The sequence below is a fragment of the Allobosea sp. genome (assembly GCF_017308015.1).
Taxonomy (GTDB): Bacteria; Pseudomonadota; Alphaproteobacteria; order Rhizobiales; family Beijerinckiaceae; genus Allobosea.
In genome coordinates this window covers 1-56991 of record NZ_JAFKFW010000018.1, presented here as the reverse complement: position 1 = coordinate 56991, position 56991 = coordinate 1, and the positions used below count along the sequence as shown (strand labels likewise).

General features: G+C 64.3%; 46 protein-coding genes and 1 pseudogene (1 of these 47 only partly in view). 15 read left to right on the top strand and 32 right to left on the bottom strand.

All coding sequences use genetic code 11. The features are described from left to right. On the top strand, positions 1-575 hold the 3' portion of the coding sequence (locus J0I42_RS15695; RefSeq protein WP_291656062.1) for a LysR substrate-binding domain-containing protein. Its footprint begins 295 nt before the window's first position; the window shows 575 of its 870 coding nt (coding positions 296-870); the start codon falls outside the window, past its left edge; its stop codon occupies positions 573-575. A 6-nt stretch (positions 576-581) separates the two neighbouring features. Here the strand turns inward: J0I42_RS15695 and J0I42_RS15690 are convergent, their stop codons facing one another. The 7 genes from J0I42_RS15690 to J0I42_RS15660 form a co-directional block, all read right to left on the bottom strand. Then, positions 582-1313 (bottom strand): metallophosphoesterase family protein, encoded by a 732-nt coding sequence (locus tag J0I42_RS15690; RefSeq protein ID WP_291656061.1) that lies wholly within the window; start codon positions 1311-1313, stop codon positions 582-584. Between the two features lie 83 nt (positions 1314-1396). Then, a complete protein-coding gene (locus J0I42_RS15685; RefSeq protein WP_291656059.1) occupies positions 1397-3112 on the bottom strand; it encodes a putative 2-aminoethylphosphonate ABC transporter permease subunit in 1716 nt (571 codons plus the stop codon). Next, entirely contained in the window at positions 3109-4200 is a 1092-nt protein-coding gene (locus tag J0I42_RS15680; RefSeq protein WP_291656057.1) for a putative 2-aminoethylphosphonate ABC transporter ATP-binding protein, read from the bottom strand. Before J0I42_RS15680 ends, J0I42_RS15685 begins: the two co-directional genes overlap by 4 nt. A 121-nt stretch (positions 4201-4321) precedes the next feature. After that, positions 4322-5341 carry a putative 2-aminoethylphosphonate ABC transporter substrate-binding protein gene (locus tag J0I42_RS15675; protein ID WP_291656055.1) on the bottom strand — a complete coding sequence of 340 codons (1020 nt, stop codon included), beginning with the start codon at positions 5339-5341 and terminating at the stop codon, positions 4322-4324. Between the two features lie 108 nt (positions 5342-5449). Continuing rightward, positions 5450-6901, bottom strand: coding sequence for a phosphonoacetaldehyde dehydrogenase (phnY, locus tag J0I42_RS15670; protein ID WP_291656053.1), 1452 nt, complete (start codon positions 6899-6901; stop codon positions 5450-5452). A gap of 1 nt (position 6902) precedes the next feature. Then, on the bottom strand, positions 6903-8150 hold the full coding sequence (gene phnA / locus J0I42_RS15665; protein WP_291656140.1) for a phosphonoacetate hydrolase: 1248 nt from the start codon (positions 8148-8150) through the stop codon (positions 6903-6905). Between the two features lie 17 nt (positions 8151-8167). Further along, positions 8168-9313 carry a 2-aminoethylphosphonate--pyruvate transaminase gene (locus tag J0I42_RS15660; RefSeq protein ID WP_291656050.1) on the bottom strand — a complete coding sequence of 382 codons (1146 nt, stop codon included), beginning with the start codon at positions 9311-9313 and terminating at the stop codon, positions 8168-8170. A 107-nt stretch (positions 9314-9420) separates the two neighbouring features. On the opposite strand from J0I42_RS15660, the gene J0I42_RS15655 reads away from it, so the two are divergent. Further along, the gene (locus J0I42_RS15655; protein WP_291656048.1) at positions 9421-10299 is read left to right on the top strand and encodes a LysR substrate-binding domain-containing protein; all 879 of its coding nucleotides are present in this window, start codon (positions 9421-9423) and stop codon (positions 10297-10299) included. A gap of 669 nt (positions 10300-10968) precedes the next feature. On the opposite strand, the gene J0I42_RS15650 is transcribed toward J0I42_RS15655, so the two are convergent. From J0I42_RS15650 to J0I42_RS15640, 3 genes are all read right to left on the bottom strand, one after another. Next, on the bottom strand, positions 10969-11316 hold the full coding sequence (locus J0I42_RS15650) for a diacylglycerol kinase (RefSeq protein WP_291656046.1): 348 nt from the start codon (positions 11314-11316) through the stop codon (positions 10969-10971). A 183-nt stretch (positions 11317-11499) separates the two neighbouring features. Then, complete coding sequence (locus tag J0I42_RS15645) at positions 11500-12342, bottom strand: amino acid ABC transporter substrate-binding protein (protein WP_291656045.1); 843 nt, start codon at positions 12340-12342, stop codon at positions 11500-11502. A gap of 316 nt (positions 12343-12658) precedes the next feature. Beyond that, on the bottom strand, positions 12659-13129 hold the full coding sequence (locus tag J0I42_RS15640) for an NUDIX hydrolase (RefSeq protein WP_291656138.1): 471 nt from the start codon (positions 13127-13129) through the stop codon (positions 12659-12661). A gap of 115 nt (positions 13130-13244) precedes the next feature. On the opposite strand from J0I42_RS15640, the gene J0I42_RS15635 reads away from it, so the two are divergent. Continuing rightward, positions 13245-13646, top strand: a complete 402-nt coding sequence (locus J0I42_RS15635; protein WP_291656044.1) for a phasin family protein — start codon at positions 13245-13247, stop codon at positions 13644-13646. Between the two features lie 52 nt (positions 13647-13698). On the opposite strand, the gene J0I42_RS15630 is transcribed toward J0I42_RS15635, so the two are convergent. Genes J0I42_RS15630 through J0I42_RS15620 form a run of 3 tightly spaced genes read right to left on the bottom strand, consistent with a single transcriptional unit; the run spans position 13699 to position 18083 of the window. Then, positions 13699-14883: an acetate/propionate family kinase gene (locus J0I42_RS15630; protein ID WP_291656043.1), complete on the bottom strand. Its 1185-nt coding sequence runs from the start codon at positions 14881-14883 to the stop codon at positions 13699-13701. Continuing rightward, a complete protein-coding gene (locus J0I42_RS15625; RefSeq protein WP_291656042.1) occupies positions 14880-16283 on the bottom strand; it encodes a bifunctional enoyl-CoA hydratase/phosphate acetyltransferase in 1404 nt (467 codons plus the stop codon). Before J0I42_RS15625 ends, J0I42_RS15630 begins: the two co-directional genes overlap by 4 nt. 3 nt (positions 16284-16286) lie before the next feature. Continuing rightward, a complete protein-coding gene (locus J0I42_RS15620; protein WP_291656136.1) occupies positions 16287-18083 on the bottom strand; it encodes a PHA/PHB synthase family protein in 1797 nt (598 codons plus the stop codon). A 122-nt stretch (positions 18084-18205) separates the two neighbouring features. On the opposite strand from J0I42_RS15620, the gene J0I42_RS15615 reads away from it, so the two are divergent. Next, entirely contained in the window at positions 18206-19189 is a 984-nt protein-coding gene (locus J0I42_RS15615; RefSeq protein ID WP_291656041.1) for a zinc-dependent alcohol dehydrogenase family protein, read from the top strand. Next, positions 19186-20190, top strand: coding sequence for an ABC transporter ATP-binding protein (locus J0I42_RS15610; RefSeq protein ID WP_291656039.1), 1005 nt, complete (start codon positions 19186-19188; stop codon positions 20188-20190). The genes J0I42_RS15615 and J0I42_RS15610 overlap by 4 nt, the downstream gene beginning before the upstream one ends. Before the next feature lie 11 nt (positions 20191-20201). Here the strand turns inward: J0I42_RS15610 and mgtA are convergent, their stop codons facing one another. After that, on the bottom strand, positions 20202-22799 hold the full coding sequence (mgtA, locus tag J0I42_RS15605) for a magnesium-translocating P-type ATPase (RefSeq protein WP_291656038.1): 2598 nt from the start codon (positions 22797-22799) through the stop codon (positions 20202-20204). A 78-nt stretch (positions 22800-22877) separates the two neighbouring features. Next, complete coding sequence (locus tag J0I42_RS15600) at positions 22878-23942, bottom strand: NAD(P)-dependent alcohol dehydrogenase (protein ID WP_291656135.1); 1065 nt, start codon at positions 23940-23942, stop codon at positions 22878-22880. 67 nt (positions 23943-24009) lie between these two features. Between J0I42_RS15600 and J0I42_RS15595 the strand changes: the two genes are divergently transcribed. Both J0I42_RS15595 and J0I42_RS15590 read left to right on the top strand, forming a co-directional pair. Further along, the gene (locus J0I42_RS15595) at positions 24010-25077 is read left to right on the top strand and encodes a universal stress protein (RefSeq protein ID WP_291656036.1); all 1068 of its coding nucleotides are present in this window, start codon (positions 24010-24012) and stop codon (positions 25075-25077) included. Positions 25078-25171: 94 nt separating this feature from the next. Then, positions 25172-25978, top strand: coding sequence for an ABC transporter ATP-binding protein (locus J0I42_RS15590; RefSeq protein WP_291656035.1), 807 nt, complete (start codon positions 25172-25174; stop codon positions 25976-25978). Between the two features lie 189 nt (positions 25979-26167). On the opposite strand, the gene J0I42_RS15585 is transcribed toward J0I42_RS15590, so the two are convergent. The 4 genes from J0I42_RS15585 to J0I42_RS15570 all read right to left on the bottom strand — a co-directional run bounded on the left by J0I42_RS15585 (position 26168) and on the right by J0I42_RS15570 (position 31807). Then, on the bottom strand, positions 26168-27301 hold the full coding sequence (locus tag J0I42_RS15585; protein ID WP_291656034.1) for an ABC transporter permease: 1134 nt from the start codon (positions 27299-27301) through the stop codon (positions 26168-26170). 1 nt (position 27302) lies between these two features. Continuing rightward, positions 27303-30035: a ribosome-associated ATPase/putative transporter RbbA gene (gene rbbA, locus J0I42_RS15580; RefSeq protein ID WP_291656033.1), complete on the bottom strand. Its 2733-nt coding sequence runs from the start codon at positions 30033-30035 to the stop codon at positions 27303-27305. Continuing rightward, the gene (locus tag J0I42_RS15575) at positions 30032-31036 is read right to left on the bottom strand and encodes an HlyD family secretion protein (protein ID WP_291656032.1); all 1005 of its coding nucleotides are present in this window, start codon (positions 31034-31036) and stop codon (positions 30032-30034) included. Before J0I42_RS15575 ends, rbbA begins: the two co-directional genes overlap by 4 nt. Before the next feature lie 240 nt (positions 31037-31276). Beyond that, positions 31277-31807, bottom strand: a complete 531-nt coding sequence (locus J0I42_RS15570) for a GNAT family N-acetyltransferase (protein WP_291656030.1) — start codon at positions 31805-31807, stop codon at positions 31277-31279. Positions 31808-32034: 227 nt separating this feature from the next. On the opposite strand from J0I42_RS15570, the gene J0I42_RS15565 reads away from it, so the two are divergent. From J0I42_RS15565 to J0I42_RS15555, 3 genes are all read left to right on the top strand, one after another. Beyond that, a complete protein-coding gene (locus tag J0I42_RS15565; RefSeq protein ID WP_291656028.1) occupies positions 32035-34422 on the top strand; it encodes a phosphoketolase family protein in 2388 nt (795 codons plus the stop codon). 104 nt (positions 34423-34526) lie between these two features. Continuing rightward, positions 34527-35516, top strand: coding sequence for an iron exporter MbfA (gene mbfA / locus J0I42_RS15560; RefSeq protein WP_291656027.1), 990 nt, complete (start codon positions 34527-34529; stop codon positions 35514-35516). A 15-nt stretch (positions 35517-35531) separates the two neighbouring features. Next, the gene (locus tag J0I42_RS15555; RefSeq protein ID WP_291656026.1) at positions 35532-36077 is read left to right on the top strand and encodes a cytochrome b; all 546 of its coding nucleotides are present in this window, start codon (positions 35532-35534) and stop codon (positions 36075-36077) included. Between the two features lie 86 nt (positions 36078-36163). Here the strand turns inward: J0I42_RS15555 and J0I42_RS15550 are convergent, their stop codons facing one another. Then, positions 36164-36907, bottom strand: coding sequence for a response regulator (locus tag J0I42_RS15550; protein ID WP_291656024.1), 744 nt, complete (start codon positions 36905-36907; stop codon positions 36164-36166). Between the two features lie 138 nt (positions 36908-37045). Between J0I42_RS15550 and J0I42_RS15545 the strand changes: the two genes are divergently transcribed. Both J0I42_RS15545 and J0I42_RS15540 read left to right on the top strand, forming a co-directional pair. Then, on the top strand, positions 37046-37798 hold the full coding sequence (locus tag J0I42_RS15545) for a Crp/Fnr family transcriptional regulator (RefSeq protein WP_291656023.1): 753 nt from the start codon (positions 37046-37048) through the stop codon (positions 37796-37798). A 9-nt stretch (positions 37799-37807) separates the two neighbouring features. Next, positions 37808-39721 (top strand): hybrid sensor histidine kinase/response regulator, encoded by a 1914-nt coding sequence (locus tag J0I42_RS15540; protein ID WP_291656021.1) that lies wholly within the window; start codon positions 37808-37810, stop codon positions 39719-39721. A gap of 24 nt (positions 39722-39745) precedes the next feature. On the opposite strand, the gene J0I42_RS15535 is transcribed toward J0I42_RS15540, so the two are convergent. Beyond that, positions 39746-41332: a bifunctional aminoglycoside phosphotransferase/ATP-binding protein gene (locus J0I42_RS15535; protein WP_291656020.1), complete on the bottom strand. Its 1587-nt coding sequence runs from the start codon at positions 41330-41332 to the stop codon at positions 39746-39748. Positions 41333-41552: 220 nt separating this feature from the next. Between J0I42_RS15535 and J0I42_RS15530 the strand changes: the two genes are divergently transcribed. Then, the gene (locus J0I42_RS15530; RefSeq protein WP_291656019.1) at positions 41553-41726 is read left to right on the top strand and encodes a hypothetical protein; all 174 of its coding nucleotides are present in this window, start codon (positions 41553-41555) and stop codon (positions 41724-41726) included. A 42-nt stretch (positions 41727-41768) separates the two neighbouring features. Here J0I42_RS15530 and J0I42_RS15525 read toward each other — a convergent pair whose 3' ends face one another. Continuing rightward, the gene (locus J0I42_RS15525; RefSeq protein WP_291656017.1) at positions 41769-43376 is read right to left on the bottom strand and encodes an MBL fold metallo-hydrolase; all 1608 of its coding nucleotides are present in this window, start codon (positions 43374-43376) and stop codon (positions 41769-41771) included. A gap of 279 nt (positions 43377-43655) precedes the next feature. On the opposite strand from J0I42_RS15525, the pseudogene J0I42_RS15520 reads away from it, so the two are divergent. Next, a pseudogene (locus tag J0I42_RS15520) lies at positions 43656-43849 on the top strand (IS481 family transposase); the annotation flags it as partial. Between the two features lie 257 nt (positions 43850-44106). Here J0I42_RS15520 and J0I42_RS15515 read toward each other — a convergent pair. Genes J0I42_RS15515 through J0I42_RS15490 form a run of 6 tightly spaced genes read right to left on the bottom strand, consistent with a single transcriptional unit; the run spans position 44107 to position 49830 of the window. Further along, entirely contained in the window at positions 44107-44967 is an 861-nt protein-coding gene (locus J0I42_RS15515; protein WP_291656015.1) for an ABC transporter permease, read from the bottom strand. Continuing rightward, entirely contained in the window at positions 44964-45908 is a 945-nt protein-coding gene (locus tag J0I42_RS15510) for an ABC transporter permease (RefSeq protein WP_291656014.1), read from the bottom strand. Before J0I42_RS15510 ends, J0I42_RS15515 begins: the two co-directional genes overlap by 4 nt. Then, a complete protein-coding gene (locus tag J0I42_RS15505) occupies positions 45905-47044 on the bottom strand; it encodes an NAD(P)/FAD-dependent oxidoreductase (protein ID WP_291656013.1) in 1140 nt (379 codons plus the stop codon). The genes J0I42_RS15510 and J0I42_RS15505 overlap by 4 nt, the downstream gene beginning before the upstream one ends. Then, a complete protein-coding gene (locus tag J0I42_RS15500) occupies positions 47041-48438 on the bottom strand; it encodes an NAD(P)/FAD-dependent oxidoreductase (RefSeq protein ID WP_291656011.1) in 1398 nt (465 codons plus the stop codon). The genes J0I42_RS15505 and J0I42_RS15500 overlap by 4 nt, the downstream gene beginning before the upstream one ends. Further along, positions 48435-48731 (bottom strand): (2Fe-2S)-binding protein, encoded by a 297-nt coding sequence (locus J0I42_RS15495; RefSeq protein ID WP_291656010.1) that lies wholly within the window; start codon positions 48729-48731, stop codon positions 48435-48437. Before J0I42_RS15495 ends, J0I42_RS15500 begins: the two co-directional genes overlap by 4 nt. Further along, positions 48712-49830, bottom strand: a complete 1119-nt coding sequence (locus J0I42_RS15490) for an NAD(P)/FAD-dependent oxidoreductase (protein WP_291656008.1) — start codon at positions 49828-49830, stop codon at positions 48712-48714. Before J0I42_RS15490 ends, J0I42_RS15495 begins: the two co-directional genes overlap by 20 nt. A 90-nt stretch (positions 49831-49920) precedes the next feature. On the opposite strand from J0I42_RS15490, the gene J0I42_RS15485 reads away from it, so the two are divergent. Then, positions 49921-50838 carry a LysR substrate-binding domain-containing protein gene (locus J0I42_RS15485; RefSeq protein WP_291656007.1) on the top strand — a complete coding sequence of 306 codons (918 nt, stop codon included), beginning with the start codon at positions 49921-49923 and terminating at the stop codon, positions 50836-50838. Between the two features lie 22 nt (positions 50839-50860). On the opposite strand, the gene J0I42_RS15480 is transcribed toward J0I42_RS15485, so the two are convergent. The 4 genes from J0I42_RS15480 to J0I42_RS15465 form a co-directional block, all read right to left on the bottom strand. Next, positions 50861-52219 carry an MmgE/PrpD family protein gene (locus J0I42_RS15480; protein ID WP_291656006.1) on the bottom strand — a complete coding sequence of 453 codons (1359 nt, stop codon included), beginning with the start codon at positions 52217-52219 and terminating at the stop codon, positions 50861-50863. A 20-nt stretch (positions 52220-52239) separates the two neighbouring features. After that, entirely contained in the window at positions 52240-53790 is a 1551-nt protein-coding gene (locus J0I42_RS15475) for an ABC transporter substrate-binding protein (protein ID WP_291656004.1), read from the bottom strand. A 151-nt stretch (positions 53791-53941) separates the two neighbouring features. After that, positions 53942-55078, bottom strand: coding sequence for an NAD(P)/FAD-dependent oxidoreductase (locus J0I42_RS15470; RefSeq protein WP_291656002.1), 1137 nt, complete (start codon positions 55076-55078; stop codon positions 53942-53944). Positions 55079-55113: 35 nt separating this feature from the next. Further along, entirely contained in the window at positions 55114-56241 is a 1128-nt protein-coding gene (locus J0I42_RS15465; protein ID WP_291656001.1) for an NAD/NADP octopine/nopaline dehydrogenase family protein, read from the bottom strand. Between the last annotated feature and the right edge of the window lie 750 nt (positions 56242-56991).

The window sequence follows — 56991 nt, the reverse complement described above, 5'->3', positions numbered from 1 at the left end:
CCGTCCATCACGTACTGGATGTTCTGGCCGCCTTCCGCGAGCGCCATCCCGGCATCCAGGTCTCGATCGCGCAGGGCAATACCGGCAGCATCGTCGAGACGCTGATCGGCTACGATGCCGAGATCGGGGTGCTCGGCGAACTCGCCGACGAGCGCCCCTTCGCAGTGCTGCCGCTCAATGTCTCGCCGATCATTGCCTTTGCGGCGAAGGGCCATCCGAGCTCGGCGCGTCCAGCGCTTTCACTGCAGGACCTCGCGAGCTGGCCGCTGGTCATCCGCGAGCGCGGTTCGCGCACACGGCAATTGCTGGAGCAGCGGGCGACGGAACAGGGTGTCACCCTGAGCTACTCCGTCGAGGCCGAAGGGCGCGAGGCGGTGCGCGCTATCGTGGCGGCGGGCGGCGGGATCGGCTTCGTCTCGGCGGCCGAATTCGGCGAGGACGATCCGCGGCTGGTGCGCATCCCGCTCGACGGGCCGCCGCTCCTCATGCACGAAAAGCTGATCTGCCTGCATGAGCGCCGCAACAGCAAAGTCATCCAAGCCTTCTTCGCGCTGGCGCGATCCCTGCGCAGGTAAGCAGCGCTAGGGCCGCGCCCTTCCCGTCCGCAACGCATGGGCCCACTCGGCGCGGCCGTTATCCTCGGCACGTCGGGCCGATTGCTCCCAGTCGTAAGCGACGAGGTGGTGCTCGATCACGATTTCCTCGCCGAGCGTGACGATGGCGAAGCGGGCATGGGGCATGCCGCTCTCGGAGACATGGGCCGCGTTCGTATCATGATAGGCCGGGTTTCCGACGCTGCCGGGATTGAGGACGACGGCACCTGAGCTCAACCGCGCCGCGCGCGGCTGATGGCTGTGCCCGCAAAGCATCAAGGGCGCGCTCCGCCCGGCAAGACGGTGCTCAATCGTCGGGATCGGCGACGGCACGAGATAGCCGTTCTGGACCTCCTCCATCAGATAGGTCGTGTCGTTGCCGGGACAGGCATGGAAACAGAGCGTTCCCTCCAGCGTGATCTCGACCGGCAGACCTGCAAGCCAGGCGCGGACTTCGGGATCGAGGGCCTGCCAGGCAAAGCTGTCCGACTCGCCCAGCCCAAGGACCGAGGCCGCGCCCAGCGCCCGATCGTGATTGCCCCGGACGTGGCTGATTTCACGCGAACGCAGCAAGGTTACCGTCTCGGCCGGCCAAAGCGGGCCCGAGGCGCAGTCGCCGAGATTGATCAGGCGATCGACGGACGCGCCGTCGAGCTTTGCCAGCACCGCTTCGAGCGCGGGCAGGTTCCCATGGATATCGGCGATCACTCCAAGGCGCACGGTGCGACTCGATCCTTCGTGGTTCGGTTCCACAGCCTAGCGAGCCGCGGCTGCAGGACAATGCCTGCTGCCGCAACCCGCGCTTATCTTTGTCGCCATTGCTGCAGGCGGCCGAAGACCAGCTGGTCGAGACCGACATGGAGCAGCTTCACGGCGATGGCCGTGGCCATGATGATGCTCGCCATGCCAGCGGCCGAGGCCATGGCGCCGGCTTCGTCCATATGGACGATCGCGATGGAGGCGAGCTTGGTGTCGGCGCCATAGAGGAAGATCACGGCGGAGACCGTGGTCAGCGCGTTGACAAAGACATAGACGGCGATGTCGAGGATCGCCGGCAGGCAGATCGGCGCGGTCACGCGGCGAAAGGTCGACCAGAACGGAACCTTGAGCGAAGCCGAGACCGACTCGAACTCGCCGTCGAGCTGCTTCAGGCTGGTCAGCGCCGTGATGTGCCCGACCGTGTAGAAATGCGCGATCGTGTTGATCACCAGGATCGTCAGCGTCCCGTAAAGGAAGCCGAGCGGGTTCCAGCCGGCATTGTAGAAGAAGACGTAGCCGAGGCCGAGCACGAGGCCGGGCACCGCCATCGGCAGCATTGCCAGGAACTGGGCGAAGGCGCGAAGGCGCGGAAAGAGCTTCACCTTCTCGATCAGGTAGGCGCCGGTAAAAATCAGCGCGGTACCGATCATCGCCGTCAGCGAAGCCAGCATGAGCGAGTTGGCATAGGTGCCCCAGCCGTCGGGCTCGACTTGCGCGAAGTCGTAGTTGCTCAGCGTCAGCGACAGGTTGTAGGGCCAGTATCTGACGAAGGAGCCCCAGAAGGCGATCGCATAGGGGCCGACGATGGCGAGCGCGATCAGGCTGACGAAGCCGAGAAGCGCGAGGTCGCGTTGCCGGTCGGCACGCGGGACGTAAGGCACGGCGCGGGCGGAGAGCATGGCGCTCTGGCGCCGCTGGACGACACGGTCGACGAAGAAGGCGAGCACGGCCGGCACCAGCAGGATGATGCCGACGACAGCGCCCATCGGGAAATTCTGCTGGCCGACGACTTGCCTGTAGGCGTCGGTCGCGAGAACGCTGAACTGCCCGCCGATCACCTTGGGAATGCCGAAATCGGTGATGACCAGCGTGAAGACGACGAAGGTCGCGCTGATCACGCCATAACGTGCGCCCGGCAGGGTGATCGTCCGGAAAATGCGCCAGCGCGAGGTGCCCATCGCGTCCGCCGCCTCGCGCAACCGCCCGTCGGAGAGCGCCAGCGCCGTGACCAGGATCAGCATCGCATGGGGGAAACTGTAGAGCGTCTCCGCCGCGATGATGCCCACCGGGCCGTAGAGCGAGGCGCCCATCATCCAGGATTTCAGCATGCCCTGGTTGCCGAAGAGATAGATCAGCGCAAGCCCCGACAGGAGGGAGGGCGCAAAGACCGGAATCATCGCCGCGGCGTAAAATGCGCCCTTGGCCGGGATGCAGCTGCGGCGCAGCGCATAGGCATAGAGGAAAGCGAGCGGCACCACGATCACTGTCGTCACGCTGGCGACGAGCAGGCTGTTGAGCAGCGAATAGAACAGGGAGGGCGTCGTCGCATAGCTGACGAAATTGGCGAGCCCGACGAACTTGCCGTCCGTATCCTCGAGGCTCTTGGAAAGAAGCGCCCAAAGCGGCAGTGCGATGATCAGGACCAGCACCGTGCAGAGCGCCAGGATCAGCGCGCCTGCGACATGGCGCTCTCCGATCCGCAGCGGCGACACTTTCACGGACGCATCGGTCATCGTCAGGCGCTGTGCGAGGTCGCTCATCGTCCCTCCCCGGCAAAAACGTGCAAGGCCTCGGGCGGAAAGGCGACAGCGCGCACCTGGCCGGGAACAATGCCGAGATCGCGCATCGCATTGGTCGAGAAATCGGCGGCGATCCGGGTCGCGCGCGATCCGGTCGGCTGGAGATGCGCCCGGCAGAAGGAGCCGAGGAAGGCGAGGTCCCCGATCGTCGCCTCGAAGCGGTTCAGCGTCTCCTCGCCGATGCCACGGGTACGGACCTCCTCGGGGCGCATCGCCAGCCTGACCGGCGTGCCCACGGCGAAGGGCGCGGCATTGGCGACGACGAGGTCGAGCTCGTCGACGCGGACCTTGCCCGGTCCGGTCACGACCGCATCGAGGAAGGTCATGTGCCCAACAAAATCCGCCACGAAGGGCGTCGCCGGGCGCCGGTAGATCTCCTCGGGCGAGCCGACCTGCTCGACCGCCCCGTCCCGCATCACGACGATGCGGTCGGCCATGGCCAGCGCCTCCTCCTGGTCATGAGTCACCATGATCGTGGTCACGCCCAGCCGCTGCTGCAGCGAGCGCATCTCGTCGCGCAGGCGCAGGCGGACCTTGGCGTCGAGAGCCGAGAGCGGCTCGTCGAGCAGCAGCAGCTCCGGCGCGGTGGCGAGCGCGCGGGCCAGCGCCACGCGCTGCTGCTGCCCGCCCGAGAGCTGGACCGGATATTTCTTGCCCTGATCCGGCAAGCCGACGAGCGTCAGGAGCTCATCGACGCGCCGGGCGATCTCGTCGCGCGAGCGGCGCCGGTTGACCAGCCCGTAGCCGACATTGTCGGCGACGGTGAGATTGGGGAAGAGCGCATAGGACTGGAAAACGATACCGAAATCCCGCTCCGAAGGGCTGGCATGCGAAACGTCGCGCCCGCTCATATGGATGGTGCCGCTATCCTGCTGATCGAGACCAGCGACCGCACGCAGCAAGGTCGTCTTGCCGCAGCCGGACGGACCGAGAAAGCAGACGAACTCGCCGCGATGGATATCGAGATCGATGTCGCGCAGCGCCCGGAAGGCGCCGAAATTCCTGGCGAGATTGCGGATCGAAAGGAATGGGGTCGTGTCGTTGGACATCGGGCCGGCCTTCATCTGAACGGACGGAGATCCGCTCCGCAAGCAATGGCGGAGCCTCTCCTGACGTCTTGCACAGACCATGCCGCCAGCCGCTCATGCGGGCTGGCGGCATGGCGGAGGCTCAGTTCTTCGGCGCCGCCTTGGACTCGTAGCGCTTCGACCATTCGGCGAGCACGCGCTCGCGGTTGTCGGCCATCCAGCCGAGATCGTTGTTGATCATCCCGGCTTCGGCATTGACGGGATAGCTGGCGGGCTTGGTCCCCACACCCGGGGCGGCAACGATCGCATAGGTCTTGGAGTAGAGCTCGTTCGCCGCCTTGGTCGTCGACCAGTCGGCGATCTTCTTGGTGAGGGCCATATTCTTGTTGCCCTTGACGATGGCGCTGGCCTCCATCTCCCAGCCCACGCCTTCCTTCGGGATCACGACCTCGATCGGCGCGCCCTTGCTCTTCTCGGAAGCCGCGCGCATGTCGAGCGCAAGCCCGATTGTGCGCTCGCCGCGGGCGGCCTGGACGCAAGGCGCCGAGCCCGAATGGAGATAGGCGCCGATATTCTCGTGCAGCCCGTCCATGAACCTCCAGCCCTCGGCCTCGCCCATGCTCTGCAGCCAGCCGGCGACCATCAGGTACCCGGTGCCGGACGAAGCCGGATGCGGCATCACGATCTTGCCCTTGAAGGCCGGGTTGAGCAGGTCCTTCCACGAACCCGGAACGGCTACGCCCTTGGCCTCGACGGTATTGTAGCAGACGACACCGAGATAGGCGTCCATACCCGTCCAGGTATAGGGCTCCTTGCTGTCGCGGAACGCCGGCTTCAGCGCATCGGCGCCAGCGGGCTTGTAGGCTTCGAGAAGCCCCGCCTTCTCGAACATCAGGAGGCTCGACGCCGCGAGCCCCATCACCATGTCGGCGCGGGGATTGTCCTTCTCGGCGAGGAAACGGGCGGTGATGACGCCAGTCGAGTCGCGGACCCAGACAACCTCCACCTCGGGCACGGCTTTCTCGATCGAAGCCTTGAAGGGCGCGAGCTGATCGTTCTCAAGGGCAGTGTAGACGGTCACCTTCGTCTTCTGCGCATGAGCGACGCCCGGAAGCGCCAGCGCGATAGCCCCGATGACGCAGGAAGCAAGCCAGTTCTTCATGTTCTCATCCCCTGTTTTGTGAGTAGTTTGAACGCTCTTGCGACGTTTTCTTCCCCTGACAGACGAAAACGCAGGCGGATCGCTCCGCCTGCGTTGGCTTTTCTTGTTTCACGCGGTCCAGGGCATCGACCACGTCTTGACGTTGGTGAAGGATTTCATGGCCTCGACGACACCCTCCTTGTAGCCGAGGCCGGAATCCTTGATGCCGCCGAAGGGGGACATCTCGATCCGGTAGCCCGGCACCTCCCAGAGATTGACCGTGCCGACCTCCAGATCGGCAACAAAGCGCTGGATGTAATCGTAGCGGTTGGTGCAGATGCCGGAAGAGAGACCATAGGCGGTAGAGTTCGATATCCGGATCACCTCGGCGATGTCGTCGGGCACGCGGATGATCGGGATCACCGGGCCGAAGGTCTCCTCATGCACCAGCTCGCAGGTGTAGGGGATCTTGTCGACCACGGTCGGGTGGAACAGCGCCCCTTCCGCCCGCTTGCCGTGGAGCACCTCGGCGCCCTTGGTCACCGCATCATCGACGCGGGCCTGGAAGAGCGCGGCCGAGCGGGCATTGATGACGCAGCCGACATCGGTATTGGGGTCCATCGGATCGCCGCATTTCAGCTTCTTCGCCTTCTCGACGACGAGCTTGGCGAAGGCGTCGGCGACGCTCTCGACCACCAGGATGCGCTTCACCGCCGTGCAGCGCTGGCCGGAGTTCTTGGTCGCGCCGGTGACCGCAAGTTCGGCCGCCTTATCAAGATCGGCATCCTCCATGACGATCAGCGGATCGTTGCCGCCGAGCTCGAGCACGATGCGCTTGTAGCCGGCCTTGTCGGCGATGTGCTTGCCGACGCGGACCGAGCCGGTGAAGGTCACCAGATCCGCATCGGGATCGGTGATCATGGCGTCACCCATGGTCGAGGGGTTGCCGGTGACGACCGACAGCATCTCCGGCGGCAGGCCCGCCTCGTAGAGCACATCGGCGAGCGCCAGCGCGGTCAGCGGCGTGAGTTCCGTCGGCTTGAGGACAAGCCGATTATTGGTCGCGATCGCCGGGGCCAGCTTGTGGCTGACCATGTTCAGCGGGTGGTTGAACGGGGTGATCGCCGAGATCACGCCGAGCAGCGGCTGGCGCGTGGTGAAGATCTTGCGCGCCTTGCCGTTCGGGGAGATGTCGCAGGAGAACATCTCGCCATCGTCCTTGATGGTGAGCTGCGCCGCGAAGGACCAGACGTCATAGGCGCGGCTCGCCTCATAGAGCGAGTCCTTCCAGCACAGGCCGGCTTCCGCCGTGATCAGCTTCGCGAACAGCTCCTTGCGGTCGCGCAGCAGTTCCGCCGTCTTCTGCAGGATCTGCTGGCGCTCGTAGCGCGAGAGCTTCGGCTTGAACGCCTTGGCCTTGGCGAAGGCCTCGCGGACATGCTCGGGCCGGGCGGCCGGGATCAGGCCGACGACGCTGTTGTCATAGGGATTATGGACCTCGACCATGTCGTCGGTCGTGACCAGCTTGCCGGCGATGCGCATCGCCTCGCGCCGCACCGGCGGCTTCACCGTCGCGTTCATCTCAGTTCACCAGGTTCAGGGCGACGTCGAAGACGTCGAAATTGCGGAGCGTGCGGCCCATCGGCACCGTGATCGGCCGGTTGGCGATCATCGGCACGCGCTGCTCGGTGATGCCGCCATGCGAGCGCAAAGGCTCGGTCAGGCCGGAGAGGTCGTGCCTGTCCGGCGAGGTGCCGATGACCTTCTGGCGCGTCGAGACGACCACGACATCGCCGATGCGGTCAGCCGGCAGTTCGAAGCGCTCGCAGGCTTCCGCCGAGGTCACCGCCAGCGCGATACCGTCGAGGCCGGAGATGCGGGCGGCGACCTCTTCCTGGCTGGCGCCATCAGGTAGATAGACCGTGGCGAAGGAGCCGAGCGCGCCGTGATGGACCACGTAAGGGTCGGTGATCGGCAGGATCACGCGCATCGTGCCCTTGCCGTACCATTCGTCCATCAGGCTCTGGAGATAGACGACATCCGGCTCGCCATTGGCGAGGTGCTTGTCGTTCATGCCGTGGTCGGCGGTGATGACCAGCGTGCAGCCGAGCGCGTCGAGCTTGCCGACATAACCGTCGAACATGGCGTAGAACGAGTCGGCCATCTCCGAGCCCGGCCCGGCCTTGTGCTGCACATAGTCGGTGGTCGAGAGATACATCAGGTCAGGCTTGAAGGTCTCCAGCAATTTGACGCCGGCAGCGAACACAAACTCGGAGAGATCGGCCGAGTAGACCGATGGCACGGGCATGCCGACGAAATCGAGCACGTTCTCGATGCCGTTCTCGGCCTTGTTGGCCTTGTCGGCCTTCTCCGAGGAGAAGGCGATGGCGCTGCCGGAGGCGAAGTCGAGACCCTTGCCGAGCAGGGTGCGCAGCTTGTCCTTGGCGGTGACCATCGCGACCTTGAAGCCGGCCTTCTGGAACTCGGCCAGGATGGTCGGCGCGCGGAGGAAGCGGGCGTCGTTCATCATCACCTCTTCCCTGGCCTCGCGGTCATAGAAGAAGTTGCCGGCGATGCCGTGCCAGACCGGCGGGCGGCCGGTGATGATCGAGAGGTTGTTCGGGTTGGTGAAGCTCGGGATCACCGAATAGGCATGGGTGCTGGCGCCGGTCTTCATGATCCGGTCAAGGTTCGGCGTCAGGCCCTTGGCGCTGGCGGCCTCGATATAGGCCGGCTCCGAGCCGTCCATGCAGATCACCACCGTCGGGCGCTGCGGCCGCGCATATTCGCGCCCGTTCGCAACGACATCCGAGCCGATCTTCGTGTGCATTGTCATCTCAGGGCTCCTCACGCGGCCGACTTCAGGCCGACGCCCATCTCATCAAGCACATCCGACACCGTGGCGACGAAGGCGCGCATGTCCTGCGCGCCGAGCGCGCCGATGCAGCCGATGCGGAAGCTGTCCGCGACCGTCAGCTTGCCGGGATAGATGACGTAGCCGGCATCCTTCAGCGCGTCGTAGAAGCGCTGGAAGACGAAGTTCTTGTCCTCCGGCATGTGGAAAGTGACGATGATCGGCGCCTGCCGGGCCGCCGGCAGCAGCGTGCGGAAGCCGAGCCCTTCCATGCCCTCGATCAGGATACGGGCGTTCTCGGCATAGCGCTCGCCGCGCCCGGCGACGCCGCCCTCGGCCCAGAACTCCTGCAAGGCCGCATGGAAGGCGACGATGACATGGATCGGCGGGGTGAAGCGGTACTGGCCGGTGCGCTCGAAGCCGGCATTCTGGTCGTGGAGGTCGAGCACCAGCGTGGTCGCATTGCCCTGGGTCTGCGCCAGCGCGCTCTTGCGGGCGATAACGAAGCCGAGGCCGGGAACGCCCTGGATGCACTTGTTCGAGGAGGCGGCGACCGCGTCGAAATAGACCTCGCGGCTGTCGAGCGGCAGGGCGCCGAAAGCACTCATCGAGTCGACCAGCAGGCGGCGGCCATGGCGCTTGGCCAGCGCCGCGATCGCCTCGACCGGGTTGCGGATGCCGCTGGTCGTCTCGCAATGAACCGTGAAGATATGGGTGATGGCGGTATCGGCCACGAGCATGCGGTCGATCTCGGCGAGGTCCGGCGGGGTGTCCTCGGCGGTCTCGTGGACCGCAACGGCGCGGCCGGCGATCTCGACGATGCGCTTGGCGCGCTGGCCATAGGCGCCGTTGATCAGGACCAGGATCTTGCCGTCGCGCGGCACGAAGGTGGTCAGCATCGCCTCGACGGCGAAGGTTCCGGAGCCCTGCATCGGCACGGTGACGAAGTCCTCGCCGCCATGGATGATCTTCGGCAGCTCCTCCAGAACCGCCTTGTTGATGCCGACGAAGGTCGCGTCGCGTGAACCCCAGTCATGCACCATCGCTTCCTTGATGGCCTTGCTGGTGGTCAGCGGGCCGGGAGTCAGGAGAAGCGGATCACCGGTTTCGGAGGAGGCAGGGCGGCGGGCCTGGGCCATGAACGGTCTCGCGATGTGTTGCGGCGGATGACCGGACGCTAGGACCGTGATTGACATAGGTCCAATACATCGTTTCCATATCTCCCATAGATAGGATCTATGGAAATATGGCCATCAGCTATTCCGGCCTCGCCGCCTTTCATGCCGTCGCCGAGGCGCAGAGCTTCACCGGCGCGGCCAAGACGCGCCATGTCAGCCAGCCGACCCTGTCAGCCCAGGTGCGCGGGCTGGAGGACGCCTATGGCGTCCGGCTGTTCGACCGCGCCGGGCGGCAGGTGAAGCTGACCCCGCTCGGGCAGAGCCTCTTCATCATCACGACCAAACTGTTCTCGGCGGAGGACGAGGCGGAATCGCTGCTCGCCGGCAGCCGTACACTCCAACGCGGGCATCTACGGATCGCGGCCGACAGCGCCACCCATGTCATGCCGGCCCTGGCGCGCATGCGCGAGCGTTATCCCGGCCTGACCTTCTCGCTGAGCATCGGAAACTCCTCGGAGGTCGTCGACCAGATCATGGATTTCGCCGCCGATGTCGCTATCACGGCGCGGGCCAACTCCGACCCGCGCATCCACAGCGTCCGATTGCGCTCGGACGATCTGGTCGCCTTCGTCTCGGACCAGCATGAGCTGGCCAAGCATGACCACATGCCGATCGAGGCCTTCGCCGGCCAGGATATCGTACTGCGCGAGCGCGGGTCGATCACGCGCGAGGTCTTCGAGAACAGGCTCTCCACCGCCGGGATCAAGCCGGCGAACCTGCTGGAGGTGCAGTCGCGCGAAGCGGTTCGCGAGGCCGTGGCCTTCGGCTTCGGAATCGGCGTGGTCTTCGCCGCGGAGTTCAGGCCTGAGGACGGCCTGAAGCGCATCATCATCACCGGCGCCGATTTCGACGTCGGCGAATACATCGTCTGCCGGGCCGAGCGCCAGCGCCTGCCGCTGGTGCGCAGCTTCTTCGAGACCGTTCAGGACGTCATCGACGCGCGCTGACCGAAAGCGGCTGCGGACGTCCTGCCCGTTCCAGCGCAGCTGGCCCAACGCCGCTCGGGCGAGCGAGCGGCCCCGGCGCAAATCGCGACCCCGGCCAAGGCTCCGGAAATTTGAAGGACAGGTCGGCGGGCCCGGGCCATACCTCTGGCGCCCGAAAACGCGGCTGATCTCTTAGCCTTGCATGGATATCCGCACACTGCCGAGGATCTCCGAGGTATTCGCCTCCCTCTCCCGGCCGCGACGCCGGTGCCTGAGGCTCTAGTCTTCGACCCGCTGAACGGCGGCTGCCCGCATTGCAAATGGCTTGATATCAACCTCGGCCACACGCGCGATGAGAAGTGCTATCCGCATCTAATGATCGAGGACATGCAGGTCGATCGCGATCCCGATCGTCGCATCGCCAGGGACAAGGCCCCCCGATATCGAAAACTACCTGAGGGTCATGGCATGGCTGAAGCCGAACCAATGCCCCCTCACCACGCCCCTGCCGAAATGGCGGGCGGGGAGGAGATCGCCAAACTGATTCAGGCGCGCCGCTCCCTTCAACCAAGTTGCTGCCTAAAGCCCGGCGCCCTCTTCGCTCTGATCCTGGCGGAGACGGAACGAGAATTACAAGTATTCATTCCACATGCTTCTGAAAGCCGGCGGCAGGCTGGACAGCCAAAAGTGTCAAATCAGCCATTCCGCCAGGGCAACAACCCAAACACCCGCAGCGATCAGCGCGGCAATGAGTACAGCCAGAGAACCGCAATCCTTGGCCAGCTGGATATTCTTGTTGAACTCGGGGGTCACCGCATCGCATACGGCCTCGATACCGGTGTTAAGCACTTCCACCATGATCAGCGCCAACAACGCACCGATCAGCAAGGCGAAACTGCTCCAACTTCTTGCGACGACCCAGCCTATCGGGAGCGATAAGATGAGCACAAAAAGCTCCTGCTGAAAGGCTTTTTCGCTTGCGGCCAGCCTGCGGAATGCCCGCACAGAATTGAAAAACGCGTTGATCAGGCGCTGCATGCCCGAAACCCTCCTGAACATAGGTATCGGATAATGCATGGTATGCTTTGTTCAAAGTGTTAGAGGCGGTTAGGAAGATGGGAGAAACGAAAGGCGGCTCAGATGAGCCGTAACCATACTGCCGGGGAGTGATGGCCAAGCCGTCACGCGAGCTTTCGGGCGACGGCGAAGATAATGTCCGTCTTATTTTGGCACGCCATTTATCACATAAAGAACCCGAACGAATTCGTCGGGTACGGTGCTCCCGAAGCTGCGAGTATAAATTTTCTGTATGGCATGACTGCGATAGAGATCTGCAAGAGTGGCATCCACGAGCGCGCGGAACGCCCCATCGCCTCTCTGTATCGCGAGCGCGTAAGTTTCAAATGTATAGTAATTATTCTCCAATTGAATCGATTTAGATTCCTTACTATCGCGGATATAATAGCTCAAAATCCCCCTATCGCCAAAATAGACGTCTATTTTATTTTTTGTCAGATCCCTAATTCCATCAGCATGCGAAACTGATGGAACAATATTAGCCTTGATATCCATTTGCCATAAGATTGATTTCAAGGCCTGCTCGGCAGTCGTCCCCTGAAGGACCCCGATATTTTTCCCATTGAATTCAGAGATGCTGGTGGGCCCATTTTTACGATAAACGGCTCCGACCCCATCGATCATCGTGGGATAAGAAAAATCCACCATCTCACGCCGGGATGAAGTAACAGACGTCGGGTCGCAGAGAATGTCGATCTTTCCGTCTTTGACCGCATCCAGACGGTCATTCGCCGAAACCTCAATGTACTCGATTTTCAGCCGCGGATTTTCGATCTTCGTGCTTACCGCCCTGCCCATCTCGCGGCACAAATCAACCATGTAGCCGGAGTATTCTCCGCTCGCGCCGCGATAAGAATACGGTGGGGCATCGGCCCGCACTCCCAGACGCAGCGTTCCTGTCTCTCGGGCCCGCAAAAGAGTGTCTGCCCCCAGAGCGGCAGTCGAGACCATCGCCCCCAGGAGCCCAAACCAACCCGCCCGCATCATCGTTCGCTTCCCTAGCCGCCATATTGCTTTGGATGCTCAATTGGCAGATGCATCGCGTCGAGACCAGCCAACATCGATCATACGCCCCCTGCCGCAACAGCGATTGCAATCGCTGCTGACTTGGAACGGGAGAGCCGTCGATTGCCCGAAATGGACCCAGACCCATCCTTCGTCGCCCGCCGGTGGCTGCTGATCCCGTTGGGGCTCGGCGCCGTGATACGGGGGACGATATTCCCCAGGCCGTCGACGCCGCCGCCAACGCTGAATTCACAGAGCCATCGAAGAGGCAGAGATCGGCGTCGGGCAGGTCTCGGTCTCAGGTCACGCCGAGCAGCTTTTTCTCGAGACGCTCGATGAACTCGCCTTGCGCCGCCAGGATGCGCAACCGTGCTTCGGGAAGCGAGAACCAGGCCGCACGGTCGATTTCGGGGAACCGGTGAATCCGACCGCTGCCGCGCGGCCATTCCATCTCAACCTCGCTGCCAGAACGAATCCGCTCCGTGTCCAGGTCGCCCTCGACGGCAAAGGCTTCGACGATTTTCCCGGATCTTTGTCGAATGCATCCGAGCGGAGCGAGAGCCCCCTCGAGCACGGTTCCCAGCTCTTCGGCGAACTCCCGCCGCGCCGCATCTTCGGCGGTCTCCGCCGGACATGGCTCGCCCTTCGGGATGGACCAGGCGCCGAAATCCTTGTGCCGCCAGAACGGGCCACCGGGGTGGACGAGGAGAACCTGGGTTCCTTCCTCCGCAACGCGATACATGAGAATCCCGGCACTCGACGCAGTCATCGAAAAAACTCCCGTCGCCTCCGGATTTTGCGTTGCGTCAAAGACCGGATGACGCCCTCGGAGGAAACTCTCCATTGCCGCCATTCAGGCAGCCGAGACAATTCAGGAGGTTCACATGCCTACGACGAAGCCTGTCTCCAATTCGCTCGCTCCGGACCAGATCGGCCCCAGCGCCATGGTCGACGAAGGCATGCAGATCGTCAAAGCGCAGCTCGCTTCGGCAACCGTGCTGCCGCAGAAAATCTGGGAGACGCAGTTCGCGATCGCCTCGGAAATCTTGGCCTTCCTGGGCCACCGCATGCAAGCCCAGGCCGAGTTCTGCGCCAGGCTCGGCAGCTGCAAGGAAATCGGCGAGGCGGTGGACGCCCAGCAGGATTTCGCCAAAGGCGTCGGCGGCGCCTATGCCGACGAGGCCGAGAAGCTGTCGACACTCGCCCGGAAGAACATGGATGCCTGGACCGGGGTCGGCGCCCAGTATGTGTCGGGCTGGACTGGCGACCACAAGGCCGCTGCCTGACGGGTCTATCCGGAAACCTGTCTGAGTCGGGATTGGCGTTCGGCTCAGACGGCTATCCGGCTGACCTCACCACGGCCAAGGCATCCTCGGCGATGACTGCTTCCTCGTCGGTCGGGATCACGAAAGCCGCCACGCGGGCTTCGGCCTTGCTGACCCGCGCTTCGTTGGCGGCGTTGGCGGCCTCGTCGAGTTCGAGACCCAACCATTTCAGCCGTCTTGTCACGGCCGCGCGGATCGGCGGTTGATGCTCGCCGATGCCCGCCGTGAAAACGATCGCATCGAGCCCGCCCAGCGTTGCCGCGAGCCGGGCGACCTCCCCTGCGATGCGGAAGCAGAACAGGTCGAGCGCCTCGCGCGCCTCGGGCCTGTCGCTGTCGATCAGGTCACGGCTGTCGGCGCTGATGCCGGAAACGCCGAGCAGGCCGCTACGGCGGTAGAGCAGATCCTCCAGCCGGCCAGCATCATAGTCCCCCTCGGCGAGCAGATGCAGCAGGACGCCAGGGTCCAGCGCCCCGCAGCGCGTCGCCATCGGGATGCCGTCGAGCGCCGAGAAGCCCATCGAGGTATCGCGGCTGACGCCGCCTTCCAGCCCGCAGAGGCTGGCACCGCTACCGAGATGCGCGACCACGACGCGGCCCTTGGCGAGCACGGGGTCGCGGCGCGCCAGCTCGCCCGCGATGAAGCGATAGGATAGGCCGTGAAAGCCGTAGCGCTTGATGCCCTGATCGTGCATCGCGCGGGGAATGGCGAAGCGGCGCACGATATCGGCATGAGTGCGGTGAAAAGCCGTATCGAAGGACGCCGTCTGCGGCAGATCGGGACGCAAGTTGCGGATCGCCCGGATCAATCCGAGCCCTTGCGGTTGATGGAGCGGCGCCAGCGGCACCAGCGCATCGAGCGCTTCCAGCACGGCATCGTCGACCCGGACGGGGCCGTCGAAGCGGTCGCCGCCATGGACGATGCGATGGCCCATCGCCACGACGGTGCCGAGGTCGAAATGCCAGGAGAGTCGCCGGAAGGCTTCGTCCAGTACGATATCGAGCGTATCGCCGGGCTTCGCCTCAAGAGCGATATCGAAGGTATCGGGACCCTCGACCAACCGAAATCGCAAGGGCGGTTCGCGGAAATCGATCACGCCCTTGCCGATCCGCTTCAGTCTGGCCTCGCCAAACGCGAACAGCCCGATCTTCACCGTCGAAGAACCGGCGTTGAAAGTGACAAGAAGCCGCTCGCTCATGCCGGTACCGTCAGTGGCCGGCGATGGGCGGCGACGAGCTTCGCCAGTGCTGCCGAGGCGATGCGCGTCTTCAGGGAATCGGCCCGGCTCGTCAGGATGATCGGCACCCGGGCGCCGAGCACGAGCCCAGCGGCATCCGCATTGGCGAAATAGATCAGTTGCTTGGCCAGCATGTTCCCCGCTTCCAGATCGGGCACGAGCAGGATATCGGCCTGTCCGGCGACCGGGGAAACGATGCCCTTGGTCCGTGCGGCTTCCGGGCTGATCGCGTTATCGAAAGCGAGCGGGCCGTCGACCTTCGCCCCCGTGATCTGGCCGCGCGCCGCCATCACAGTGAGCGCAGCGGCATCGAGCGTCGAAGGCATCCGGTCGCTGACGGTCTCCACCGCTGCGAGGACCGCCACCAGCGGCTCCTCCAGCCCGAGGACATGCAACATGTCGATCGCGTTCTGGCAGATGTCGCGCTTGTGCATCAGCGTCGGCTGGATGTTGACCGCCGCATCCGTCACGATCAGCGGCTTGGAATAGGCCGGCAGGCTCATGGCATAGACATGGCTGATGCGACGCTCCGTCTTCAGGCCCGAGCCCGGGGCGACGACGGCACCCAGCAATTCGTCGGTATGAAGGCTGCCCTTGACGAGGGTAGCGACCCGGTCCGCTACCGCGAGCTCGACGGCGCGCGCCGCGGCGGCATGGCTGTGCGGGGCATGTTCGATCGCGATCCCGTCGAGCGAGACGCCGGCCTTCTCAGCGGCAGCCTGTATCCTGGCCTCCGGGCCGACGAGGATCGGCTCGAGCAGCCCTTCGTCGCGAACCTCGATCGCCGCGAGGATGGCTTCCGGCGAGCAGGGATGGACGATCGCGGCGCTCATGGGCGGCAGGGCGCAGGCCTGCGCCACGATGCTGTCGTAGCGATCAGAGTGTTTCAGCGTAACCTCGGGCAGGCGCAGGCGCGGCCAAGTCACGCGCCGCCCAGGCGCAAGTACCGTCGCCACGCCGGAGAGTACCGTCTCGTCGCGTTGATTGGAGCAGACCGTATCCAGCACGACGGTTCGCTTCGCGGCGTCCTTGCTTTTGACCGTGACAGTCGCCGTTACGGTATCGCCGGGCGTCACAGGTTTCAGAAAGCGGAGATCCTGCCCGAGATAGATCGTGCCCGGCCCTGGCAGTTTCGTACCGAGCACCGCCGAAACCAGCGCCGCCGTCCACATCCCATGTGCGACGACATGCCCGAACAGATCGCTCGCCGCGAAGGCTGCATCCAGGTGAGCGGGGTTGGCATCCCCCGAGACGGCAGCGAACAGCTCGATGTCGTCAGGCCGGACGATGCGGACCACGGACGCGCTTTCCCCGATCGCGATCTCGTCGAAGGTCCGGTTGGTGAGAAGCTCCTGGTCCAAGGCTCACCTTTGCATCACATAGGTTCCCGGCGCATCGCAAAGCGGCTCGCGGTCACTTCCTGCACCACCAAACGCGGGAGGCACGACCTGCTCGGGCGACGATAGGCCATCGAGCCATTCCGTCCAGGCCTCCCACCACGAACCTTCGCGCATCCGGGCCTCGGCGAGCCATTCGTCGGGGCCGAGACAGATGTCGCCATGCTTCTTCGGCATGATCCGATAATGACGCCCCGGATGGCCCGGCTCGCTGACGATCCCCGCGTTATGACCTCCATTGGTCAGCACGAACGTCAAATCGGCATCAATCAGCAGATGCAGCTTGTGGACGGAGCGCCAAGGGGCGACGTGGTCGCGCTCGGTCGCGACCGCGAACGTCGGCGTTCGGATATTCTGGAGCGCGGCAGGCCGTCCCTCCACCATGAATCGGCCGCTCGCCAGATCGTTGTCGAGATAGAGGCCGCGCAGGTATTCCGCCTGCATGCGATAGGGCATGCGCGTGGAATCCGCGTTCCAGGCCATCAGATCGAACATCGGTGAGCGTTCTCCCATCAGATATTCGTGCACCAGCCGCGACCAGACCAGATCATTCGAGCGCAGGAGCTGAAAGGCTGCGGCCATCTGGTCAGCCGATAGATAGCCCCGGTTCCACATCATGCTGTCGAGAAAGCGCAGCTCGCTCGAATCGATGAACAGCGCGAGCTCACCCGGCTCGCTGAAATCGGTCTGGGCCGCCAGGAACGTCAGGGAAGCCAGCCGCTCGTCGCCGTCGCGCACCATCGCCGCCGCCGCGATGGCCAGAAGCGTCCCGCCCAGACAGTATCCGGCAGCGTGCACCTTGCGACGAGGCATGATCGCGGCGATGGCATCCAGCGCGGCCATCACGCCACTGCGGCGATAGTCGTCGAGGGCGAGTTCGCGGTCGTCGGCATCGGGATTGCGCCAGGAGATGCAAAAGACCGTGTACCCTGCGCCGACGAGGTAGCGCACCAGCGAATTCTCCGGCGACAGGTCGAGGATATAATATTTCATGATCCAGGCGGGCACGATCAGGATCGGCTCGGCATGGACGGTCGGCGTCGACGGCGCGTATTGAATCAGCTCGATCAGGTGGTTGCGGAAGACGACCTTGCCGGGCGTCACCGCCACGTCCCGACCGACGACGAAGCGTTCGGAACCGACGGGAGGCCGTCCGGCAAGCTGCCTTTGCAGATCCTCAGTCCAGTTCCTCCAACCCTCGATGAAATTGGAACCGCCCGTCTTGCGAGCGCGCTCGATCACCTCCGGATTGGTCAATGGATTGTTCGAGGGAGAGAAGACATCCAGGATCTGGCGAGCAATGAAGGAGACGACCTCCTCATGATGGCGCTCGACACCCGGCACCTCGTGCGTGACGTTGTGCCACCATTGCTGATTGAGCAGGAAGGCTTGCGCCATGAAGCTGAAGGGCTGCGTACGCCATTCCGGAGCCGAGAAACGGTAATCGCCAGGCAGCGGCTCGATGCAGGGGGCAGCATCCGGCTCCAAACGCCCGGATATGGCATGTCCTCCGAGACGGGTAGCCTTGCGCACGGCCTTGCTGGCGAGTTCGAGCTGCTTGCCGGGCGCACCGGCCAGATGAATGGCCCAGTCGAGATAGGCCAGCATCAGGGATGCTGGCGACAGGCCGCCCGTGAATTTCGCCGTCACGCTTTCGCGGGCACGGTCGATCGCCGAGAACGCCTCCTCCCCGGAGGTGACCTCCCTGCAAGATTGCTGCCGCTGAAACTTCCGAACCAAACCGGCTCGTGGCGAGGAATGCATGGCTTCTTCCTTCGAATTCGTCGCCAGCATGCACTCCAAAAGCCATGCGTTCCTTGAGCTTGGTCAAAGCCGCCATGTCATTGTCCCGGTAGGTTCTTCAGCGCGCAGAGCGGGAGAAGCCCATGAAGGCGATGGTTCTGAACGCCGCGGGCAGCCCTCTCGTCGCAGAGATGCGTCCCGATCCCGTCCCTGCCCCGGGAGAATTGCGGATCAGGGTCGAGGCTTGTGCGATCTGCCGCACCGATCTGCATGTCGTCGATGGCGAACTTCCCGATCTGCAATGCCCGCGTGTCCCCGGCCATGAGGTGGTCGGCCGGATCGATCTGGTCGGGGCGGGTGCCGCCCCCGAGCTGATCGGTCGACGCGTCGGCCTCGGATGGCTGGGGCATGCATGTGGGCACTGCCCCTATTGCCGTGCCCTGCGGGAAAATCTCTGCGATTCCCCGGCATTCACCGGATACACGCGTGATGGCGGCTTCGCCAACCATGTCATTGCCCACGCGACCTATGTCTTTCCTCTCGACGAATTCTCCGATCCCGTCGCTGCCGCTCCCTTGATGTGCGCGGGGTTGATCGGATGGCGCAGCCTGCGCAGCGCCGGCGCCGCGCGGCGGATCGGCCTCTACGGATTCGGCGTGGCGGCGCACATCCTTGCCCAGATCTGCCATTGGCAGGGACGCGAGGTCTATGCCTTCACCCGCCCGGACGACGAGGCGGCACAGGCCCATGCCCGGTCGCTCGGTGCGTGCTGGGCAGGAAGCTCCGCGGAAAAGCCGCCGGTGGCGCTCGACGCGGCACTGATCTTCGCGCCTGTCGGAACACTGATCCCGCTGGCCCTGAGCGCCGTCGTGAAGGGCGGACGCGTCGTCTGTGGCGGCATCCATATGAGCGACATTCCAAGCTTCGGCTACGATCTGCTCTGGCACGAGCGGGAGCTGGTCTCTGTCGCCAATCTCACGCGAGCCGACGGCCATGAATTCCTGGCCGTCGCGCGGCAGGCCGGGATTGCCACGAAAACCGCAGTCTACCGGCTGGAACAGGCGAACGAGGCCTTGTCGGACCTGCGCGCCGGCCGGCTGCAAGGCGCGGCGGTCCTGGTGCCATGAAGTTCTCGAAGCTCGTCGCCGCGATATCCGAGCCCCCTCGTCCGCATGCGCAGGGCCTGTTTCTACCATCCTCGTTTCTACGCTTCGTGCTGTTATCCGGCGGTTGGCACCAGGCGGCAGTCTGCGCTCTGTCCGTCGCCGTTTTCCTGCTCAACACCGCGCCGATCGAGACACAACGGCGCATCATCGACACCGCTGTCCATGTCGGTAGCATCAGTGCCATCCTGACCTTGGTCACACTGCAAATCGGGCTCGTTCTGGCCTACGGCCTGGCGAAGCTGGCGATGAACGTCTACCGCGCCTGGCTCGGTGAAGGAGCGACCCGGGACCTGCGGCTCGTCGTGACGCAGCGCCTCGAACATGGGGACAAGGAAGGTTCCAGCCTGGCGAACGGAACCGGGCTTGCCATGATCCTCGCGGAAGCGGATGACATCGGCGCCTTCGTCGGCTCGAGCCTCAGCCTTCCCATCGTCGAGATCGGCTTTCTGGCGAGCATCTTTGTCTATCTCGCCTTTCTCGACCTGAGGATGATGGGCGCCAGCCTCCTGATCCTCACGCCGCAATTCGTGTTCGTGCCCCTGATGCAGCGAGCGATCAACCGCCGCGTCGCGCAGCGAACGCGTCTCCTGCGACGTTTCGGCGACGAAATGCTGTCGCCCTCGAAAGCGGAATCGAGCGCCCCCAGGCTAGACGAGATCTTTGCGGTCGACATTGGCGTCTTCGGGATCAAATTTTCCCTGAATTTCCTGATGAATCTGACCTATTCCCTGGGCAGCCTGCTGGTGCTCGGCATCGGCTGCGTGCTGGCGGTGCAGGGGCAGACCGAGATCGCCACTGTCGTCACCTTCCTGTCGGCCACGACGAAGATCGTCGATCCCTGGAACGACGTCGTCGACTGGGCACGCGGCTTCGCGATAACGATCGTCAAATACGATCTCGTCATCCGGGCGCTCGAGACGGCGCCTGACGGCACTCCCTTCGCAACCGCTGCGACTCGCTGAAGTCACGACGCTCAAAAGGGCCGGAAACGGCGTACGTCCGAATGACGATCGCGAACCGTTCCTCGATCCCCCGCAGGGTGCATCGCCAACGGTTTCAGCATCTCGGCGAACCCGAGATAGAAGGCGGCGATGATCAGGATGGCGAGCAGGACCGGAGCCGGCAGCGCGACGAAGCCGAAGGGATGGCCGAGCGGCGTCAGGGCCAGGATCAGCGCCAGGGCGAGAGCCCCGAACGAGGTGATGACGAGGAAACGATGCGGCCGGCTGCGCCAGCAGGGAGCCGCCGTACGGATGACGAAGATCACCAGGATCTGCGTCAGGATCGACTCGACGAACCAGGCCGTCCTGAACATCTCGATGCCTGTACCAAACAGGCCGAGCAGGACGGCGAAAGTCGCCGCATCGAATACGGACGAAAGTGGTCCCATCACGAGCGTGAAGCGCAGCACTGCATGCATGTCCCAGCGCTGCGGCTTCGCAAGGTCGGCAGGGTCCGCCTCGTCGAAAGGGATACCGACCTCGGAGAGGTCGTAGAGCATGTTGTTGATCAGGATCTGCAATGGGTTGAGCGGCAGGAACGGCAGCACCATCGATGCCAGCGCCATCGAGAGCATGTTGCCGAAATTCGAGCTCGTGCCCATGCGGACATATTTCATGATGTTGGCATAGGTGCGCCGGCCCTCTGAGATGCCCTGCGCGAGAACGCCGAGATCGGGCGCGAGCAGGACGATCGCCGCGGCCTCGCGGGCGACTTCGGTCCCGCCCTCGACGGAGAGGCCGACATCCGCGGCATGGATCGCCGGTGCGTCGTTGATGCCGTCGCCGATGAAGCCCACCGTGTGGCCCGCCCTGCGCAGGGCCAGGACGAGGCGCGCCTTCTGCTCCGGCGCGACCCGGGCGAACAGGTCTACCTCACGAACGCGAGCGGACAGGGCGGCCTCTCCCAATGCTGCGATCTCCTCGCCCGTCATCAGGCCCCGCGCCGGAAGCGCCAGGGTTTCGGCGAGGTGGCGGACGACCGGAGCGGCGTCTCCCGAAATCACCTTGACGCGGACGCCGGCCGTCGCGAGCCGGCGGGCAGCATCACCCGCCGAGGCCTTGGGCGGGTCGATGAAGGCGGCACAGCCCGCGAAAACGAGACCGGCTTCGTCGTCGAGAGACAGATCATCGCTTCCCGGGGGCATCGCGCGACGGGCAATACCGAGCAGCCGCAAGCCCTGCGCCCCTTTCTCTTCGAAGAGGGCCATGAGCTTGCCTCGTCGGGCATCGTCGAGCTTTTCAGCTCCCCCATCCTCGCGTTCGAACCTGTCACACCGGTCGAGCAGGCCTTCGGGAGCACCTTTGACGATCATCACCCGCTCATCGCCCCTCGCTACGAGGACGGAGGAGCGCCGCCGCTGGAAATCGAACGGCAGATCGGCCAGGGCACGCCACGCGCTGTCGTCGTCTTCCGAATTGGCCAGCAAGGCAGTGTCGAGGTTGTTGCGCAGCCCGCTGCAAAAGCGGCTGTTGAGGCAAGCGAGCTCGGTGACGCGCGCATTATCGATGCCGTCGCAGTCGAAGCTTCCGACATGGGCGATCCGCGCTTCTGTCAGCGTCCCGGTCTTGTCGGTGCAGAGAACGTCCATCGCCCCGAGATCATGGATCGCGGACAGCCGCTTCACCACGACCTGGCGTTGCGCCATCCGCATCGCGCCCCGTGCGAGCGTCACAGTCATCACCACCGGCAGCAGCTCCGGTGTCAGCCCGACGGCCAGCGCGACGGCGAACAGGAAGCTCTCGATCGACAGCCCGTGGCGCACGAGCTGCGTCAGCAGCACGAACAGGACGAGAAAGCCGGTGAGGCGCAGGATCAGCATGCCGAGCCCGTGAACCCCGCGCTCGAAGGCGGTGGGCGGCTCACTCGCCTGCATGGAACGGGCGATCGAGCCCAGCCGTGTCTGCGCACCCGTCGCTGCGACGAGCATCCGGACCTCTCCGGCAACGAGGCTGGTTCCCCCGAAAAGGGCGCTGGCGGTTCCGTCGGCGGCGGAATCCTCCGGAGCTGTCAGCTTCTCGACGGGAAAGGGTTCCCCCGTGAGAGCCGCTTCGTCTGCCATTGCGTCGTGGCTCTCAAGGATCAGGCCGTCCGCCGGGATGAGATCACCGGCATGAAGCGCGACGACGTCACCAGGAACCGCCTCCCGTACCGGAACTTCAACGAGCCGTCCGCAGCGAAGGACCGTGACCTGCACCGCCACCGCGCGGCGGAGTGCCTCGACGGCATTCTCGGCCTGGGTCTCCTGGAAGACGTCGAGGGCGATCGAGGTCAGCACGATGAGAACGATGATGATCAGGCTTTGCCAATCGCCCGTCGCTCCCGAGATCAGCGCGGCAATCAGCAAGATCGCGATCAGGGGCTCGACGAGCCTTTTGGCGATCTTGAAGAACAGCCCGCGCCGCAGGCTCGTCACGGCGAGATTGGGGCCGAAGCGTTTCAGCCGCTCGGCCGCCTCGACATCGCTCAAGCCGTCCGGCGTTGCCCCGAGACGTTGCAGCAATCCATTCCGCCCATTCCGCCAGAACTCCCCGTCGCCGGTCGTCGCTGCTTTCGCGGATTCCGTCGCCATACCGGTTTCCCTCGATGCACTCGCCGACCCTGATGATGGTCCGGGCGCGGTGACGCGCTGGTTCCTCGCTGCTGGCGTTCAGGGCGTGATCGCGACCTTCAGGACACCATCGCGCTGATGCGAAAACAACTCGTAGGCATCCTTGATCCGTTCCAGCGGGAAACGATGCGTAACCAGTGGGCCCAGATCGACCCGGCTGGAGGCGACGACGTCGATCAGGCGCCGCATGCGTTCCTTCCCGCCGGGGCAGAGCGTGGTGACGATGCGGTGGTCGCCAAGCCCTGCGGCGAAGGCGCCGAGCGGGATCGTCAGGTCGCTCGAATAGACACCGAGCGACGACAGCGTTCCGCCGGGACGCAGCACCCGCAATGCGGCGGAGAAGGTCTCCTGGCGGCCCAGGGCCTCGATCGCCACGTCGACACCTCTGCCATCGGTGAGCCGCATGATTTCATCGACCGGGTCGCCCTTGGAAAAGTCGACGATCTCGTCGGCGCCGAGCCTGCGAGCCATCGCCTGTCGCTCCGGGACGCTCTCCACGGCGATGATGCGCGTCGCGCCCATCAGCCGGGCGCCGGCCGTGGCGCATAGCCCGATCGGACCTTGCGCAAAGATGGCGACGCAGTCGCCGATCCTGACCCCACCGCTTTCGGCGCCGGAGAACCCGGTCGACATGATGTCCGGACACATCAGGACCTGCTCGTCCGTCAGCCCTGAAGGCACATGCGCGAGATTGGCCATGGCGTCCGGCACCAGCAGATACTCGGCCTGGGCGCCATCGATCGTGTTGCCGAAGCGCCAGCCGCCCATGGCCTTGAAGCCGTGGCGCGTGTCGGCGCCATCCTGCGAGGCGCAGCCGCAGAGGCAGGCGGCGCTATGCCCGGAAGGCGTTATAGCGCCGGCGATCACGCGCTGACCCTCCCGGAAGCCCCTCACCTCGGACCCGAGCTTCTCGATAACGCCGACCGGTTCATGGCCGATGGTGAGGCCGCGCGCGACAGGATACTCACCCTTGAGGATATGGACGTCGGTGCCGCAGATCGTCGTGGTGGTGATACGCAGCAACGCATCGAGCGGTCCGACATCCGGGACCGGCTTTTCCTCGATCTCGATGCGGCCGGGCTCCACGAATACGGCCGCGCACATCATCCTGGGCCGGGCCTTTCGCGTGTTTCCCTGCGAAGGCCTCACATCAGATTGAAGAACTGGCGACATGATCGCTCTCCGATATCGACGAGATGAAATCAGCCTGCCGCAAACCGGTGCTGTTGGATTTGACACAGCGCAAAACCGCGAAAAAACACGCGTGCGTTTGATGAAAATCAATGTGACCGACGTGCTTCCGTCGTTCGATAGCGCACCGGGAACTGCCATCGACGCGGAGGTTGGCATGAACGACATTACTCTCTCTTCGAGCACCGTAGCGAAGGCGCATGCCGTTCGCGGCACGGCCTATCGCGACATCGCCACCCATCTCGATGGTTCTCCCGAAGACGAAACCCGCCTTGCTCACGCCGAAGCCCTCGCCGCGAGCTTCGGAGCTCGGATCACCGGCATCTTCACGAACCTTCTGCCCGATCCCGCTCTCTTCGCCGGAGACTTCGGTATCACCGCGATCGGCCAATTGGTTGATGCAGCGACGGAGGAAGGAGACGTCAGCGAGAAGCGGCTTCGGCAGCGCCTGGCGCGGCTGGACCCCACGCATGAGCTGCGCCGGCTGGACGGTTTCCCCGGTCTTCTCGAACAGGCCGTCACCAGCGAAGCGCGTTGGAACGACCTCTTCATCGCGACCTGCCCGCGCGATGATGGCAACAGCCGCTGGCGCTCCATGATCGAGAGCGTCATGTTCGACGGAGGTAGAGGACTGTTCCTTCTGCCGCCAAACGCCGCGTTACGGTCTCCCATCAAGACCGTGCTGATCGGATGGACCGATACGCGGCAGAGCGCCCGAGCCGTGGCCGAGGCCCTGCCTCTGATCGCTCGCGCGACAGAGGTCCATATCGTCACGGTCAGGGAAGAGGCCCATGGGAGGATGGGAGGCGCCGAAGTCCTCGCCGATATCAGTGCCCATCTCGCCCGGCACGGCGTCGAGACGACGGCAACCGTCCTTAACACGGAGATATCCGCGACCGACGCTCTCCTTGCCGAAGCGCGCAGAATTTCGGCGGACCTGATGGTCGTCGGGGCTTACGGCCATTCGCGCTTCAGGGAATGGGTGCTGGGCGGCGTGACCGCGGACCTGCTCGACAGCTCTCCCGTGCCGCTCTTCCTTGCTCACTAGCGGGGTGGACGCAGTCCGGCCTGCCGGCTTCTCCCGCCGGCGGCCTCGGCCCCTTGCCCCATGATGCAGCCGGTCGGAGCCGGAGAGTTACCCCATGGCTTCAACCGAACAAGAGCGTGCTCCGCAAAGCGATGAGGTCGCCATCCGCGTCCGGGACCTCGAAGTGGTCTTTGGCAACAAGGCGGTGCTGGACCATCTCGACCTCGACATCATGCGCGGTGAGGTTCTCGGCGTGATCGGCGCATCCGGCTCCGGCAAGTCTGTCCTGGCGCGAACAATTCTTGGCCTTCTGCCCAAGCGGAACGGCGTCATCGAGATATTCGGCAGGAATCTCGACGACCTGCGGGAAGCAGAGCGCCGAGCCCTCGAACAGCGCTGCGGCGTGATGTTCCAGCAGGGCGCCCTGTTCTCGTCCTTGACGATCGTCGAGAATATCCAGCTTCCGATGCGCGAGATTCTGCATCTGTCGCCGAGGCTGCTGACTGAACTGGCGATGCTCAAGCTCGATATGGTCGGGCTACCGCTCGATGCTGCGGAAAAGTATCCGGCGGAGCTCTCTGGCGGCATGACCAAGCGCGCAGCGCTGGCCCGGGCACTCGCCCTCGATCCAGAAATTCTGTTTCTCGACGAGCCGACCTCGGGGCTCGACCCGATCGCGGCCGATGCCTTCGATCAGCTTCTGCTGACCCTCAAGGCGAGCCTGAACCTCACGGTGATGATGATCACCCATGATCTGAGCAGCCTTCATACAACCTGCGACAGAATCGCGGCTATCGCAAAAGGCAAGATCATCGCCCTCGGCACGCTGGAGGATCTGCTGATGCACGAGAATCCCTGGCTGAAGCAGTATTTCTCCGGCGAGCGGGGCCGGACCATCTTTGCGGATCAAATCACTGCCTGACGCGCTGTCGATCCCGAATTCAGGTCCCGTGTCCTATCTGAGGCTGTTCCGCGCTCACTGGCGCGGCCGAGGCGGCTTGGCTGATCGGCATTTTCCGCCGGCGGGCTTCCGCATGGCTGACATGGCCTCCTTTTGAACCGCAACGATCAGTTCAAGATCCGGATTTGCCGCGCCACGGCATGGACGGCTTCACGCGAAGATCACCTTCCGGAAGCGGGCGAGCGCGAAAGCGAAATAGGCGGCGCCGATCGCGACGATCTTGGCGATCTCGGGCCAGATCACGTCGAGACCGGCGCCGCGATAGAGCACGCCTTGCGAAAAGGTGACGAAATGCGGCGTCGGCGAGAAGACCCGCATGATCCATTGCAGCCAGATCGGCATGCTCTCCATCGGCGTCGTCGCGCCGGAGAGCAGTTGCGTGACCACGAAAACCGGGATGGCGAGCAGGCCGAACTGGCCCATCGTCGTCGCCAGCGTGCCGAGCAGGATGCCGAGCGCCGCCACCGCGAAGGCATAGATCGCCGTTCCCAGCACGAAGAGCAGGAGCGAGCCCGCGATCGGCACGCCGAGCGCACCTTCGACCACGAAGACGAGCGAAGCCACCGCCGCGACAAGAATGACCAGCGCGTTCGCCGTCATCTTGGCGAGCATGATCTCCACCGGCGTGATCGGCATCACCAGGAGATGCTCGACCGTGCCCTGCTCGCGCTCGCGGATCAGCGCCGCGCCGGTCAGGATGATGGTCAGCAGGGTGACGTTGTTCAGCACCTGCATCACCGAGGAGAACCAGCCGGAATCGAGATTGGGATTGAAGCGCGCCCGCACCACCAGGTTGATCGGCAGCGGAGTCGTCGTCTCGCGCCCGGCCTGCCGGTTGGCGATCTCCTGCGCGATGATCTGCTGGATATAGACGGTGCCGTTGCCGGCCTGGGTCATCGCGGTGGCGTCGATGTTGAGCTGCACCGCCGTCTGCCGCCCGGCGAGCAGGTCCGCCTGGAACCGAGGCGGGATTTCCAGCACGAAGACGAGGCGGCCGGAATTCATCTCGGCGTCGATCTCGCCCGCCGCGATGCGCTTCGAAACCTTGAACAGCGGTGGGCCGAAGGCGCCGAGCAGGCTGCGGGAGAACTCGGACTGGTCCTCGTCGACGATGCCGATCGTGAGGTCGCGCGCCTCCAGCTTCACCCCGGTCGCGACCGTGTAGACGGCGATGCTGAAGGTGTAGACCACCAGCACCAGCATGATCGGGTCGGCCCTGAGGCTGCGCAGCTCCTTCACGACGAGGCGCAGGATATTCTGGAGATGGATCAGGAGTGCCGCCATCTCAGGCTTCCTGCTTGCGCAAGGCGAGTTGCGCGACGACGAGGAAGAGCAGGAAGAAGCCGCCGAGCGCCAGCAGGTTGGGCCAGAGTTCGGCCGCGCCCAGCCCCTTGGTGAAGACGCCGACGCTGACCGGCTGATACCAGGCCGGCGGCAGGCTCATCCCGAGGAGGCGGCCACCGCCCGAAAGCGAGGCGACCGGCACCATCAGGCCGGAGAAATTCACCGCCGGGATGATCGACAGGATCGCGGTGGCGAAGACGGCGGCCACCTGCGTGCGCGTGAAGCTGGAGATGAGCTGGCCGAAACCGGTCGTCGCCGAGACATAGAGCAGGGTCGCGAGCGCCAGGACCCAGGCCGAGCCCTTGATCGGAACCTGGAAGATGAACAGCGCGATCAGGACCAGCATCGCGAAGCTGCCCATCGCGATCGCGATATAGGGCAGTTGCTTGCCGAACAGGAATTCGAAGCGACTGATCGGCGTCGAGCGGAAATTGGCGATCGATCCGGTTTCCTTCTCGCGGACCACGCCGATCGCCGACATGATCGCCGGGATCAGGATCAGCATCAGCATGATCACGCTGGGCACCATCGCATTGGCGCTCTTGAAGGCCTGATTGTAGCGGAAGCGCGCCTCGATCGTGAAGGGCGCCGGCGCATGGCTCGATGCGGCATGGCCGGCGGCGAAGCCCTGAGCGTATTGCGTCGCCAGCCCCGTGACGTAGCCGCGCGTCGTCTCGGCCCGGAACGGCATCGCCCCGTCGAGCCAGACCGACAATTCCGGCACGCGCCCGCTCATCAGATCGCGACCGAAGGAAGACGGGATCTCGATCGCGAGCTGGAGCTCACCGCTTCGCAGGCGCTGATCAAGCTCCGCCGTGGACCGGATCGGCGCCTGCTCCGAAAAATAGCGCGAGCTGGAGAAAGCCTCGACCAATTGCCGGCTCTCCATCGAATTGTCCTGATCGAACGCCGCGAACTTCAGGTTCTCGACGTCGAAGGAGATGCCGAAGCCAAAGGCCAGCATTAACAGCACCGGCCCGAGAAAGGCGAAGCTCAGCCGGATCGGGTCGCGCAGCAGCTCCATCGTCTCCCGCCGGGCACAGGCCCAGAGTCGGCGCGGATCGAAGAGGTGCGCCGCCGGCGCCGACCGGAGAACGGCGGCGGGGACGGCTGCCGGTTCCGCAGCTGCATCCTCGATGCCGGCGGCCTCCTTGAGATAGGCGACGAAGGCCTCCTCCAGCGTGCCGGCGCCGCGCTTCTCCACCAGTTCCTGCGGCGTTCCGACTGCCAGGACCTTGCCGGCATGCATGAAGGAGATGCGGTCGCAGCGCTCCGCCTCGTTCATGAAATGGGTCGAGAGGAAGATGGTGACGCCGTCATCGCGCGAAAGGTCGATCAGCGTGCGCCAGAAGGCGTCGCGCGCGATCGGGTCGACGCCCGAGGTCGGCTCGTCCAGGATCAGCATCGCCGGGCGGTGCAGGACGGCGACGGCGAGTTGCAGCCGCTGGCGGATACCGAGCGGCAGACTGTCGGGCCGCTCGTCGACGACCTCCACGAGGTCGAAGCGGGTCAGGAGCTCGGCGATGCGACCGGGGATATCGGCCGGCGGCAGATGGTAGAGTTCGGCATGGAGCACGAGATTCTGGCGGACCGTCAGCTCGCTGTAGAGCGAGAAGGCCTGCGACATGTAACCGACATGACGTCGCGTCTCCATGTCGTCGGCCGCGAGCGGCTGGCCGAAGAGTTTTGCCGTGCCCTCGCTCGCCGGCAGCAGGCCGGTCAGCATCTTCATCGTCGTCGACTTGCCGCAGCCATTCGAGCCGAGGAAGCCGAAGATCTCGCCCCGCCCGATGCGGAAGCTGACATGGTCAACCGCTACGAAATCGCCGAAGCGCCGAGTCAGGCCTTCGGCCTCGATCGCGGGCGTGGCGTCGTCGCTCGCCGTCCGCTGCCGCAGCACGACGTCCTTGTGCTGCGCGCGCTTGGCCTCCGGCAGCAATGCAACGAAGGCATCTTCCAGCGTGGATTGGTTCGCCTTCTCGCGTAATTCTCCGGGCGTGCCCGTCGCGATCGCCCTGCCATCGTCCATCGCGACCAGCCAATCGAAGCGCTCGGCCTCCTCCATATAGGCGGTGGCGACGATGACGCTCATGCCCGGGCGACGGGCGCGGATCGTGTCGATCAAGTCCCAGAACTGCCCGCGCGAGAGCGGGTCGACGCCGGTGGTGGGTTCGTCGAGGATCAGCAGGTCCGGATCGTGGATCAGTGCGCAGCAGAGCGAGAGCTTCTGCTTCATGCCGCCGGAGAGCTTGGCGGCCGGCCGCCCCTCAAACGGATCCAGCCCCGTCGCCTTGAGGAGTTCGTCGATGCGGCTGCGGCGCTCGACGGCATCCTGCCCGAACAGTCTCGCGTGGAAATCGATGTTCTCGAAGACCGAAAGCGTCGGGTAGAGATTCCGTCCCAGCCCCTGCGGCATATAGGCGATGCGTCCGCGCCGGCTCTCGCGCTCGGTCTTGTCGCCCAGGTCGCCGCCGAGCGCATGGACGCTGCCTTGCTGGATCACCCGCACCCCGGCGATGAGGGCAAGCAAGGTCGACTTGCCGACGCCGTCCGGCCCGATCACGCCGATCATCCGGCCGGATGGGATGTCGAGCGTCAGCGCTTCGAGGGCCGTCACCTTGCCGTAGCGATGCGTGACGCCGGCAAGGCTCGCGGCGGGCCCGGCCTCGGTCATGGCAGCTTCACGGCGAGCGAGTCGGGCCATTTCGCGGAGGGAGAGGTGCGCACGAAGCCGAGCCCGCGCACGCCGGTCTTCACCTGCCGGTGGTACCTGGCGAGCAGATCGCGATCGACCTGAAGCTTGGCGCGGAAGACCAGCTTCTCGCGCTCCTCGGCCGTTTCGACCGCCTTGGGCGTGAACTGCGCGTCGGCAGCGACGAAGCTGACCGTCGCGGGGATGACATATTGCGGCACGGGATCAAGAATGATGCGCGCCTCGTCGCCCAGCGCGAGCTGCCCAGCCTGCGCGGCCGGGAGATAGATCGTCATGTAGACGTCCGAAAGGTCGAGGATGGTGATGACGCGCGTACCGGCCGCGACGACCTCACCGGTGCGGGCGAGCTGGTACTGCACGCGACCGCTGCGTGGCGCCAGCAGCACCAGATCGACCAGGATCGCCCTGATCTGCTCGGCATCGGCCTCGGAGGCATGGATCGCGAACCGAGCCTGGTCGCGCTGCGCCTCGGCCGCGCGCAATGCGGCATCGGCGGCGGCGGCCTTGGCCGAGCGCTGGTCATCGACCTGCTTGCTGAGATAGCCCTTCGCAACCAGCTCCTTGCCGCGCTCGGCATCGGTACGGGCGAGTATCTGGTCGCTCTTGCGCTGGGCGATCAGCGCTTCCGCCTCGGCAAGTGCCTGGCGCGCTCGCAGCACCTGCGCCTGCGCGGATCGCAACTGCGCCTCGTATTCCGGAGAGGCGATGCGCGCGACCACTTGTCCGGCCGTGACCTCGTCGCCCTCCTTGACCGCGACCTCCGCCAGACGGCCGGCATATTTGGATGAGACGTCGATCTGCGTCGCTTCTATACGACCGTTGGTCTTGACGATGCCCTCGGGCATCGTGTCGCCGCGCAGACGCTCGATCAGAGCCTTGATGCGGGATTGCGCCTGAACTCCTGGCGCCGACAGTGCGAGCGCGGCGAAGAGAGCTGCAGTTGCAGCAACGACAGGACGCATTCTAAATCTCCGACGAATGAGGCGATACAAGGTCCAGGGCATCTGCTCAGCATGCGACAGGCGGCCGGCCAGGCCAAGTAACCCCATCGGGGATGCGGTCGATCTGCTCCAAGCACCAAGGGGCCTTCGACATCTCATTTGGATTGCGATCGGGTATATCGCCGACGTCATCGGGACGCGCGATTTCGTCCTTGATCTTGTCGAGGGCTATAAAATTCGAGATTCCTGCCGCCGCACCTCTCACAACCGAGTTTGCCGGAGGCTCTTTCTCAGTACGACGAGACGGACATCATCGGGGCACTCGTCAATCTCGAATCCTTGCTCGCGCTCGATCTCGATTGCTTCGTGATTTTGCCGATCTTCGAGAGATTCAACGGATTTCAGGCCCTTGCCCTCGGCGAACTCGCAAATATGCCTGAGCAGTTCCCACCCTACGCCTCTGTGCTTGTACTCGCGCCGGATCGAGATCGCGACTTCCCCTTTCTCCAAAGCGGCATCGCAAGCGAGCATGCCGGCGGCGATGATCGTCTTGCCGTCATCGGTAAAGGCGATGAAATTTTCGGTCTGCCCATCCTGGATCTTTGTCATGTTCGCCAATCGATCATGCCCGACTTCCCTCACAGTGGTCAGAAACCGAAAGCGCAGGTCCTCAGGCGTAACGTGCGTGAAGAAATCGGCTAGGCCCGCTTCGTCGTCGGGCCGGGCGGGCCTTACCAGAAACCTGAAACCTGCTCGCGTGCTGAGGTAACGGCTCACATCGTCGGTCGTCATGAGATTTACCTCCAATCACGGCGCAATCGAGAAAACCGTTCCCACCGACCCGGCTACATCAGGGTTCCCGGCGGACCTCGAACAGATCGACGCCTTGATGATGTTCGATCATCGCTGCGCGGATCGGCTCGTTCGTACTCGCTGAGCGGCGGAAGCGCTTTGCTGAAGATCAAAGCGCGAAACGACGGCGCAAACTATCTTCCGAAGCCTTTTCCTGGAGCAGACCAATGACCTCTCGGGACATCGATACCGTGACGCAGACGGCTCTGAATTCCGAAGAGATCACGTTGATGCAGGTCTGGTGGCGGGCCGCCAATTACCTCTCCGTGGCGCAGATCTACCTGCTGGACAATGCACTGTTGCGCGAACCTCTTCGGATCGAACATGTGAAGCCGCGGTTGCTCGGTCACTGGGGCACGGCGCCGGGCCTGAATTTCATTTATCTGCATCTCAATCGCATCATCAGAGCTCGGAATCTCGACATCCTTTTCATCGCCGGGCCGGGTCATGGCGCTCCGGGCGTGGTGGCGAGCACCTATCTCGAAGGCACCTATAGCGAGCTCTATCCGGACATCTCGCAGGACCAGGAAGGCTTGCGGCGCTTCGTACGACAGTTCTCCTTCCCGGGCGGCATTCCCAGCCACGCTGCGCCCGATACGCCCGGCTCCATCCACGAAGGCGGCGAGCTTGGCTATAGCCTCGCGCACGCCTTCGGCGCCGTGCTCGATAATCCCGGCCTGATTGCTGCTTGCGTCATCGGTGACGGCGAGGCCGAGACCGGTCCACTGGCCGCATCCTGGCACTCCAACAAATTTCTCAATCCCGTGGAGGACGGCGCGGTCCTACCGATCCTGCACCTGAATGGCTACAAGATCGCCAACCCGACCGTGCTGGGCCGCATCCCTCATGCCGAGCTGGAGGCGCTGCTGCGCGGATACGGCTACGATCCGCTCTTCGTCGAAGGCGAGGAGCCGGAGGCGATGCACCAGGCGATGGCAACAGCGCTCGATATGGCATTCTCCGGCATCGCTTCGATTCAGAGCGAAGCCCGCGCAGGATCAACACGCGGTCGTCCGCGCTGGCCGATGATCGTGCTGCGCAGTCCCAAGGGGTGGACCGGTCCCAAGACCGTCGACGGCCTGAAGACCGAGGGCTTCTGGCGCTCGCATCAGGTGCCGTTCAGCGACATGTCGCAGCCCGGCCATCTGCGACTGCTCGAAGACTGGCTGCGCAGCTACCGTCCTGAGGAGTTGTTTGACGCGTCCGGGCGGCTGCATGCCGAGATCGCCGCACTCGCACCATCGGGCGAGAAGCGGATGAGCGCCAACCCGCACGCGAATGGCGGCGCGCTGCGCCGCCCTCTCAGGATGCCGGACTACATCCGCCACGCTGTGCCGGTGAACCGTCCAGGCGACGCCAAGGCCGAAGCAACCCGGATCCTGGGTGCGTTCCTGCGCGATGTCATGAAGGCAAACGAGGCTAGCCGGAACTTCAGGGTCTTCGGCCCGGACGAGACGGCCTCGAACCGCCTGCAGGCCCTCTTCGAGGTGACGGGCCGAGCCTGGCAGGAAGAGATCCTCCCTGAAGATGAGAACCTCACGCGCGACGGTCGTGTCACCGAAATCCTGAGCGAGCATCTCTGCCAGGGCTGGCTCGAAGGCTATCTCCTGACCGGCCGCCACGGCCTGTTTTCCTGTTACGAGGCCTTCATCCATATCGTCGATTCGATGTTCAACCAGCATGCGAAATGGCTGAAGACCGCTAAGGAAGTACCCTGGCGTCGGCCGATCGCCTCGCTGAACTACCTCCTGACCTCCCATGTCTGGCAGCAGGACCATAACGGCTTCAGCCATCAGGACCCCGGCTTCGTCGATCATGTCGTGAACAAGAAGGCCGAGATCGTGCGGGTCTATCTGCCGCCGGATGCCAATACGCTGCTTCACGTCACCGATCACTGCCTGCGGAGTTGGGACCGGATCAATGTCATCGTCGCCGGCAAGGCACCTTCCCTGCAATGGCTCGACATGGATGCCGCGATCAAGCACTGCTCGCAAGGCATCGGCATCTGGGAATGGGCCAGCAACGACCTTGGCAGCGAGCCAGACGTCGTGATGGCCTGCGCCGGCGACGTGCCGACGCTGGAAACACTGGCTGCGGTCAAACTGCTGCGCGAAAATCTTCCCGATCTCAAGGTCCGCGTCGTCAACGTCGTCGACCTGATGACGCTGCAACCGAAGGCGCTGCACCCACATGGCCTTGCCGATCCAGAATTCGACGCCCTGTTCACAACCGACAAGCCGGTGATCTTCGCCTATCACGGCTATCCCTGGCTCATCCATCGGCTCGCCTACAGGCGCACCAACCATGCCAACATGCATGTACGCGGCTATGAGGAGGAAGGTTCGACGACGACGACCTTCGACATGGTCGTGCGCAATCGGCTCGACCGCTTCCACCTGGTCGGCGATGTCATCGACCGGGTCCCGAAACTCGGTGAGCGAGCCGCCTACGCCAAGCAGGCGATCCGCGACAAGCTGATCGAGCACAAGCGCCATATCCGCGAGCACGGCATCGACATGCCGGAGGTGCGCGACTGGCGCTGGTCCACGACATGAGTTCGCTGCTGCCCCGTGCAGGCGGTCAATGCACGCTACGCGAGGGCTGGACTACAGTTTAGATTGATTCTAAAGAACTGCATAAATTGGCCCTGGATATCGCCATGCCCGCTCTCTTCTCGATGTTTCGACCTGCCCGGAGGCGGTTCGATGACCTCAGTACGCAGGAAGTTCTCTCACTCGCGATCCTGGCGGAGGAAGAGGATGGACGCATCTACTCGGCCTATGCAGCCAACCTGAGCCATGACTATCCCGCATCGGCCGCGATGTTCGATGCCATGGCTGCGGAAGAAAATGAGCATCGCAGCGCCTTGCTCGATCTCTATGTGCGCCGGTTCGGTCCAACCATCATCCCAATTCGCCGGGAGCATGTCGAAGGGTTCTATGCACGAAAACCCCTGTGGCTGGTGAAATCGCTGCCCCTGGAACGTGCCCGGGCGGATGCCGCCGACATGGAGCGTCAGGCGGAAACCTTTTACCGGCTGGCAGCTTCGCGCAGCACGGATGCGGAAACGCGGAAATTGCTCGGAGATCTCGCAGCCGCAGAAGCGCAGCACGAGCGCAAGGCTTTGTCTCTCGAAGGTGAACTGACAACCGGCGACGAAGGAAAGGCCGAGCAGGAGCAGGCCAAGCGCCAGTTCGTGCTGACCTGGGTTCAGCCCGGCCTCGCGGGGTTGATGGACGGTTCGGTTTCGACCCTGGCACCGATCTTTGCAACGGCCTTCGCCACGCAGAACCCGTGGACGACCTTCCTGATCGGCCTGTCTGCTTCGATCGGCGCGGGCATCTCGATGGGGTTCACCGAAGCGGCTCATGACGATGGCAAGCTGTCGGGACGCGGCCCGCCCTGGAAACGCGGGCTGGCCTCCGGTGTCATGACGACGATCGGTGGTTTGGGACACGCACTCCCCTACCTCATCCCGCATTTCTGGACCGCGACGGCCATCGCGCTCTGCGTGGTTTTCGTCGAGCTGTGGGTCATTGTCTGGATCCAAAACCGTTTCATGGAGACTCCCATCGGTCGGGCGATGTTCCAGATCATCCTGGGAGGACTTCTCGTCCTGGCCACAGGCATTCTCATCGGCGGCTCGTGACCGAGCGAGGTCCTTATGCAGCACAATCCCGAACAAGCTCGATATGACAGACCCAGCATCGTCTTCCATTGGCTGACCGCCGCGCTCGTCCTGCTGCTGTGGCTGATGGCTCAAAGCGAGGCTCTGCTGCCGCGCGAGTGGCGCCATGGCATGTGGTCGTTCCACATCACGGCCGGAACGGTCCTGGTCCTGGTCTATTGCGCCCGCCTGCTCTGGCTGATGTCATCCGCGACACGCCCTGTATCGATCAATGCCGGGGTGCTTCGACTGGCGGAACGGATCACGCACGGGCTCCTATATGCTCTCCTCGCCACAACGCTCGTTCTCGGTATCGTCAATGTGGCAGCCAGAGGCTGGGACCTGTTCGGCATCGTGCAGATTCCGGGCTTTGCCCCCGAGGATCGATCTCTGCGCCGCTCCATCAATGGCTGGCATGAGCTTGCCGCCAACGGGCTACTCATTCTCGCCGCGGCTCACGCCGTCGCGGCACTTTATCATCAATTTGTACGGAGAGACGGCCTGCTGAGGCGCATGTGGTTCGCGCCGCAGGAAAACTCCTGAGCAGAGGGCAAGCGATTGCCAAGGTGCAGCACGGAATGGGCCGATTGGGCGGAAGCGCACCTGCCGTTCGAACTCCAGGGCCAGACTCAACCCGTTCGTGCAGAGGAGTGCCCCGTGAAGACGTACCCAACCCCGCGTACGGATCTGATCAGAGCCGCTGGATTGTGGCCCACTTCAATCTTCTTACGCAGACGAGAGATTTGAGCGTCGATCGCTCGATCAAAAGCCTCGTAATTTCGGCCCCTCGTCAAATTCATCAACGTATCGCGCGAGTAAACGCGACCTGGATACTTGGCCATCACCAAAAGAATATTGAATTCTCCCGTCGTCAGCGCGACATCCGTTCCTTCCGGATTGAGCAACCGGCGCTCCTGAGGGTCGAGCGTCCATCCATTGAACCGAATGACTTCTGCGCCTTCACCACCAACCAGTTGAACCGGCACTGGGTGCTGCCGACGTAATACAGTGCGCACCCTCGCCAGCACCTCGCGCAAATGGAACGGTTTGGCGATATAATCATCGGCCCCCATCTCAAGTCCGACGATGCGGTCGACGACATCGCCCCGCCCGGTCAGCATGATGATTGGAACGTCCGAGCCCGTACGAATTTCACGGGCCAGCATCAATCCGTCCTCGCCGCCACCGAGGATCAGGTCGAGCAGGACGATGTCGATAGCATTGCGCTGCAACGCGTCCCGCATTCCCCGCCCGTCGGCCACCGCGCTGACATGGTAGCCCTCCTCCTCGAAATAGCGGATCAGCATCTGGCGTATGCGCTGATCGTCGTCCACGACCAGAAGATGAGCGCTTCGGGATGTCGGGTCGGCCATGGCAGAAAGCACCAATCGGGCCACGGATCAGATGTTACAATCGGTAACAATTTTCGACAGACGCTAACACGCAGACCTTCGCAGCGCCATGCACCGCCGCTTTCCTCTCCGCGTCAAACCGGTGCGGAGGATAGCGCCATGCTCACTGTCAACGCGGCGTCGAGCTTCCATGCCCCGCTGCCCGTTATCGCGAACGATCGAGCAAGACCCGGATTGCTGGGGCTCTTCAGTCAGCAGCCTCTGGAGACGTTCGGGCGTGGCCAAACCGTTTGCCGGGACGGCGATCCGGCAACGCATGTCTTCAAGATCGTGGCCGGGATCGTCCGCATTGCCAAAATCCTCAGCGATGGCAGCCGCGTTATCACCGGGTTCTTCTATCCCGACGAAATCTTCGGTCTTTCTCCAGACGAACGTTATCTCGGTGACGCCGAGGCCATCGGTGACGTCAAGCTCCGCCGATTACATCGGAACCGCTTTCAGCAGGCGGTCGACAGCTCGGAACAATTGCGCCCGCAATTCGTCAACTGGCTGTACCGCGAAATGGCAAGCGCACAGGCGAGAACCGTATTGCTCGCGCGCAAGAATGCCGAAGAGCGCATTTGCGATCTCCTCCTCGCGCTTGCGCGGCGCGCCGGCGACGATAGCGGCCCGGCCACCGAGATCGAAATCCCGATGAGTCGCGTCGACATGGCAGATTATCTGGGTCTGACGATCGAAACGGTGTCGAGAACGATGACGAACCTGATCAAGCGGGGCGTCATTCAGTCCATCGCGCGCTACCGCTTCACGATACGCAAGCCGGCACTCTTGAGAAGACTTGCCGGCAGCGGTGACGAATACGATGATCCGAGCGGCACTCCTCCTGGCCGACAGGCCATGCGAGCGCATTGACAGGTGGCTATGACGGCAGCGCGCGGGCCAAGGGCGATCAGCCAGCGAAGCCTGGACGAGATCGTTCAGGTTCTCGACGATGCCAACATCATCGTTTTCGAGCTCGACGGCAGAATTCTTCGCTGGAGCGGGGGCTGCGAGGATCTCTACGGTTGGACTGCACGCGAGGCGCTCGAGCAGAACGTCCGCCAACTTCTCAAGACGGATTTTCCGGAGCCACTCGACGACATCATCCGGGCCGTGCGTCAGGCTGGGACCTGGAAAGGCGAGCTGACGCAGCACCACAGAGAAGGACGGTCGATATTCGTCATGAGCCGCTGGGTCGTCGTGAGCCGGCAAGCGCCGGAAAACATGGTCGTCCTGGCTACGAATATCGATATCAGCGACCTGAAGAACGCACAGGCTGCTCTCGCCTCCCGGCAATCACACCTGCTCTCGATTCTCGAAACGGTGCCGGAAGCAATGGTCGTGATCGACGAAGCCGGTATCATGATGTCGTTCAGCAAGGCTGCGGAGAAGCTGTTCGGCTATACCGCCGACGAGGTCTGCGGCCGAAACGTCAAGATCCTCATGCCCAACCCCGACCGGGATCGGCACGACGGGTATATCGGCCGCTACCTCGCGACCGGCGAGCGGCGGATCATCGGCTTCGGGCGCGTGGTCACCGGCCGGCGAAAAGACGGAACGACCTTTCCCATGGAACTCGCGGTTGGCGAGGCCGCCGCAAACGGCAAGCGCATCTTCACCGGCTTCATCCGCGACCTGACCAGTCGTCACCGGATGGAGGAGGAATTGCGGCAGTCCCAGAAAATGGAGGCCATCGGGCAGCTTACGGGAGGGATCGCGCATGATTTCAACAACCTGCTGGGGGTGATCAGTGGAAACCTCGAGATGATCGAACGGCGTCTCGAAGACGGCCGGCTCCGCGAATTGTTGCGCGAGGCCCAAGACGCGGCCGATGACGGAGCCAAGCTCACGGGCCAGCTTCTAGCTTTCGGCCGGCGGCAAGCCCTCAATGCGAAGCTCACGGACATAGGACAGCTCGTGTCGACCTTCGCCGAGCTGCTGCGGAGGACACTTGGCGAAACGATCGAATTGCAGACCGTCGCCACCGGCCATTCCCTGTCGGCGCTCGTCGACACCACCCAGTTGCAGAATGCTTTGCTGAATCTTGCGCTGAACGCCCGGGACGCCATGCCGCGCGGCGGACATCTCAAGGTCGAAATCGCGCGCATTCACCTCGACCGCGATTATGTCCAGATGTACCCGCAGGTTCGACTGGGCGACTATATCCTTATCAGCGTCTCTGATACCGGTGTCGGGATGACGGAAGAGGTCCAGCAACGGGCGTTCGACCCCTTCTTCACCACGAAAGGTGTCGGCGCGGGAACCGGGCTCGGCCTCAGCATGGTCTACGGTTTCGCACGTCAATCGGGCGGCCATGTGCAACTCTACAGCGAGCCCGACGAAGGAACGACCGTTCGGCTGTTTCTCCCGGCCCCCACTCCGGAGCCCGGCGAAGAAACGGACAACGTCGACCCTGTTCCTTCAAGCAAGCCGCACGCTGACGAATGCATCCTCGTGGTCGAAGACGATGCCCGCGTGCGGAGGGTCGTCATCGCGCGCCTCGAAGCGGAAGGGTATCGCGTCATCCAGGCTGCCGATGGCAGGGAGGCGCTGTCGATCATCGCCGCGCACCCGGAAATCCGGCTGCTCTTTACCGATATTATCATGCCGGGCGGCATGTTCGGCGACGAGCTTGCCAGAGAGGCCCGCAGTCTTCGCCCGAACCTGAAGGTTCTCTTCACCTCCGGCTATGCCGAGCCAAGCCTCGCCGGGCGCGGGCTGGCGGAGGGAAGCTGGTTGAAGAAACCGTACACTGCGCAGGAGCTGGCCACACGCTTGCGCAGCCTCCTCGATTGAGGCTTTGCGCCGACCCGACCCCAGCTATGCCGTCACTGACGGCGCCCATCGCCGCGCGCAGGGAGGGCTCGGCCAGACTGCCGCCGCTCCAGCCTGAGAGCCGATGGCTGCAAGAGCGCATCCGGCGACGATATCGATGTTCTCCTGCGCCGAGATGCGCGTCCACTCCTTTGCGGCTCCATGCCGCGAAATCTGGTCGATCACGACGCTGGGGGTAGCGTCGGAGGGATCGCCACGACGCTCTGTCACCCGTTGCACGAGCGTATCTTTCGGTGCCTGGAGCCAAAGGCCGTAGAACGGCATGCCTGCGCGCCGCGCCACCTCCCCGATCCTCTCCCGATCGACCCGCCGATCGAAGACGGCATCCGCGACAACAGCATGGCCTTGCGCCAGCATCAGTTCCGCAAGCTGCATCATGGCCGCATAGGTTCGTGCGGCGGCGTCCGCGCCATAGGCCTCCATCGGCAGGCGGGTCTCTGCCGAAACACCCCACAGTTTCTTCCGAATGCGATCGCTGGCAGCTATGCGGGCGCCCGGGGGAGGTCCCAGCGTTGGCGCGAGCTTCGCCGCAACCGTCGATTTCCCCGAACCCGAATAGCCACCGACCGCGACCAGGACGGGAAGCTGCGTCGTCAGAAGGCGGCGGCAGAGCTCCAGATAGCTTCGCGCCGCGGCCAAGCGGGAAGTCTCGGACCTGCCGCTATCGACCGCGATGACATGCGCTCGCACGGCAGCCCTCACCGCCATGAAGAACGGCATCAGGCGGATGCCCCTCTCATCGTCAGTGGTATCAAGATAGCGATTGAAGAGGATGTTCGCGAGCGTTTCGAGCTTGCGATGCCAGAGATCCATCAGAACGAAGGCGAGATCATAGAGGACATCCACGGTCGCCAGGTCCTCGTCGAACTCGAGACAATCGAAGAGCAACGGCTTGCCGTCGAACAGGCAGATGTTGCGCAAGTGCAGGTCACCATGTCCGCGCCGAACCTTTCCCTCGCGCGCCCTCCGGTTCAGCAAGTCCGTATGGTGGGCCAGCGCCTCCCGGCAGCCCGTGATGACGGCGTCGACTTCGCTGCGAGGGAGAATATCCGCATTGGCAAATGCTCTCTCATTGACGGTCAGCACGCGTTTCATCCGCGCAGCCCCCGCTTCATCCGTCGAGACCGGAGCTACCTGGTGGAGACGCGCGATCGCGCCGGCCAACTCGGCCATGTCAGAAGCGGAGAGACGCTCTCTCTCCGCCATTCGATCGAAGAGGAAATTATCGTTGAAGCGTTCCATTTCCAGCACGGCATCGACCAGCTCGCCCTGGCCATTCAACGTCAGGGCACCGTTCAGCTCCCGGGTGATCCGGTGAACCCCGCGATACAATTTCGGAGCCGCCCGGCGGTTGAGCATCAGTTCTTGCTCGCACAATGCCAGCCGCCGTTCGGGCGTCGATAGATCAACATAGGGCAGCGTGACGGATCGTTTCAGTTTGAGCGCGCGCGAACCAATCAGCAGAACGATCGAGATGTGGGTGGAGACCATTTCCATCCACTCAGCCCCGCCCCCGAAAGCGCCTGCCGACCCCAGAAAGCAGATCGTTTCGTTCTGGCTGGTCATCGGCATGACGAGGCTCCGATCGATCGCTCCACTATTCTCCGATCCCACGAGGCGACCTTGATTCTCATCAAATTCGACAGCGGGGTGTCCTTGCCAGGCCGATAATCAGCTTAGGTTGGAGGAGCTCACATCGCCTCTTGCCAACGGCTCTTCATTCTTGACGCGGATCAAGGACAGCCGACGGGAGCAACTGTCAGAAAGCCGATCTCAGCCAAAGAGTTCTGCCATGTCCGAAGCGGGCGTGTTCGACTGGGTTGCCAAGATCAGGCGTTCCTGGCGGGCTTGGCGCAGCCGCCCGCCCCTGGAGATCGCAAACGAGCTGGATCAGAAGCCCGCCTTTGCGTTCCTGCTGCATCTGCGGGCCTTCATCAGTCTCGTCCGCGAAATCATGTCCCGCTGAGATACTCCCGACCTTCGCCAACCCGTTGCCCCGCGAAAGGCCTCACTCGGATGCGAGAGCTTTCCGCAACCGTCTGACGATCTGTTTCCGTGCGCGTTCGTCCGCTGCCAGCGACATCTGCTCGTCGATATCGAGGATCAGGCTGGACAATTCATTATGCCAATCGAGCCGCCCTGCGCTTTCTGCCGCGCTGCGGACCGGCCCGCCGATCTGGCGAGGCGCTCCACCCGGGAGCGCGAAGACGCTGTCTAGCGCAGGCTCGATGACATGCAGCCCGGAGTCCAGGTTCTTCAACCTGCCCGCAAAACCTCGCAGAGCCAGCTCCTCGCCATGCGTCAGAAAAACCGAACCGGAGATCGGCCGCCGCTTCGCGATCCAGGCAGCGAGCTGAGGCCCGTCAGCATGGCCGGAGTAGAGGTCGAGCGAGCGAATGCGGGCCTTCACCTGGACGTCCTCGCCCATCAACCGCACATGGCGGGCGCCGTCGAGGAGGATTCGACCGAGCGTCCCCTGCGCCTGGAAGCCGACGAACAGGATCGTCGCGGCGCCACGCCACAGCCATTCCTTCAAATGATGCCGAATGCGCCCGGCATCGCACATGCCGCTCGCCGCTATCACGATGTGAAAGCCGCGGATGCGGTCGATGGCCTTGCTCTGCTCGACGGATTCCGTGAACCGGACCCGTGGATCCCGCAACGCCTCCAGCAAGGCTTGGCCATTGGCCATCTCGCCAGCGTGTTTCTCGAAGATCGCGCTGGCCTTGGTCGCAAGGGGTGAATCGACGAAGATCGGCGCCGCCGGGATGCGGCCCATCGTCATCAGGTGGACAAGATCCACGAGGAGTTCCTGGGTCCGTTCGACGGCAAAGGAGGGAATGAGGAGCGGCCCCGAAAGCCCGGCCGCGGCCGTTACCTCTGCTTGCAGCAACATCAGGCGTTGGTCGAGCGTAACGTCTTCCCGATCGACGTCGCCATAAGTCGTCTCGCAGATGACGTAGTCGACCCCTTCTGGGCTGGCCGGATCGGCGTGGAACGGTTTGAGGCTCGAGCCGATATCACCCGAGAAAAGTATCCGAAGGGGAACACGGCCGGGTCTGTCGATCTCGACCTCGATGGAGGCCGAACCGAGCAGATGGCCAGCGTCCCAGTATCGCGCCCGAATCCCTTTGGCGATTTCCATCAGCCTGCCGAGCGGAACGGCACGAAACTGCGTCAGCGTCGTGATGGCCTGCTCGGCCCCGTAGATCGCTTCTACCGCCGCCCGGCCTCGACGCGCGTTTCTTCGGTTGAGCTGCTCAACCTCCATTTCCTGGATATGACCGGAATCGGGCAACATCACCGAGCAGAGATCGATCGTCGCCGCAGTCGCGAATATCGGCCCCTGGAAGCCGTCCTTCGCCAGCTTGGGCAACAATCCGCTGTGATCGATATGAGCATGCGTCAGGAGGACTGCGTCGATTGATGCGGGGTCGAAAGGAAACTCCCGGTAGTTCAGTTCCTTTTCAGACTTCGACCCTTGGAACATTCCGCAATCGACCAGGATGCGAGCCTCGTCCGTCTGAAGCGCGAAGCAGGAGCCGGTGACAGCATGGGCCGCCCCGTGAAAGCAGAGGCTGATCCCCGTTTGCTGTTGAATATTCGCCTCTGGCATTGTCGATCTCCGAAAAGAGCCGCAGGCCCGAAGCCCAACGAAGGCTTTTGGAACATGGTCCGCCGAACCACGCCTTGAGACCGATCAAACCCGCTCCTGATCCGTCCCTTTCAGCGGGATCAACGCGGAGGCGAGATCAGTCACGAAAAGAAACGTCTCGCGCAATCCTTCGACGCTATCGCCCACGGCAACCTTGCGCTTCGCTGCCGGGATTCAGTCTACAGGGAGTAAGGCGATGATTGTGCATTCGACCCAGGCGTTTGAGCACGGGCTTTGATGGCCCAGAACGGCATCGAGCACCGGCTCATCAGGATCGATCGTCCCAGGTCCCGCGAACGAGCCGCACGATCAAGGCCGCCACCGTAGAACGCCGCCACTAAAACGGCCACCACCAGCCCGAACGCCATCTCTCAGACTTCGTCAGCGCCTGCAATTTCGGCCTGCGTTTGAAGACCCTCGAGGGTCTCACACCCCAATGGCGGGATAATGCACCTGGCGCCGACGAGCTCGGGCAGCGAACGAAAGCGGCTCATAATTCCGAACGGGGCGGTAATTCGTGAAAGATGTAACGGGCGAGCTTCTGCGCGAAAGCATTGCCTCCTATGGGCTTCGCCGGCCAGCGTCAGGCTCGACCTTTCGGCGGCCGGCACTATCAGAGACGATATACGCCAGCACCTGATCTGGTCTCCGCGAACACGGTCGAAGCCCTTCGAAGGAACGCCAGAGGCGATCAGCGCGACCTGGGGTCGGAGGCATCGCGCAGCGCATCGCCAAGGAGGTTGAGGGCGAGCACGGTGAGCAGGATGGCGAAGCTGGGGAAGACGGCGAGCCACCAGGCGTCGAGGATGTTCTCGAAGCCTTCGCGGATCATGCCGCCCCAGGTGGCGGTCGGCGGCGGGACACCGAGGCCGATGAAGGAGAGCGAGGCTTCTGTGCGGATCGCCGAGGCCATCCAGAGCGAGCTCATCACCACGACGTCGGAGAGCATGTTCGGCAGGATGTGGCGGAACATGATGCGCAGCGGCCCGCAGCCATAGGCGCGGCTGGCTTCGACGAAATCACGCTGCTTGAGGGTGATCGTCGGCGCGCGGGCGACGCGGGCGAAGGGCGCCACCTCGGTGATCGCGATGGCGATGATCAGGTTCTCCAGGCTCGCGCCCAGCATGGCCGCAATCATCAGGCCGAGCAGCAGCGTCGGGAAGGAGAGCATGACGTCGAGCACGCCCATCACGATCTGATCGAAGACGCCGCCGATATAGCCGGAGATCACCCCGATCGTCGTGCCGACGGCCATCGCGATCAGGATCGCGACGAAGCCGACGAAGAGCGAGATGCGCGCGCCGTAGATCAGGCGCGAGAGCACGTCGCGGCCATAGGAATCGGTGCCCAGCAGGAATTCCGCGGAAGGCGGCTCGAGCCGCGCCACGATGTTCTGCTCGAGCGGGTCGTGGGGCGCCAGCCAGGGCGCCGAGACCGCGACGATCACGATCGCCGCCAGCAGCAGCAGGCCGACCCAGGACAGGCGGTTGCGCGTGAAGGAGAGCCAGAGCCCGCCCGGCCGCACCGGTTCGGTCGCGGTGATGTCGGTCATTCGTATTTCACCCTGGGATCGACGAGGCCATAGGCGAGGTCGGTGAGCGTGTTCACGATGATCACGCAGAAGGCGAAGATGATCATCAGCCCCTGCAGCAGGGTGTAGTCGCGCGCATTGAGCGCGCCGACGATCAGCTTGCCCAGCCCCGGCCGGTTGAAGATGATCTCGGTGAGCACCGAATTGCCGATCAGCGTGCCGAAATACAGGCCGACGATGGTGATGATCGGGATCAGGCTGTTACGCAGCGCATGCTGCAGCACGAGCTGCGACGAGCCGACGCCCTTGGCGCGCGCGGTGCGGATGTAATCTTCGGTGAGGATGCCAAGCATCGCCGAGCGGGTGACGCGCATCACATAGGCCATCATGATGATGCCGAGATTCAACGCCGGCAGCGCGAGCTGGCGCATGCGGTCGGCGAAGTCGGTGCCGCTCGCCGCCCCTCCCAGGACCGGGAACCAGCCGAGCTGGATCGCGAAGACGATCAGCATCAGGATGCCCGAAACGAAGGCCGGAAAGGACAGTCCGACCAGCGAGACGATGCGCGAGACATAGTCGATCCAGCCGTTGCGGGTCAGTGCCGCCGCGATGCCCAGCGGCAGGCCGAAGATCAGCCCGACGGCGATTGCCGCCAGAGTGAGCTCGATCGTCGAGGGCAGCACCGTCAGCATCTCGTGGATGACGCTGCGCCCCGTGCTCATCGACATGCCGAGATTGCCGGTGAAGACGTCGCCGAGGAAGGTGAGATACTGGACATAGAGGGGTCGGTCGAGACCCAGCTTCGTCCGCAGCGCCGCCAGGGCCTCGGTGCTCGCCTGGTCGCCCAGTATCACCGAAGCCGCGTCGCCGGGGACGAGCCTGACCAGCACGAAGATCGCGGTCAGCATCACCAGCAATGTCGGCATCGCCAGGATGAGCCGTCTTATCGTGTAAGCCATCATGCCGCGTGTCTGCCTTGCATCAGACGTGCCGGCGCGAAGGCTGCGATCGAGCGCGTGGTCTTCTGGTCCACCACGAGGTCGCGCATGATCTCGCCCAGCACGGGCACCAGTTGGAAGCCGTGGCCGGAATAGCCGAAGCTGTGAAACAGGCCGGGTGTTTGGGGCGAGGCGCCGATCACGGGAATATGGTCCCGCGTCTGCGCCTCGATGCCCGTCCAGCAGCGCGCGATGCGCACGCCCTGGACGATAGGGAACAGGTCGCTGGAGGCGCGGGCGCCCTTCGCCAGCTCCACGAAGTTCACGGTGCTCCGCTGGCGGTCGATATCGGCGGCGCCCTGCAGCCCGCCTCCGATCACCAGCGTCCCCTGATCCGATTGCTTGAAGGACAGCGCCCTTCCGACGACGCTGACGACGGGGGCCAGGAAAGGAGCAAGCCGCTCGGTGGCCATCATCATCGAAGCGCGCACGCCCAGTTCGATGGACTCGCCGAACAGAGCCGCGACCCGCCCCGCCCAGGCGCCGGCCGCATTGACCACGGCCGGGGCGCGGAAGCTGCGGACGCCGCAGCCCAGCAGCCAGTCGTCACCCTGGCGCTCAACGGCCCCGACACCGCAACCTTCGACGATGGTGACGCCGGCCCGCTCGCAAGCGCCGCGGAAAGCCGCGATCGTGCGATGCGGATCCGCAGCGCCATCGTTGCGGGCGATCAGCGCCCCGACGCAATGGGGGCTCAGCGAGGGAATCAGCCGCCGCAGTTCGGCGGCGTCGATCATCTCCTCGTGACCGTAGCCGAGCTTGCGCATCGTCACCTCGCGCTCCTGTAGCGCCGGCATATGCGAGTCGAATTCGGCGACCTTGAACTGGCCATGCGCATGGAAGCCGCAATCGTCTCCGACGATGCTCGCTATGTGATGCCACATCTCCATGGCCTCGAGCGAGATCGGCACCTCCGCAAGGTCTCGCCCAAGCGTGCGCACGCCGGCAGCCGTCGCGCTCGATGCGTGGCGGCCGATCCAGTTACGTTCAAGGATGACGACGCTCCTGCCGGCGCGAGCCAGGCTCAGCGCCGCCGTGAGCCCGTGCAGGCCGCCGCCGATCACGGCGACGTCGAAGCCTTGTGCAGACACCGGCGTCATGCGGCGTTGTCCGGCTGCTCTAGCGCGGCGAGTTCTCCGAGCGTGACCGGCTTAAGCGGCGGCCTGATGCGATAGAAGCCCAGAGCCTCCGGCGGGCGGTTCTGCGCGCTGCCAAGGATGTGCATGACGGTGTAGCCGCATTGGCGGCCCTGGCAGGGTCCCATGCCGGCGCGCGTGAAAGCCTTCACCTGATTGGTGCCCGGCCGACCGACCGCCGCCCGCGCGCGCAAGGTCCCCGCCGTAACCTCCTCGCAGCGGCAGACGACGGTTTCGTCGGGCGGGGCGAAGACTTGCGGGCGCGGTTCGTAGAGCGCATCGAGGAAGGGCCGGAACGCGAGTTCGCGCTCGAGCACCTTGCGCGCGGGCGCAGCCTCCGCTTCCGCCATGGCGGCCGAGACCTTGCCGAGCCTGGCGGCGACTGCCAGCCCCGCGAGTGTTCCGCGATGCTCGGCGGCGATGGCGCCGGCAATGCCGGCGCCATCGCCGGCAACGAACAGGCCGGGCTGAGAGCTCTCGCCCCAGCCGTCGAGAACCGGCGCATAGCAGCGCTGATCGTGCCGCCATTCGACCTTGCAGTCGAGGGCGAGCGGCGCATGGATCGAGGGAACCAGTCCCTCATGCACGAGCAGCACCTCGGCCGGCGTCTCCTGCCAGGCGCCGCCCTGCCTGCGGTAGCGCAGGCTCTGCAGCCTGCCCTCGCCCCTGGCCTCGATCTCGGCGACATGCTTGACCGTCTTCACCCCCGCACGCTTCAGGGCAAGCGTCCAGGCAACGCCCTTCCAGAGATCGCCGGCCTTGCCGAGCGCCGCCGGCAGATGCCGCAGCGCCGCGCCGAGGCGTCCTGGCGGGGTGGTGTCGAGGAAGCCTGCGACCTTGCCGCCGGCCGCCAGAAGCTGTGTCATGTAGAGCAGCGGCAGCGGTCCGCTCCCGGCGATCCAGACCGGCTTCTCCGGCACCTGGTCGGCCGTCTTCAGCAGGATCTGCCCGGCGCCGACCGTCAACACGCCCGGCAGGGTCCAACCCGGAAACGGCACCGGGCGCTCCTGCGCCCCGGTCGCCAGGATCACCGCCCTGGCCGAAACCGTGCGGGCTTTGTCGCCGCTGGTGACGAAGGCCCGGAAACCGGGCTCGATCTGCCAGAGCTGCGCACCGGGCTCATAGGCCGCCCCGCCGCTGCGAAACGCTGCCGCGCGCGAGGCACCCGCGAGATAGGAATCGCCCAGGCGCGCGCCGCGCGGGCTTGCCGCGACGGTCTCGACCGAACGCCAGATCTGCCCCCCCGGCGCGGGCTGGTCGTCGACCACGAGCACGTCGAGGCCATGGCGGCGGGCGACGACGGCTGCCGCCATACCGGCCGGGCCGGCGCCCACAATGAGAAGATCGACCGCACTCATGCCGACAGCATCCGACGTCCGAGCTGACGCGACACGCGCATGCCGTCGCGCACCGTGGTGAGGCAGGTCTGCACCGAACCCACGCCGTCGACCTCGGCCAGGCATTCGAAGCATACGCCCATCATGCAATAGGGCGCCCGCGGCGACTGCGACACCGTCGAGGTCCGGTTCCAGCCCTCGGGCTGCCGCAGCAGGAGCGCCGCGAGGTTCTCGCCGGCCTCGGCCGAGACAGCCTTGCCGTCGATCAGGACCGTCACGGCCGACGGGCCGGGATCATGCAGCTTTCGGAACATCGAAACGTCTCTGGTGGAAGGGAGTCAGGAAGTCGGGCAGCTCGCCGTCGCGGATCGCGCGGGCGAGTTCGCGTGCATGAATGGCCGCCAGCGTCACGCCGGAATGGCAGAGCGCGACGAAGGCGCCCGGATGCGTCTGCGACTGCGCGTAGATCGGGTAGCTGTCGGGCGTCATGACGCGTAAGCCCGCCCATTGGCGCACGAGCTTGGCGCCGGCGAGAGCGGGCATGATGTCCACGGTCTTGCGGCTGAGCCGCGCGGCGGCATCGCTGGTCGTGGAGAGGTCGAAACCGGTCTCTTCCTGTGTGGCGCCGATCATGACGGTGCCCTCGCCCGTCTGGCGCAGCCCGCTCGCCGGCAGCGGCAGGAACGGCTCGAACCGCTCCGTCACCAGCACCTGGCCCCGCTGCGGACGCAACGGCACGTCGAGCCCGACTTGCGCGGCGAGCGCGGCGGAGCCCAGTCCGGCCGCGATGACGATGCGCGGTGCGACCAACTCGTCCCCATCGAGCAGCAGGCGGAAATCCGCCCCGGCGCGCTCGATCTTGCGGACCGTCGCATTGCTGCGCACGACGCCCCCCTGGCGGACGATCGCCTCATGCAGCGCCATCAGAAGGCGGAGAGGATTGGCATGACCATCCAGGCGGCCGAAGCTTGCCCCGGACACCGCCTTGCCCAGCCGCGCCTTGGGCAGAAGCCTTTCGAGTGCGGCCCGGTCGATCATCTCCCAGTCGGGCTCGCCGCCATCCCACTGGTTATGGAGCCGCTGCAGCTGGGCGCGGCGGTTCTCGAAGCCGTCCTCGCCCATGCAGAAGACGATGCCGCCCTTGTTCTCGTAAGCGAGGTCCGCCCCGCAGAGGCCCTCTACCTCGGTGGCGAAGTCGCGCCAGAGGTCGACACTGGCGCGAGTCAGCGTCTGGTAGGCGGGCAGGCCCATGCCCTTGCCCTGCAGCCAGACCAGCCCGAAATTTGCCTGCGCGGCGCGATAGTCCCCGTCGCTGCCGTCGAGCAGCAAGACGCTCTGCTTCAGGCCGGTGAGGCCATAGGCGATCGCGGCGCCGACAGTCCCTCCCCCGATGACGATGATGTCCGGACGCATGCGATTTCCCTTGCTCAAACGCAGCTAGAGCCTTAATCGCCATTTCGTCAAAGTCGAATTTCTCTATACTCTATTCCAAAAGGTTATGAGATGGTGCGCCAGCTCAATCTCCGCCAAGTGGAAGCCTTCAAGGCCGTGATCGAGCACGGCACGGTGAGCCGCGCCGCCGAAGTGATGAACGTCTCCCAGCCTGCGATCAGCAAGCTGGTCGCGCATCTTGAGGAAGACACGGGCCTGCGCCTGTTCGAACGCGTAAAGGGCCGCCTCGCGCCGACACCCAATGGCATGCGACTCTACAGCGAGGTCGATCGCATCTTCGCCGGCCTCCGCCAGGTGGAGAACGCGGTCGAGACCATCCGCCGCGACGAGCAGGGCCGCCTGCTCATCGGCGTGATGCCGGCCCTTTCCGGCTCCTTCATCGAGCGCTCGACGACGGCATTTCTCGCGCGGCAGCCGGGCGTGTTCTGCTCCATCCAGTCGCGCAGTTCACAATGGATCACGGAAGGGATCGTGGACCGAAAGCTCGATGTCGGCCTGGTGATCGCGCCGATCGACAACCCCTATACCGACACTGAGCCGATGATGGGCCATCCCGTCGTCTTCATCGCGCCGCTCGATCATCCTCTCGCGGCAAAGTCCGTGATTCGGCCGGAGGATCTGATCGGCCAGCCATTCATTTCCTTCGACCCGGAGAGCCACACCAGCCTGCGTACCTACGCCACGCTCAAAGCACATGGCGTGGTCCCCAATACGGTCATGGTGGTGAACGTCTCGCCGACCTTGTGCGAATTCGTTGCCGCCGGTGCCGGCGTCTCGCTCGTGCATCCGCTGATCGTCGGCGGCCTGCGCGACAAGCTGGCGATCCGCCGTTTCGAGCCGGCGATCCAGCTCGACTTCTATCTCTGCCGCGTCCGCGACAGCCGGAATGCCCGGCTCGTCGATGCATTCCTGGAAGCCGCCCGCGAGGTCGCAGCGGAAATTTCCCACAGCATGCCCGCGATGGATTGAAGCGAGGTGGCCTGCCGGCCCGTCAGGCTGGCGGCGCCGCTCCGCCCAGCCGCAATTCGCGGAAGGCAGCGACCAGTGCGCCAAGGTCACCCCGGCGCAGCCCGTCGACCGCACCGAGAAGCCGGTTTTGCTGCGTATCCCCGGCAGTGCGGCGCGTGACGATACGCAGCTTCTCCTCAAGCTCCTGCCAGGAAGGCGGAGCGCTCGCCTCGCCGCGCGGCCCGGTGATCTCGGAGACATGGCGCTGTCCGCCGGCCTCGACGGTCACCCGGGTCAGCGTTTCCGCGGGGAAACGAGCCTCGATCTCAGGATCGAGCCGCAGCGAAACCTTGCGCGCGATGGCGACGATCTCCGGCCGCTCGACGAAAACCCCGGTGAGCGGCAGCAATGCCTCGCGGCCATGCAGAGCGACCAGCCCCAGGCAATAGGGAATGCTGAACTGGATCTCCGTGAACCCTTCGGGGTCCGGGCGGTTGGTCAGCCTCAGCGCGCCGCTATAGCTGTCGACCTCGATCGCCTCGATCGCGCCGGCTGCGATGCCGTGCCGGGACATCAGTTCGAGCAGTGCCTCCACCGGCGCATGTACATGCCTGCAGCAGCAGAGAAATTTGAAATAGCCGCGGGCAATGTAGAGTTTGTCGCCCAGCCCGGCGACGATTTCCGCGCTGCGGAAATGGGTGTCCGTATCGAGCAAGGCAAGCGGACCGCTATGACCGTTCTCGGCGAGTGCGAGGGCGGAGACAGCCGTTACACCAGACCACGGGATGCCTTCCTTGACATCAGTCCCCTCCAGCGCCGGAAAGGCAGGCCCTGCCCCGGCATGGAGCTGGTTCGGCGCGCTGGCGCCCGCAATGGCGAAGGCGTGGGCAAGTTGCTCCGGGGGCGTACCCTTCAACAGCCCGGCCGCTGCGACGACGCCGTAGCCTGACCACATGCCGGTATTGGCATAGAAGCGCCGCGCGGCACCGACCGCGACTCCCACCTCATAGCCGACGACGATCGCCTTCAGCAGATCATCGGCCGAAGCGCCGACCTGCTGGGCGACGGCGAAGGCCGCGGGAATGATCGCGGCACCGGGGTGGCCTCGGGCGATCCTGTGCCCGTCGTCGATATCGAGCGCCGCCGCGGCGGCGCAGTTCGCCCAGACGGCCCCGAGGAGACTGGACCGCTCCCCGGTGAACCACATCGAATAGTCGCCTGTTCCGTGCAGCTCGCGCGCGGCACTACGTGCGGCGCACGGTCCCGGCGCATCGACGCCGGAGGCGGCCGCTGCGACGAGATCGAGAACACACCGCAAGGCAGCCTCGCGCGCTTCCGCCGCGAGCGGCGCCGCGCGCGCCGCATGAACATGGGCTGCGAGCGCCTCGATCGTGGTGGTCATCGATCGGTGCCCGACCAGGCTCACTTCGCCTTGACGGTCGTGAGCTCGGTGATCGGCGGGGCGAGGTTCATCGCGCCCTTGAGCTCGTAACCGAAATCGAGGCGGTCGCTATGCGCCCAGACCTGGCGCAACTCGAACAGCGGGATGGCGCAGACATCCTCCATGATCTTGCGCTGGGCCTCCTTCCAGAGAGCGAGCTGCTTGGCCGGATCGGCCTCGATGCGGGCAGCGTCGATCTCGGCATCCGCCACGGAACAGTGCGAGAAATTCGTGACGCCGGTGGGCGTGCCGACGATCGCGCGCGAGTGGAAGAATTCCGACAAATAGGTATCGGCGATCGGGAAGCGGGCCGCACCGTAGAAGATCATGCCGCTCAGGTCCTTGCGCGACTGGGCCTGATAGGTGGCGTGGTCGACGACCTGCATGTCCAGCTTGATCCCGACCTTGGCCAGTTGCGACTGGATAATCTCCATGAAGGGCTGCTGGGCCGAGATGTTCGAGACGATAGACTTGATCGTGAAACCGTCCTTGAACCCCGCCTCTGCCAACAGGGCCTTCGACCTGGCCAGGTCGAACTTGTAGGCGGCCGAGCAATCCTCGCCGAGATAGCCGGGAGGCACCACCGAGCAGCCCTTGGGACCGACATCCTTGCCGACGAAGCGGACGAGATCGTCGACATTGATGGCTGCCGCCACCGCCTGGCGGACCTTCACATTGTCCAGCGGCGGCATGGTCCGGTTCAGGCTCAGCGTGCGGAACTCGCCAGGCGCGAAAACATCGACGTTGAAGCCGCCGCGCTTGCGGGCGTTGTCGACCCAGCGCTGCTCGCGCTTGCCGTACATCAGATCGATCTCACCGGAGCTGAAAGCAAGCTCGCGGGCGCTGTCGGACGCGATGGCGCGGGCCAGGATGGTGTCGATCTTGGGCTTGCCGCGGAAATAGTCCTTGTGGGCGGCAAGCTTCACATATTGCTGCGTCACCATGTCGACGAACTGGAACGGGCCGGTGCCGACCGGATTGGCGCCGAACTTGTCGCCGAGCTCCTCGGCGGCCTTGCGGCTCACGATGTTGCCGCCATGGTAGTTCGAAACGCGACCGAGGAAGTTGACGTCGGGATACTTCAGCGAGACGCGAACGGTGTAGTCGTCGACCTTCTCGATCTTCTCGATGGCGCGAAAGTCGTTCGCGAAAGTGGAGCGCTTGGGATCGCCCGACCGGGTCAGCGAGTAGACCACGTCATCCGCGTTCATCTCGCCCCAGGTGCCGTGGAATTTCACGCCCTTGCGCAGGTAGAAGGTCCAGACCTTGCCATCCGCGCTGCGCTCCCAGCGCTCCGCCAGGTCGGCCTCGAGATCCTTGGGATCGGCGCTGCCGGGCTTGAAGCGGACGAGGCCGTTATAGATCCAGCCAACCATGGCCTTGTCGCTTGTGGCGCTGGCGCGATGGGCATCCAGCGTCGACACGTCACCGGCTCCCGAACTCGCCCTCAGCACCACCTCCTGTGCCGTAGCCAGTGCTGGCAGGCAAACGGTGAATGCCAGGCAGGAGAGCCGCAACGCAGCCTTGATCATATTCTCATCCTCCAAGATGGTATTATTCTGCTCTGAATGATGACGGGCGCAGCTTGGAGATGTCCAAGTCGAAATCACCGCAACCCTATTCCTATTGGTTATAGCCTGCCGCCCAAGCAATATCCCGGCGACAGGGTACGTCTCACCCAGATCAATCCTCTCGCCAGGCAACGGCCGCCGGCGCATTCTCCTGGCGAAACCGGTCAGGCCTGAACGTGGCGAGTTCATTACGTTCCTTGCCGGACAGGATTTCGTCCGCGATCAATTCGCCCAGGAAGGGAGCGAGCGTGACGCCGCTATGCGTCACGGCGACATAGTAGCCCGCCAGATCTCCGATCGGGCCGATCGCCGGCTTGCCGTCGGCCGGCAGCGCCCGGACACCGATGCGGACCGCCTCGACCTTCGCCCGGCCGATCGACGGCACGACCTGCGCCGCAATCCCGACCAGGCCGTCCGCCTCCCGGCAAGCAACGTCGGCAGGGGTTCCCGGGAGGATGGTGCGATCATAGTGATCCTGGCGGATTACGATGCGCCCTGCCCCGTCCGCCCGCATGTGGCACTGTGCGGCCATCACGACCGTGCGAAGATTGGCGGCGACCGGAGCCGTATAGGCGAGCATGCCGGAGGTCGGCGCCAGCGGGACCTGAAGGCGTTGCTCGTCCGTGACCGAATTCGACCAGCACCCGGTGCAGTTCACGACGAGGTCGGCTGGAATCTCACCTGCCGCGCAGGCGACGCCGACAGCCTTGTCACCGCGGACGACGAGCCTCGCCGGACCCTGCTCCGTCAGCAGCGTGGCGCCCAGCCGCACGGCCTCGCGCAGGAGCGTATGGGTGATCAGGACCGGATCGACCCAGCCCTCGTCGGGGAAGAAGCCGATCGGCGCCTCGCCCACGGCGGCCGGATCGATATCAGGCTCGATCTCCCGCAGCCGCGCGCGGTCGATGATCTCCGCCGCGTAGCCCCAGTCGCGCAGGCGTTCGATGCGATCGTTAAAGACGTCGCGATCCTCGCCGGGCGCAGCCCATTCGACGGTACCAGCGCCATGCCACCAACCGCCCTGCGGAAATCTTTCGCGCAAGTCGCGATGGGCCCGCATGCCGCCAATGTTCAGGTCGTAATAGGCGCGCGGCGTCTTGCGATGAGCATTCGTCCAGGCGAAGCTCCTCGCCGAGGTGCCGTCGCCGACCCGCGCGGCCTCGACGACGGTGACGCTCGCCCCGCCTTCGGCAAGCCGGAAGGCGACATTCGCGCCGATAATACCGGCACCTATCACGACAATGTTCACGGCTGGGTGGCCCATCTGGTCAGGGAGGATTGCGCTCAGCGCGCACCGAAGCCGCTTGCAAGGAGCTTGGCGATGCCGGCCGCATCGAGCCCGTCCAGACCGAGCTTCTCGAGGTTCCAGCCGCTCTGCCAGTAATCGCAGCCATGCATCGCGTTGGTGTAGTTCACGGTCGCGTCGAGCATCAGTGTCGCGACGCCCAGCGCCCGCGCCAGCGCGACGGCCGGGACGAGCTGAGTGGGAATGTCCTCGCTGAGATAGCGGTAACGCAGATCCGGGGGACTCTTGACCTGCTTGTAGCCGGGCACGGCGTGAACGACCTCGTAGAAGCTGTCGCCGGGAACGTCGTAGGATTGCTTCAGAATATCGGCGAAGGTCGTCAACGGGGCGCCGAGCGCCTTCAGGATCTGCTGCCGTTCGGCATCGACCGCATCGATGACCCGGGCGATGCTCGGGGTGATCTCGTAGCTGTCGTAGATATAGGGGCCGTCCGCCTCGATGCGGGCCGCATTCATGATCATCGGGATGGGGTGGAGCCCCATCGCGGCACCGGCGAAGCCGGTCTCGAGGACATTGGCGTTGGCGAGCAGTTGCGGGAAGTCCGCGGCGAGCCGCTCCAGCAGTTCCTGCGTCCGCGAAGCCGGAAAGACGCCGACGGGTAGCGTCTTCTTCTTGCTCGCGATGCGCAGCGCGTTCGGGCCGGCATTGCGGCCGCCCAACGGCATCGCCGAGGTCTGGGCCACGAGCAGATCGGGAGCGCCCGCCTTCGCCGCGATCCCCGCGATCAACAGCGCTCCGCCGAGTCCCCCCGGACAAAGCAGAATGATCTGATCGTTACGCAGTTTTCCTGCGGATGCCGCGAGGATTTCCTCATATGCCGTCTGCGGCGTCATGAAGATCAGCACCTCCGCAGTCTCAACAGCCGCCGTGATGTCTGAGGCGACCTCGATGCCGGTGACCAAGGTACGCTGCCTGCCGCCGACGACGCTCTCGACCTGACAGTCGACGTCGAGGCCGGGCGCGGCAGCCAGCGCATCCAGGGCAGCCTTGCGAACCGCCTGCTCCGCCACGATGACCCGATTGCCTGCCAGACGAAGCTCCGCCGCGAGCGCAAGTGCGTGCTCTGTCGCGCCGATGACGGCGTAGGTTCTGGCTGCTTGAATCATAGAGAAATCCTAGAAACTGAAGAGTACAGTGTGCAGGTCTGGAGTCGCTGGAACCAAGACAGGAATTCTGACTGACAGGATTTATCGACCTGACGAAACATTGCGAACTCGCTCCGCAGCAGGCGCCATCCAAGATAAGAAAGAGACAATCATACTGTAAATCTGAATATAATTATCAGAACAATCTTTCGACATGAATCTCAATTGAATCCGAATGCTACCTCGAACACGATCACGCAAACCTCCTATTGGCGTCAAATTCCAATTTGGATCCACGATATTCTAAAAAGTTATATCCAATAATATCCAGAAATTCTCAGAAATTCGAGCGATCAGCTATTTCTGAATGCTGCCGGCACATTGTCATACTGCCGCTCCAAAGCGGCGGATGCGCCGGTATCGCTTCCATTGCAGCGATCCGCCTCACAAGACGGGAGCGGCCTACGCCAGCCCAAAGCCAGAGACGGGCCGTCGTCAGCCCGACCTCGCGGGCGACCAGATACTAGCCCGCCAAAGCCGTGATCCGTATCGTCATCGACGCGCCACGGCCCGTTGCCCGAGGCTCGCCATGCCGCAACAGGCTATCCTCCTCAATAGGCATGTTTTTCAGCGTTCGCTGGTGCGCGGATCGAGCAGGTCGCGCAGCGCGTCGCAGAGCAGGTTCATGGCGAGGATGGTGAGTGTCAGCACGGCGCAGGGCCAGAGCAGCAGGAGCGGCGCCTGCTCCATGGTCGAGCGCGCGCCGCGGAT

What these genes read in the sequence shown, in the direction of transcription:
- J0I42_RS15685 (WP_291656059.1), bottom strand. Translation starts at nt 3,112, where the DNA reads ATGAGCGACCTCGCACAGCGCCTGACGATGACCGATGCGTCCGTGAAA.
- J0I42_RS15680 (WP_291656057.1), bottom strand. Translation starts at nt 4,200, where the DNA reads ATGTCCAACGACACGACCCCATTCCTTTCGATCCGCAATCTCGCCAGG.
- J0I42_RS15675 (WP_291656055.1), bottom strand. Translation starts at nt 5,341, where the DNA reads ATGAAGAACTGGCTTGCTTCCTGCGTCATCGGGGCTATCGCGCTGGCG.
- phnY (WP_291656053.1), bottom strand. Translation starts at nt 6,901, where the DNA reads ATGAACGCGACGGTGAAGCCGCCGGTGCGGCGCGAGGCGATGCGCATC.
- phnA (WP_291656140.1), bottom strand. Translation starts at nt 8,150, where the DNA reads ATGCACACGAAGATCGGCTCGGATGTCGTTGCGAACGGGCGCGAATAT.
- J0I42_RS15660 (WP_291656050.1), bottom strand. Translation starts at nt 9,313, where the DNA reads ATGGCCCAGGCCCGCCGCCCTGCCTCCTCCGAAACCGGTGATCCGCTT.
- J0I42_RS15655 (WP_291656048.1), top strand. Translation starts at nt 9,421, where the DNA reads ATGGCCATCAGCTATTCCGGCCTCGCCGCCTTTCATGCCGTCGCCGAG.
- J0I42_RS15650 (WP_291656046.1), bottom strand. Translation starts at nt 11,316, where the DNA reads ATGCAGCGCCTGATCAACGCGTTTTTCAATTCTGTGCGGGCATTCCGC.
- J0I42_RS15645 (WP_291656045.1), bottom strand. Translation starts at nt 12,342, where the DNA reads ATGATGCGGGCGGGTTGGTTTGGGCTCCTGGGGGCGATGGTCTCGACT.
- J0I42_RS15640 (WP_291656138.1), bottom strand. Translation starts at nt 13,129, where the DNA reads ATGACTGCGTCGAGTGCCGGGATTCTCATGTATCGCGTTGCGGAGGAA.
- J0I42_RS15635 (WP_291656044.1), top strand. Translation starts at nt 13,245, where the DNA reads ATGCCTACGACGAAGCCTGTCTCCAATTCGCTCGCTCCGGACCAGATC.
- J0I42_RS15630 (WP_291656043.1), bottom strand. Translation starts at nt 14,883, where the DNA reads ATGAGCGAGCGGCTTCTTGTCACTTTCAACGCCGGTTCTTCGACGGTG.
- J0I42_RS15620 (WP_291656136.1), bottom strand. Translation starts at nt 18,083, where the DNA reads ATGCATTCCTCGCCACGAGCCGGTTTGGTTCGGAAGTTTCAGCGGCAG.
- J0I42_RS15615 (WP_291656041.1), top strand. Translation starts at nt 18,206, where the DNA reads ATGAAGGCGATGGTTCTGAACGCCGCGGGCAGCCCTCTCGTCGCAGAG.
- J0I42_RS15610 (WP_291656039.1), top strand. Translation starts at nt 19,186, where the DNA reads ATGAAGTTCTCGAAGCTCGTCGCCGCGATATCCGAGCCCCCTCGTCCG.
- mgtA (WP_291656038.1), bottom strand. Translation starts at nt 22,799, where the DNA reads ATGGCGACGGAATCCGCGAAAGCAGCGACGACCGGCGACGGGGAGTTC.
- J0I42_RS15600 (WP_291656135.1), bottom strand. Translation starts at nt 23,942, where the DNA reads ATGTGCGCGGCCGTATTCGTGGAGCCCGGCCGCATCGAGATCGAGGAA.
- J0I42_RS15595 (WP_291656036.1), top strand. Translation starts at nt 24,010, where the DNA reads ATGATCGCTCTCCGATATCGACGAGATGAAATCAGCCTGCCGCAAACC.
- J0I42_RS15590 (WP_291656035.1), top strand. Translation starts at nt 25,172, where the DNA reads ATGGCTTCAACCGAACAAGAGCGTGCTCCGCAAAGCGATGAGGTCGCC.
- J0I42_RS15585 (WP_291656034.1), bottom strand. Translation starts at nt 27,301, where the DNA reads ATGGCGGCACTCCTGATCCATCTCCAGAATATCCTGCGCCTCGTCGTG.
- rbbA (WP_291656033.1), bottom strand. Translation starts at nt 30,035, where the DNA reads ATGACCGAGGCCGGGCCCGCCGCGAGCCTTGCCGGCGTCACGCATCGC.
- J0I42_RS15575 (WP_291656032.1), bottom strand. Translation starts at nt 31,036, where the DNA reads ATGCGTCCTGTCGTTGCTGCAACTGCAGCTCTCTTCGCCGCGCTCGCA.
- J0I42_RS15570 (WP_291656030.1), bottom strand. Translation starts at nt 31,807, where the DNA reads ATGACGACCGACGATGTGAGCCGTTACCTCAGCACGCGAGCAGGTTTC.
- J0I42_RS15565 (WP_291656028.1), top strand. Translation starts at nt 32,035, where the DNA reads ATGACCTCTCGGGACATCGATACCGTGACGCAGACGGCTCTGAATTCC.
- mbfA (WP_291656027.1), top strand. Translation starts at nt 34,527, where the DNA reads ATGCCCGCTCTCTTCTCGATGTTTCGACCTGCCCGGAGGCGGTTCGAT.
- J0I42_RS15555 (WP_291656026.1), top strand. Translation starts at nt 35,532, where the DNA reads ATGCAGCACAATCCCGAACAAGCTCGATATGACAGACCCAGCATCGTC.
- J0I42_RS15550 (WP_291656024.1), bottom strand. Translation starts at nt 36,907, where the DNA reads ATGGCCGACCCGACATCCCGAAGCGCTCATCTTCTGGTCGTGGACGAC.
- J0I42_RS15545 (WP_291656023.1), top strand. Translation starts at nt 37,046, where the DNA reads ATGCTCACTGTCAACGCGGCGTCGAGCTTCCATGCCCCGCTGCCCGTT.
- J0I42_RS15540 (WP_291656021.1), top strand. Translation starts at nt 37,808, where the DNA reads ATGACGGCAGCGCGCGGGCCAAGGGCGATCAGCCAGCGAAGCCTGGAC.
- J0I42_RS15535 (WP_291656020.1), bottom strand. Translation starts at nt 41,332, where the DNA reads ATGCCGATGACCAGCCAGAACGAAACGATCTGCTTTCTGGGGTCGGCA.
- J0I42_RS15530 (WP_291656019.1), top strand. Translation starts at nt 41,553, where the DNA reads ATGTCCGAAGCGGGCGTGTTCGACTGGGTTGCCAAGATCAGGCGTTCC.
- J0I42_RS15525 (WP_291656017.1), bottom strand. Translation starts at nt 43,376, where the DNA reads ATGCCAGAGGCGAATATTCAACAGCAAACGGGGATCAGCCTCTGCTTT.
- J0I42_RS15515 (WP_291656015.1), bottom strand. Translation starts at nt 44,967, where the DNA reads ATGACCGACATCACCGCGACCGAACCGGTGCGGCCGGGCGGGCTCTGG.
- J0I42_RS15510 (WP_291656014.1), bottom strand. Translation starts at nt 45,908, where the DNA reads ATGATGGCTTACACGATAAGACGGCTCATCCTGGCGATGCCGACATTG.
- J0I42_RS15505 (WP_291656013.1), bottom strand. Translation starts at nt 47,044, where the DNA reads ATGACGCCGGTGTCTGCACAAGGCTTCGACGTCGCCGTGATCGGCGGC.
- J0I42_RS15500 (WP_291656011.1), bottom strand. Translation starts at nt 48,438, where the DNA reads ATGAGTGCGGTCGATCTTCTCATTGTGGGCGCCGGCCCGGCCGGTATG.
- J0I42_RS15495 (WP_291656010.1), bottom strand. Translation starts at nt 48,731, where the DNA reads ATGTTCCGAAAGCTGCATGATCCCGGCCCGTCGGCCGTGACGGTCCTG.
- J0I42_RS15490 (WP_291656008.1), bottom strand. Translation starts at nt 49,830, where the DNA reads ATGCGTCCGGACATCATCGTCATCGGGGGAGGGACTGTCGGCGCCGCG.
- J0I42_RS15485 (WP_291656007.1), top strand. Translation starts at nt 49,921, where the DNA reads ATGGTGCGCCAGCTCAATCTCCGCCAAGTGGAAGCCTTCAAGGCCGTG.
- J0I42_RS15480 (WP_291656006.1), bottom strand. Translation starts at nt 52,219, where the DNA reads ATGACCACCACGATCGAGGCGCTCGCAGCCCATGTTCATGCGGCGCGC.
- J0I42_RS15475 (WP_291656004.1), bottom strand. Translation starts at nt 53,790, where the DNA reads ATGATCAAGGCTGCGTTGCGGCTCTCCTGCCTGGCATTCACCGTTTGC.
- J0I42_RS15465 (WP_291656001.1), bottom strand. Translation starts at nt 56,241, where the DNA reads ATGATTCAAGCAGCCAGAACCTACGCCGTCATCGGCGCGACAGAGCAC.